At 46.9% G+C, this 46041-nt stretch carries 42 protein-coding genes; 26 read left to right on the forward strand and 16 right to left on the reverse strand.

What is annotated here, in order from left to right:
* Together M0R47_RS14380 and M0R47_RS14385 are read left to right on the forward strand one after the other, a co-directional pair.
* A partial coding sequence (locus M0R47_RS14380) for a BON domain-containing protein (RefSeq protein ID WP_366513226.1) occupies positions 1-468 on the forward strand: 468 nt, incomplete at its 5' end.
* A gap of 837 nt (positions 469-1305) precedes the next feature.
* A complete protein-coding gene (locus M0R47_RS14385) occupies positions 1306-1650 on the forward strand; it encodes a hypothetical protein (RefSeq protein ID WP_292556032.1) in 345 nt (114 codons plus the stop codon).
* A gap of 69 nt (positions 1651-1719) precedes the next feature.
* Here the strand turns inward: M0R47_RS14385 and M0R47_RS14390 are convergent, their stop codons facing one another.
* Positions 1720-2031 carry a hypothetical protein gene (locus tag M0R47_RS14390; RefSeq protein ID WP_292556034.1) on the reverse strand — a complete coding sequence of 104 codons (312 nt, stop codon included), beginning with the start codon at positions 2029-2031 and terminating at the stop codon, positions 1720-1722.
* Between the two features lie 353 nt (positions 2032-2384).
* Here M0R47_RS14390 and M0R47_RS14395 point away from each other — a divergent pair, with 353 nt between their 5' ends.
* Both M0R47_RS14395 and fucP read left to right on the forward strand, forming a co-directional pair.
* Positions 2385-4571 carry a glycoside hydrolase family 3 N-terminal domain-containing protein gene (locus tag M0R47_RS14395; protein WP_292556035.1) on the forward strand — a complete coding sequence of 729 codons (2187 nt, stop codon included), beginning with the start codon at positions 2385-2387 and terminating at the stop codon, positions 4569-4571.
* 58 nt (positions 4572-4629) lie between these two features.
* Complete coding sequence (gene fucP, locus M0R47_RS14400) at positions 4630-5901, forward strand: L-fucose:H+ symporter permease (protein ID WP_292556037.1); 1272 nt, start codon at positions 4630-4632, stop codon at positions 5899-5901.
* Positions 5902-5924: 23 nt separating this feature from the next.
* On the opposite strand, the gene pyk is transcribed toward fucP, so the two are convergent.
* The 4 genes from pyk to queG form a co-directional block, all read right to left on the reverse strand.
* Complete coding sequence (pyk, locus tag M0R47_RS14405) at positions 5925-7379, reverse strand: pyruvate kinase (protein WP_292556039.1); 1455 nt, start codon at positions 7377-7379, stop codon at positions 5925-5927.
* Between the two features lie 80 nt (positions 7380-7459).
* Positions 7460-8119, reverse strand: coding sequence for a TlpA family protein disulfide reductase (locus tag M0R47_RS14410; RefSeq protein ID WP_292556041.1), 660 nt, complete (start codon positions 8117-8119; stop codon positions 7460-7462).
* Positions 8120-8183: 64 nt separating this feature from the next.
* Entirely contained in the window at positions 8184-8783 is a 600-nt protein-coding gene (locus M0R47_RS14415; protein WP_292556043.1) for a DUF4124 domain-containing protein, read from the reverse strand.
* 113 nt (positions 8784-8896) lie between these two features.
* Complete coding sequence (queG, locus tag M0R47_RS14420; RefSeq protein WP_292556045.1) at positions 8897-9973, reverse strand: tRNA epoxyqueuosine(34) reductase QueG; 1077 nt, start codon at positions 9971-9973, stop codon at positions 8897-8899.
* A 202-nt stretch (positions 9974-10175) separates the two neighbouring features.
* Between queG and M0R47_RS14425 the strand changes: the two genes are divergently transcribed.
* From M0R47_RS14425 to miaA, 5 genes are all read left to right on the forward strand, one after another.
* Positions 10176-11642 carry an NAD(P)H-hydrate dehydratase gene (locus M0R47_RS14425; protein ID WP_292556047.1) on the forward strand — a complete coding sequence of 489 codons (1467 nt, stop codon included), beginning with the start codon at positions 10176-10178 and terminating at the stop codon, positions 11640-11642.
* Positions 11642-12049, forward strand: coding sequence for a tRNA (adenosine(37)-N6)-threonylcarbamoyltransferase complex ATPase subunit type 1 TsaE (tsaE, locus tag M0R47_RS14430; protein ID WP_292556049.1), 408 nt, complete (start codon positions 11642-11644; stop codon positions 12047-12049). Before M0R47_RS14425 ends, tsaE begins: the two co-directional genes overlap by 1 nt.
* A gap of 94 nt (positions 12050-12143) precedes the next feature.
* Positions 12144-13439, forward strand: a complete 1296-nt coding sequence (locus M0R47_RS14435; RefSeq protein WP_292556051.1) for an N-acetylmuramoyl-L-alanine amidase — start codon at positions 12144-12146, stop codon at positions 13437-13439.
* Between the two features lie 101 nt (positions 13440-13540).
* Entirely contained in the window at positions 13541-15388 is a 1848-nt protein-coding gene (gene mutL / locus M0R47_RS14440; RefSeq protein WP_292556053.1) for a DNA mismatch repair endonuclease MutL, read from the forward strand.
* A 60-nt stretch (positions 15389-15448) separates the two neighbouring features.
* Complete coding sequence (gene miaA / locus M0R47_RS14445) at positions 15449-16402, forward strand: tRNA (adenosine(37)-N6)-dimethylallyltransferase MiaA (RefSeq protein WP_292556055.1); 954 nt, start codon at positions 15449-15451, stop codon at positions 16400-16402.
* Between the two features lie 469 nt (positions 16403-16871).
* Here the strand turns inward: miaA and M0R47_RS14450 are convergent, their stop codons facing one another.
* The 4 genes from M0R47_RS14450 to M0R47_RS14465 form a co-directional block, all read right to left on the reverse strand.
* Positions 16872-17081 carry a cold-shock protein gene (locus M0R47_RS14450; protein WP_104424840.1) on the reverse strand — a complete coding sequence of 70 codons (210 nt, stop codon included), beginning with the start codon at positions 17079-17081 and terminating at the stop codon, positions 16872-16874.
* A gap of 272 nt (positions 17082-17353) precedes the next feature.
* Entirely contained in the window at positions 17354-17842 is a 489-nt protein-coding gene (locus M0R47_RS14455; protein WP_292556058.1) for a flavin reductase family protein, read from the reverse strand.
* Between the two features lie 148 nt (positions 17843-17990).
* Positions 17991-18926, reverse strand: coding sequence for an OmpA family protein (locus tag M0R47_RS14460; RefSeq protein ID WP_292556060.1), 936 nt, complete (start codon positions 18924-18926; stop codon positions 17991-17993).
* A gap of 61 nt (positions 18927-18987) precedes the next feature.
* Positions 18988-19800: a MotA/TolQ/ExbB proton channel family protein gene (locus M0R47_RS14465; RefSeq protein ID WP_292556062.1), complete on the reverse strand. Its 813-nt coding sequence runs from the start codon at positions 19798-19800 to the stop codon at positions 18988-18990.
* A 198-nt stretch (positions 19801-19998) separates the two neighbouring features.
* Here M0R47_RS14465 and M0R47_RS14470 point away from each other — a divergent pair, with 198 nt between their 5' ends.
* The gene (locus M0R47_RS14470; RefSeq protein ID WP_292556064.1) at positions 19999-20643 is read left to right on the forward strand and encodes a response regulator; all 645 of its coding nucleotides are present in this window, start codon (positions 19999-20001) and stop codon (positions 20641-20643) included.
* An 87-nt stretch (positions 20644-20730) separates the two neighbouring features.
* On the opposite strand, the gene M0R47_RS14475 is transcribed toward M0R47_RS14470, so the two are convergent.
* Both M0R47_RS14475 and M0R47_RS14480 read right to left on the reverse strand, forming a co-directional pair.
* Positions 20731-21648, reverse strand: a complete 918-nt coding sequence (locus tag M0R47_RS14475; RefSeq protein WP_292556066.1) for an NAD(P)-dependent methylenetetrahydromethanopterin dehydrogenase — start codon at positions 21646-21648, stop codon at positions 20731-20733.
* 43 nt (positions 21649-21691) lie between these two features.
* Positions 21692-22600, reverse strand: a complete 909-nt coding sequence (locus M0R47_RS14480; RefSeq protein WP_292556068.1) for an NADP-dependent methylenetetrahydromethanopterin/methylenetetrahydrofolate dehydrogenase — start codon at positions 22598-22600, stop codon at positions 21692-21694.
* A gap of 167 nt (positions 22601-22767) precedes the next feature.
* Here M0R47_RS14480 and M0R47_RS14485 point away from each other — a divergent pair, with 167 nt between their 5' ends.
* The 6 genes from M0R47_RS14485 (at position 22768) to M0R47_RS14510 (ending at position 30051) form a co-directional block, all read left to right on the forward strand.
* Positions 22768-23376: a 5-formyltetrahydrofolate cyclo-ligase gene (locus M0R47_RS14485; RefSeq protein ID WP_292556070.1), complete on the forward strand. Its 609-nt coding sequence runs from the start codon at positions 22768-22770 to the stop codon at positions 23374-23376.
* Positions 23376-24518 (forward strand): carboxynorspermidine decarboxylase, encoded by a 1143-nt coding sequence (locus M0R47_RS14490; RefSeq protein WP_292556072.1) that lies wholly within the window; start codon positions 23376-23378, stop codon positions 24516-24518. Before M0R47_RS14485 ends, M0R47_RS14490 begins: the two co-directional genes overlap by 1 nt.
* 88 nt (positions 24519-24606) lie before the next feature.
* Positions 24607-25599, forward strand: a complete 993-nt coding sequence (locus tag M0R47_RS14495) for a zinc-dependent alcohol dehydrogenase family protein (protein ID WP_292556074.1) — start codon at positions 24607-24609, stop codon at positions 25597-25599.
* 98 nt (positions 25600-25697) lie between these two features.
* Positions 25698-28040 (forward strand): penicillin-binding protein 1B, encoded by a 2343-nt coding sequence (gene mrcB / locus M0R47_RS14500; RefSeq protein WP_292556076.1) that lies wholly within the window; start codon positions 25698-25700, stop codon positions 28038-28040.
* 10 nt (positions 28041-28050) lie between these two features.
* On the forward strand, positions 28051-28677 hold the full coding sequence (gene lolA, locus M0R47_RS14505) for an outer membrane lipoprotein chaperone LolA (protein WP_292556078.1): 627 nt from the start codon (positions 28051-28053) through the stop codon (positions 28675-28677).
* A gap of 66 nt (positions 28678-28743) precedes the next feature.
* Positions 28744-30051 carry a replication-associated recombination protein A gene (locus M0R47_RS14510; protein WP_292556079.1) on the forward strand — a complete coding sequence of 436 codons (1308 nt, stop codon included), beginning with the start codon at positions 28744-28746 and terminating at the stop codon, positions 30049-30051.
* 490 nt (positions 30052-30541) lie between these two features.
* Here M0R47_RS14510 and M0R47_RS14515 read toward each other — a convergent pair whose 3' ends face one another.
* On the reverse strand, positions 30542-30862 hold the full coding sequence (locus M0R47_RS14515; RefSeq protein WP_292556081.1) for a hypothetical protein: 321 nt from the start codon (positions 30860-30862) through the stop codon (positions 30542-30544).
* 280 nt (positions 30863-31142) lie between these two features.
* On the opposite strand from M0R47_RS14515, the gene accA reads away from it, so the two are divergent.
* The 9 genes from accA (at position 31143) to truD (ending at position 40264) form a co-directional block, all read left to right on the forward strand.
* Complete coding sequence (accA, locus tag M0R47_RS14520; RefSeq protein WP_292556082.1) at positions 31143-32108, forward strand: acetyl-CoA carboxylase carboxyl transferase subunit alpha; 966 nt, start codon at positions 31143-31145, stop codon at positions 32106-32108.
* A gap of 58 nt (positions 32109-32166) precedes the next feature.
* Positions 32167-33615: a tRNA lysidine(34) synthetase TilS gene (tilS, locus tag M0R47_RS14525; RefSeq protein WP_292556108.1), complete on the forward strand. Its 1449-nt coding sequence runs from the start codon at positions 32167-32169 to the stop codon at positions 33613-33615.
* A 100-nt stretch (positions 33616-33715) separates the two neighbouring features.
* Entirely contained in the window at positions 33716-35350 is a 1635-nt protein-coding gene (locus tag M0R47_RS14530; protein ID WP_292556084.1) for a CTP synthase, read from the forward strand.
* Entirely contained in the window at positions 35347-36180 is an 834-nt protein-coding gene (gene kdsA / locus M0R47_RS14535; RefSeq protein ID WP_292556086.1) for a 3-deoxy-8-phosphooctulonate synthase, read from the forward strand. The genes M0R47_RS14530 and kdsA overlap by 4 nt, the downstream gene beginning before the upstream one ends.
* Before the next feature lie 13 nt (positions 36181-36193).
* Complete coding sequence (gene eno, locus M0R47_RS14540; RefSeq protein ID WP_292556088.1) at positions 36194-37474, forward strand: phosphopyruvate hydratase; 1281 nt, start codon at positions 36194-36196, stop codon at positions 37472-37474.
* Positions 37475-37560: 86 nt separating this feature from the next.
* Positions 37561-37830: a septum formation initiator family protein gene (locus tag M0R47_RS14545; RefSeq protein WP_292556090.1), complete on the forward strand. Its 270-nt coding sequence runs from the start codon at positions 37561-37563 to the stop codon at positions 37828-37830.
* A gap of 78 nt (positions 37831-37908) precedes the next feature.
* Positions 37909-38601: a 2-C-methyl-D-erythritol 4-phosphate cytidylyltransferase gene (gene ispD, locus M0R47_RS14550; protein WP_292556092.1), complete on the forward strand. Its 693-nt coding sequence runs from the start codon at positions 37909-37911 to the stop codon at positions 38599-38601.
* Positions 38598-39071, forward strand: coding sequence for a 2-C-methyl-D-erythritol 2,4-cyclodiphosphate synthase (ispF, locus tag M0R47_RS14555; protein ID WP_292556094.1), 474 nt, complete (start codon positions 38598-38600; stop codon positions 39069-39071). The genes ispD and ispF overlap by 4 nt, the downstream gene beginning before the upstream one ends.
* Positions 39072-39244: 173 nt before the next feature.
* Complete coding sequence (truD, locus tag M0R47_RS14560; protein WP_292556109.1) at positions 39245-40264, forward strand: tRNA pseudouridine(13) synthase TruD; 1020 nt, start codon at positions 39245-39247, stop codon at positions 40262-40264.
* A gap of 1155 nt (positions 40265-41419) precedes the next feature.
* Here truD and M0R47_RS14565 read toward each other — a convergent pair.
* The 3 genes from M0R47_RS14565 to M0R47_RS14575 all read right to left on the reverse strand — a co-directional run bounded on the left by M0R47_RS14565 (position 41420) and on the right by M0R47_RS14575 (position 42626).
* On the reverse strand, positions 41420-41962 hold the full coding sequence (locus M0R47_RS14565) for an HPF/RaiA family ribosome-associated protein (protein WP_292556096.1): 543 nt from the start codon (positions 41960-41962) through the stop codon (positions 41420-41422).
* A gap of 52 nt (positions 41963-42014) precedes the next feature.
* Entirely contained in the window at positions 42015-42227 is a 213-nt protein-coding gene (locus M0R47_RS14570) for a cold shock domain-containing protein (protein WP_292556098.1), read from the reverse strand.
* Positions 42228-42407: 180 nt separating this feature from the next.
* Positions 42408-42626, reverse strand: coding sequence for a DUF2934 domain-containing protein (locus tag M0R47_RS14575; protein WP_292556099.1), 219 nt, complete (start codon positions 42624-42626; stop codon positions 42408-42410).
* Positions 42627-43055: 429 nt separating this feature from the next.
* On the opposite strand from M0R47_RS14575, the gene M0R47_RS14580 reads away from it, so the two are divergent.
* Positions 43056-45446, forward strand: a complete 2391-nt coding sequence (locus M0R47_RS14580) for an ATP-binding protein (RefSeq protein ID WP_292556101.1) — start codon at positions 43056-43058, stop codon at positions 45444-45446.
* Between the two features lie 26 nt (positions 45447-45472).
* Here M0R47_RS14580 and M0R47_RS14585 read toward each other — a convergent pair.
* Positions 45473-46041: zinc metalloprotease HtpX (locus tag M0R47_RS14585; protein ID WP_292556103.1), on the reverse strand; the 569-nt coding region annotated here is incomplete at its 5' end.

A 46041-nucleotide genomic window follows, 5' to 3' on the forward strand; every position in this document is an offset into this window, starting at 1 on the left:
TCACCGATGAAACTACCCCATGAAGCCCCGTCAACCGGATTAGCCCGTCACGTGCTTGGCATCGCCTGTTTATCCGCTGCTGTCGGGCTGGCCGGCTGCGACCAGCAAAAAGACACGGCCGAACGGGCCGAAGAGAAAGTCGAGCGCGCGGCGGAGACGGCCGAGCAAAAGATCGACCAGGCGAAAGACCAGGCCCAGCAGGAGATTGGCGCCGCCCAGGAATCGGCGACCGGAGAGGCGGTCGACGATGCGGCGATTACCGCCAGGATAAAGGCGGCGATGCTGACAGACCCCCTGCTTAAGGGCTCGAATATTGAGGTGACCACGGTCAACGGCGTCGTGACGCTGCGCGGCACCGTCAATGAAGAGCCGGACATTGCCCGGGCCATAGAAGTGGCCAAGACCCAGTTGGATGTTAAATCGGTTCAAAACAGTCTGGTTGTCAAAGTTATGCCGGATAAAATGTAACTCTATGAATGGATGGCCCAGCCTTCACAGCTTCGTGGAGGCTGGGTTGTTTTGATTCAAGAAATCACGGTAGTCTTTTCTATGCAGTGCGAAAAGTACGAAAATACCTGTCACCCTATGGATGAATAGCTGTGTAATATGTCGTGGTCAAGTTTTTTCGGACAGCAAAATGGGTTGTTCATCTGCCATTTTCCGTTCATAGCCATATCGCAAGCTGCTCTTCTTGGGGATTGTATAGTCTCGCCGCCAAACGAGCCCCATTTTCAGATTCAGGAAGGTGCCTTTACGGCTCATGCTGCTTTGCAACGCATAGCGATTCAGTTAATCCCGATAGTCCTGGTTGGCATATTGGCTGCCACTGAGTACATTTCAGTTCTCGCGCAAAGAAGGCGGAAGCCTTTTTAAACTATTGTTATCCCGCCGTAATTGACGAACTTCAGCTTCCAGTTGGTGAATTCGCCGCTGGTCGGCAGTAAGCGCCTTACCAACGGCAGGCTGTCCTGTTTGTTCGACCCTGACCTGTTTTTAACCAACGACGCACAGCGGTTTCATCCAGACTCATGTCCAGGCAAAACTGGCTAATACTCAGGTCTTGGTTTTTAATCATGTGTACCACTTGCAACTTGAAGTTGCCATCAAACGTTCGACGATTTTGATTTATTGCTGGATTCCCCTTGCTTTGGTTGAGTTATTTTATCAACCTACCAGCTGTCCGTTTTTATTAGACCACTACATGCTGGTTCCCAATCTGGAGATTGGGAACCAGCACAAATCAGTGTAAGATCGTTCCCACTCCAAAGAACGAACAATAAAAATAATACCAAAAGAGAAAAATTGATGAATAACATAACAACCACAGCAAGCGAAGAATCAGCAAAAACGCTTACCACAGTCATTTATGCCTTGTATGCTGCGTCTTATTTTGTAGGCGTCACAGCTATCGTGGCAATCGTGATGAATTATGTCAAAAGGGATGACGTGGTCGGAACATTTTTGGAGAGCCATTTTCGGTGGCAAATCAGGACTTTCTGGTTTGGGATGCTTTGGGGTGTGCTGGGAGCAATCACGATGATGTTCATTATCGGGTGGTTTGTGCTTATTGCTAACGGCATCTGGATCATTTACCGCATAGTCAAGGGCTGGCTGCGCCTTAATGACTGCAAGCCAATGTATACGGCCTGAAAACACCGGCCGCGTACGGCTGGTGTTTCAAGGATTTAAGATGCAACGGTCACAAACGGAATACGGGCGCTATTGCTTTTTCTTGCTTTTAACGCTTTTTTGCACTTTTTTATCGGGGCATGGTTGTTTTGCTTCCGTTTCTGGAACAGCAAATTTTTGTTTAAAGTCCTCTTCACAGATTTTTAACGCAGCATGATCTTGAGCTTCTTGCACACAGCTTAAATTTCTTTGGGCGGTTTGCACCTTTTCCAGAACAATTGCTATTTGGCGCTCTTTATCGGCATTAAACGTTGCCGGATCGGTATCTGCAACGGCCACCGCGGGAACCAGTAAAAAAACGCTATAAGCTACGGTTAATAAGATAGAATTCTTGGGTTTCACGGCTCCTCCTCAAGGGGCTGGTTAATGAGTGAAATGTTCAGTGCCACTTTCTAATCAAAAAACTACGCTGCAACAGAATACATGTCAAATGATTAATTCTTTCAGAGTAAAGTCTACCTTGCCTCTCCTGTATTTCTAATCTGGAGAGCGTTAAACAGCGCATCCTCGCAATCAGATCAACAATGTTTTTGTAGAAAAATTACGGTGCAGCTTAAAATACGGGCGGGGTCTGACTTGATGCGTAAACATATGCCGTAAGCTGAATCGTAAACAACCAACACATGAAGAGTATTAATTTGCAAACCTTACCTGTTATTTTAATTATCATGCTATCTGTGATGGCAGGGCGCTCTGTGAGTGCACAAGAAACCAACAAGACAATAGAAAATAAAGTTAAGCATCTGCTGTCCCAAATGACGCTTGAGGAAAAAGTAGGGCAGATGACTCAGGTTGACTTCACGGTGATCGGCGTTCCAAAGGAGCAAAACGCAGAGGATCAGATCGATCCGGCCAAGTTGGAAGATGCGGTAATAAACCATCATGTCGGCTCCATTCTTAATACGCCTTTTACGCCCGATAATAAGTCGCAGTCGATTGAGATATGGCGGAAAATGATGCGCACCGTGCAAGATGCGGCGGCAAGGACGCGCCTGAAAATTCCGGTGATTTACGGGATTGACGCCATTCACGGCGCAACTTACACGCAAAACTCAGTGTTGTTTCCGCAGGCCATTAGCATGGCGGCGACATTCAATCCGGAATTGGCTTTCAAGGAAGGCGAAATCACCGCAAGGGAAGTCCGGGCTTCCGGCCAGCAATGGAACTTTTCAACGGTCATGGATATCGGCAGACAACCGCTCTGGCCGCGCTTGTGGGAAACTTTCGGCGAAGATGTGCATTTGGCGACGGTAATGGGCACGTCCTATATCAAAGGTCATCAGGGCGATGATTTCTCAGCTGCCGATAAAGCGCCCACCTGCCTGAAACACTATGTCGGTTACAGCTACCCGCTTAACGGCAAAGACCGGACACCGGCCTGGCTTGGCGAAAGAACACTCCGCGAATATTTCCTGCCGACGTTTGAAGCGGGCATAAAAGCCGGATCGCCGACGGTGATGGTTAATTCGTCCGAAGTTGACGGTATTCCGGGTCATGCCAATCATCACTATCTGACCACGATTTTACGCAAAGAACTGGGCTTTAAGGGCATTGCCGTGTCCGACTGGGCGGACATCGAGCGTCTTTATACTCGTGACAAGATGGCCTCTAGCCCAAAAGAAGCGGTAAAAATTGCGGTGATGGCCGGCATCGATATGAGCATGGTGCCGTTCGATTTTTCTTTTTATGATTTGCTGATCGAGTTGGTCAAATCCCGCGAAGTGCCGATGTCCCGAATCGATGAAGCGGTGTCCCGGATACTGAAAGTCAAGTATCAGGCCGGGTTATTCGATCCCAAACCGCTGTTGGAGGTTGAAGGCAATTTTGCTACGGCGGACGCGATAGAAACCAATCGGCAAGCTGCACGGGAATCGATTGTTCTTGCCAAAAACGACCATAACACATTGCCGTTAAAAAAGGACGCCAATATCCTGGTAACCGGGCCTACCGCCAACTTGTTGAGCGTGATGAACGGCGGCTGGACTATTACATGGCAAGGTTTTGCTGAGGAACTATATCCTCAGCAAAAATTGACCGTCCTGGAAGCCATACAGGAGAAGTCGACCGGCCAAGTGACTTATGTGGGTGGCGGTTCTTTTGATGCACCTATCGATATTCAAAAGGTTGTCGATGAAGCCAAAAATCACGACGTTATCCTGCTCAGTCTGGGCGAGCATACCTATACCGAAACCCCGGGTAATATTGAGACGCTGAATCTTGATCAAGCTCAGGTCGATCTTGCCAATGCCGCGCTTGCGACTGGGAAGCCGGTGGTCTTGCTGACCTTGGGAGGCCGTCCGCGCATTATCACGTCAATTGCAGAACGGGCTTCGGGCGTTATTTTGGGTTTCTTGCCGGGCATGGAGGGCGGCGAGGCCATCGCCGACATTTTGTACGGCGACTACAACCCCAACGGCAAACTGCCGATTACCTATCCGAGAAATACCAACGGGATTACCCCGTACGATTACAAACCGATCGAATCGTTTGAACAGAACAGTTATAACCCGCTGTATCCGTTTGGGCATGGCTTGAGCTATACCACTTTCGAAACCAACGGCTTGAAAATCGAAAAAGACAAAATCAGCATGGGTAAAAATATCAAGGTCACCGTTAATGTCAAAAACACCGGTACGTTAAAAGGCAAGGAAGCTGTACTGCTTTATATCAATGACGTGGCGGCGTCGGTGACTCGGCCCAACAAGCAACTCAAAGCCTTTAAGAAAGTCGAGCTGAATCCGGGGCAAGCCGAGAGTTTAAGTTTTACCTTAACGCCGCATGATCTGTCGTTTATTGGCGTTGATCTGAAGCGCATTGTGGAACCAGGGGATTTTAAGGTGATGGTGGGCAATGAAACAGTTAGCTTTACGTTGAGGAAATGACGTTTAAGCCAGGAGATTGAAAGTTCTTTTATGTTTTTAATCTGACATCGATAAATTTATGATCAATACAGCCGATTCGACAAGCGGTTCTAAATCCTATTTAGGTTCGTTAACAATATTAACCTCGCTGTTTTTTATCTGGGGTTTCATAACTTGTTTGAATGATATTTTGATCCCGCATTTGAAATCGGTGTTTACGCTGAATTACACCGAGGCCATGTTTATTCAGTTTTGCTTTTTTGCCGCCTATTTTGTCGTTTCCATTCCCAGCGGCTATTGGGTCGAAAAAATCGGTTACAAGAGCGGTATCATCGCCGGGTTAAGCATCGCGGGTTTTGGCTGTCTGCTGTTTTATCCGGCCGCAAGCGCGCATTCTTATCCGTTATTTCTGGCGGCTTTTTTTGTGCTGGCCTCAGGAATCACCGTGTTGCAGGTCGCTGCAAATCCGTATGTCACCATCCTAGGTAATCCGGAAACCGCTTCCAGCCGGTTAACCATGACCCAGGCGTTTAACTCGCTGGGTACGACTATCGCCCCTTATTTCGGTGCGCTATTTATCCTTGGCACTGCCGTTAAAGCGGCTGATGAAGTCAAGCTGCTGAATGCCGACGAATTATCGGCTTACCAAGCGGCTCAAGCGGCTGCCGTGCAGACGCCTTATTTGCTGCTTGCCGCGATTTTGTTTTTTATTGCGGTCGTTTTTGCGTTGATCAAATTGCCAAAAGTTGAAGCTTCCAAAGCCCGGGATTTGGGTGGTGAAGATGATGATGCTCATGATAGCGCCTGGGATTACAAGCATCTGGTACTCGGCGCAATCGGCATTTTTGTTTATGTTGGCGGCGAAGTGTCCATCGGCAGTTTTTTGATCAATTTTCTGGGTGAGCCTGCCATTGCCGGATTGGCGAAACAAGAGGCTGGAAAATATGTGTCGCTTTATTGGGGCGGGGCTATGGTCGGACGGTTTATCGGTTCGGCAGTCATGCAGAAAATCCAGCCCGGAAAGATGCTAGCCTTTAACGCGGTAATGGCGGCGGCGTTGGTTTTAATGGCCATGCTCGGCAGCGGTCATATTGCGACGTGGGCGATTCTTGCGGTCGGCTTGTTTAACTCGATCATGTTTCCAACCATTTTTTCGCTCGCGGTTAGCGGCCTGGGCAAGCATACCGGTCAGGGATCGGGGATTTTATGCTCCGCCATTGTCGGCGGCGCTATTCTTCCCGTTGTCCAAGGAGCCTTTGCTGACTGGGCCGGCATTCAACAAGCCTTTTTTATCCCGGTTCTTTGCTATGCCTACATTGCTTATTATGGATGGCAAGGGCACAGGCTATAGGCGAACCGGCGAAGCGTAGACCATTAAAGCGTCATCATGGTGATTGTCGGCGAGCTCAGCTGGTCGTCTTGATGAAAGCCCCGAACAACAATGACATTATCGCCCTCGTTTGCAAGTCCGGCTTCAATTGCATGATGACGAGCCAGTTTGTTGGGATGGGCATGGCCTGTATCCTCGGCATAGACCGGTATAACCCCCCAATATAGATTCATTCGTTGGCAAACCCATTTGTTGGCACTGATGGCTATCAGCGGTGCAGCAGGCCGTGCGGAACTCAATGTAACCACGGACATGCCGCCGCTGGTAATGCTGACGATGGCTTTTGCATTCAGGTCAAAGCAGAGCTGCGCAGTTGCGTCGGCTACCGCAACGCCAAACGGCAGGGGGTTTTGGTCGTTGTACCGGCGCACCATTTTACCGAAAACATCCTGTTCCCTCATGAACGCCTCGGTTTGATTGATGACCCGGGACATCATATCAACCGCTTCAACCGGAAAATTTCCGGACGCGGTTTCGCCCGACAACATCACTGCATCGGTAGAAGAATAAACTGCGTTGGAAACATCGGTCACTTCGGCGCGCGTGGGCCTGGAGTTTTCTATCATGGATTCGAGCATTTGGGTAGCGACGATAACCGGCTTATTCAGTGCTCTTGCGCTTTTGATAAGCTGGTGTTGGGCAATCGGTACATCTTCGGGGTTCAGCTCTACGCCCAGATCGCCTCTGGCAACCATGATCGCATCGGAGGCGCTAATAATTTCCTGGCTGTTGAGCAAGGCTTCCGGTTTTTCAATTTTGGCAATGATATGGGTATCGTAACCGCTTGAGTTAATCAGCTGGCGCAGATCGGTAATGTCTTCGGCCTTTCTTACGAAGGACAGTGCCAGATAATCAACGCCCAAATCCAATGCAAATAAGGCATCCGCCCGGTCTTTATCGGTTAATGAGGGGCAGGATACATTAACGCCGGGCAGGTTGATGCCTTTGTTATTTTTTAGCTCGCCGCCGTGAATGACCTCGCAAGTAATGTCGTGAGCCTCTTTTTTAAGCACTTTGATTTCGAGTTTGCCATCGTCGAACAGAATCCGATCCCCCGCGGTGACGTCGTCAACCAGGGCTTGATACTGGCACGGAATAAGGTTGTCATCGCCAAGAATATCGCGGGTTGTTACCACAACCTGGTCGCCCTTGTTGATGATAATGCTGCCGTTTACAAATTTCCCGGCTCTGATTTTTGGGCCGCAAAGATCGGCAAAAATGGTGATGTGCTGACTCGATGCTTCAGCCGACTGCCTGATTATCCGGTACAGCTTTTGATGGCTCTCGTGTTCGCCATGAGACATGTTCAGCCTGAAAACATCCACCCCGGCTTTAATAAGATCAGAGATAACCTCATGGCTATTCGAAGCAGGGCCCAGCGTGGCAATGATCTTTGTTTTGCGGCTGGAGAGATGGGGTATGTTGACATGGATAGGCATTTTATAAATCCTTTATGGCTGTCTATTAATTAATTCCAGCGTAGGTTAGTTTGCCTCGCCGAACCTGTTTAAACCGTTTTTTATTCCTGTAATAAACTCTGTATCTGTGCTTCTAATTTGGGATAAGGGCCAATTGCACAATCCCTGAGCACGCCTTGTTTATCGACCAGAATATGCGAAGGAGTGCCTTTTAAGTCGAAAAGCTCAAAAGTTTCTGCGTGATAATCCAGAGACTGAAGATAATTCAGTACTTGCTGCCTGATCTGTTGTTGATGCGCTTTGGGCTGCCGATCAAAATCGGGAATACGGTTTTGTATGAAGTCTGCAATCTCGTTATCGGTCACCTCGCCGCGATGCCTGACCAGACGGTCCATCGCTAGCGGGAAAGGAATTTGATAGGGCAGGCGGCCTGCGTTTAACTTGCCTTGCTGGCTGAGTACCCGTAATGTTTCGCCGACGACCTCGCCATGCGCAGCCAGTCGGGTTAGGTTTTCAAGATTGTTTTTATCAAAATCCTCAAACGCGGTAGCGACACCCAATATCGTTAAACCGTGCTCCGAGTATTTTCGGTGCAAGTCTACCGCCTGAGGCAATGCATATAAAAAACAGCCCGGGCAATTTACCTGGAATACTTCGACCAGTACAACTCGGCCTAATAATTGATCAAAATTTACCTCCGTTCCCTGAACCCAATCGGAAATGGATAATAGTGGGGCTTTTTGGCCGGGTTGCGCTTTCATATATTCGATATTGATAAAGGGTTATTGAAGTGACGATCTAAGGCTTTTGGCAGCAAGTGATGTTTTACGGCGCTTCTTTTAATGGATGGATAAATTTTTTAGGGGGAGGATTGGCATATCTGGCTTCTCCCGGCTTTATTTCGGTTTGCGGGGGAGCTTTAATGGTTCTTTCTTTAATAATAGTATGGTGCCGTTGAGGCGCTATGGGCGGATAAGCAGGGTATGATTGAGGAACAGGGGGCAATGGATAAGCCGGATAGTAAGGCGGAAATTGATATTGCAGGTATGGCGGCATGTTTTGACGCTCCAGTGCATCGGCCTGCCGCTTTGCTTCAATGGCTTGCTGTTGCTGATATTCAGCGCTTTTTTTCAAGGCCTCGACAGACGCTTTTCTGTCCAGTTCGGCTTGATGCTCCTTTTCGGCCTTGAGTCTTTCCGCTTCGCGCTGGGTAAAATCCTCTTTCCAGGCTTTTAGCTTGGCTTCTTCTTCGGCCACTTTACGCGGATCAATCTTTTGAATCTCAATGGTTTTTTGTTTTACGGAAGATTTGCATGGCGTGGATTGATAAACCGTTTTGCCCGATTTCAAATGGCATTTAAAAACCTCAGCAGCTTGGGCAGATGCAGTGAATAGGGTCAATAGAATAAAAAATATTTTTTTCATGATTGAATACCTAATCAGTGTACGTTAAAAGAATGATACAAATAATCCCGATTATTTAGCAAGATTGGGGAACTTACTTACCTTATGTGTACTGTGTGCGCTTTTCGGTTATTTCAAACAGCACTACTGTGTTGAGCCAAGGCCCAACGCACATGCTCCCTGACCATGTCGGAGTCATGATCAAGCATCGGCTTTAGGGCTTCGATAATAATCGCTGATGGAGGTGCATTACCCAAAGCCACGGCAATATTCCTCAGCCAGCGCTGATGTCCGATTCTGCGTATCGCCGAGCCTTCGGTTTTTGCCAGAAATTCCGTTTCAGTCCAGGCAAATACTTCAAGCAATTGTCGGGTGTTAAGCCGATGTCTGGGATGGAAATCCTGCTCGCCGCTTGGCTTGGAAAAACGGTTCCACGGGCAGATGATCTGGCAGTCGTCGCAGCCATAAATGCGGTTGCCGATCAGCGGCCGTAAATCTTCAGGTATTGAGCCGTGCAGTTCGATGGTCAGGTAAGATACGCAGCGCCTGGCATCAACCTGATAAGGCGCAACAATTGCCTGGGTTGGGCAAATATCCAGGCAGGCGCGGCACTGGCCGCAATGCGCTGTGGCTGGACTATCGACCGGTAGCGGCAGGTTGGTGAATAGTTCGCCCAAAAAGAACCATGATCCGGCTTTACGGTTAATGACATTCGAATGCTTGCCTATCCAGCCCAACCCGGCTTTTTCGGCCAGGGCTTTTTCCAGAACCGGAGCGCTATCGACAAAAGCCCGCATGGACTCGGGATGGTGAAAGCCGATTTCCGCTTGAATTTTATCGGCCAGTTTTTGCAGGCGGTTGCGCATCAGTTTGTGATAATCGCGGCCCAGCGCATAGCGGGAAATATAGGCGGAAGCCGGATCATCCAGTTGTTGCTGCATCGTAGCAGTGGCTTCCGTCTGGTAATCCATGCGCACGGAAATAATGCGTACGGTGCCCGGGTGCAATAGCTCGGGTCTACTGCGTTTTAGGCCGTGGCGCTGCATGTAGTCCATTTCACCGTGGAAGTTATTGTTCAGCCAGCGGTGCAGATGCGCTTCCGCTTCCGGCAAATCGGCATCGGTGATGCCGATCTGTTGAAAGCCCAGCTCTTGCCCCCATTGTTTAATTTGCGAGGCGAGGGCGGCCATTGTTTGACTGTTTATGTCCATAACTGATGACAAGGATATAATGCGCTTATAAAAGATGGCTCTGCACGAAGGATAAAAAAGACGAAGGACGAAAGGCAAAGGGCAACAAACACCTTTTACCCTTTCCTTTCGTCTATTTTATCAGTGTTGATCCGTTAAATCCGTATCATCTGTGTTCTATTTTTACTGCTGAGTGCTTAGAAAATAACATCGTCACAATACCATGCAAAATTTACCAATAAAACTCTATCGTGCGGCACAGGTCAGGGAATTGGATCGAATCGCCATACAAGAACGCGGCATCCCGGGATTTGAATTAATGAGCCGGGCCGGGCATGAAGTTTTCCAGCGCCTTAAAAAACAATGGCCGCATGCCCGCTCTGTAGCTGTTTTTTGCGGCTCAGGCAATAACGCGGGCGATGGCTATATTATTGCCAGGTTGGCATTGGATACGGGGCTGAAAGTTTGCGTTTATGCGGTTTCAGAACCCGAAAAACTCAACGGCGACGCCGCGTTGCTCGCTTATCGTAAATACAGTGAAGCTCATGGAACGGTTGTACCGTTTCAGAATGAGCAGACGATTAATGCCGACGTGCTGGTTGACGCATTGCTGGGTACCGGTTTGGATAGGCCGGTAACCGGGCTTTACGCCGAAGCAATACAAGTCATCAATGCTCATCCAGCCCCTGTCGTTGCAGTGGATATTCCATCCGGTTTAAACGCCGATACCGGCAATGCGATGGGCTGCGCGGTAAACGCCATTTGCACGGTTACGTTTATCGGGTTAAAACAAGGCCTGTTCACCGGGCAGGCGGCTGAGTATTGCGGAGAGATATATTATGCGCAATTGGGCGTGCCTGATGATGTGTTTGCCGGCCTTGAAGCCACGGCGACACGGGTTGTCAAAGTGCCGTTGCCGCGTCGACACCGCTATGCCCATAAAGGCAACTGCGGACATGTGCTGATCGTAGGCGGTGAGCTTGGCTACTCGGGTGCTGCCATAATGGCGGGAGAGGCGGCTTTACGCGTGGGTTCAGGCTTGGTCAGCATTGCAACGCGGGCTGAGCATGCGGGGCTTTTGAACCTGAATAGACCTGAATTGATGTGCCATGGCGTAGAAACTCCAGAGCAGTTATCAGCGTTGTTGGACAAGGTCGATGCTGTTGTTGTCGGGCCGGGGTTAAGGCAGACCGACTGGGCGAAAGCGTTATTTCATGCCGCGATAAGCGCTGGAAAACCGACGGTGGTCGATGCAGACGGTTTGAATCTTTTAGCCGCTGCACCGACAGCAAAGCCGTACTGGATTGTAACGCCGCACCCAGGCGAAGCGGCCCGGCTATTGAACTGTGCCACAGCCGCCATACAACACGACCGATTTGCAGCGGCTTTGTCTCTTCAGGCGAATTACGGCGGTGTTGCCGTTCTTAAAGGAGCCGGAACGTTAATTGCCTCCGAACGTCAGCTCGCTGTTTCCAATACCGGTAATCCCGGCATGGCATCCGGCGGCATGGGGGATGTCTTGTCCGGCGTGATTGCCGGTTTGTTGGCCCAAGGTTTATCTTTGCGGGTTGCGGCGCAACAAGGGGTTTACCTTCACGGACTGGCGGCCGACTTGGCCGCAGAAAAAGACGGAGAAAGAGGTTTACTGGCCAGCGATTTAATGCCTTATCTCAGACAATTGGTAAATTAATGAAGACATATCTACAAGACACAAAAGCAACAGAGCAATTCGGTGCAAAACTCTGGGCGGAATTGCCATCAAAATGCCTGATATTCTTGCATGGCGACTTAGGCGCAGGAAAAACAACGCTGGTCAGAGGTTTACTCAGGGCGGCAGGTTACACAGGCTCGGTTAAAAGCCCGACCTATACGCTGGTGGAAGAATATACGGTAGGCGATCGCAAGATCTTCCATTTTGACTTGTACCGGGTCGCAGATCCAGAAGAGCTTGAATGGATAGGAATAAGAGATTATTTCGACCAGGATTGCATCTGTTTTATCGAGTGGCCGGATATGGGCAAGGGCTTTTTGCCTGAGCCGGATAAGGTTATCTCTTTGGTTGTGGATGGATCTGGCAGGTCAATAGAGTACGTATGATTACCTATAGTTAAAAAATAGTTCTAACTGCCGTAGAAAAACAAATACATACTGCTATAATCTCATCTAGATTGTCACTTTGTGAGTTAGGTCGATGGGAAGATACTGGAAGGTCTTGTTTGTTATTGGGTTGCAGTTATTGGCTGTGCCCGTTTATGCGGAGCAGATCAATATCAGTGCATTGCGTTATTGGAATACGCCTGATCAAACTCAAATGCTGTTTGATGTAACATCCGCGCCTGAACACCGGGTTTTCTTGATGAAGAACCCGTCGCGGTTAGTGATTGATATGCGCAATACCAATATAAAGCAGGCATTAAGCCAGCCGGCACCCTCTCACCCGCTGTTCTCCCAAGTACGCGTTGCGCCAAAAAATAAAAACGAGATAAGGATTGTCGTTGACTTAAAAAAGGATATTAATCCCAGAAACACGTCTTTAAGAACCAATAGCATGAATGGCCATCGCTTGGTTATCGAATTGTTAGACAAAGCGCCGGGCACATCTGTGAAAGTTGCAAAAAAGCCGGAAATTAAAACCACTGAAGATAAAACGACTCTTGTCAAAACGGCTAGCAAAGCTATTGCGGAAAAAACGGTTAAAGGATTCCAAAAGACAGTAACAAAAAACAGCGTAACCAATCCGGTTGAACCGACCAAAGTTGCCAAACGAAGTAAAGACATCGTTGTTGCGGTTGATGCGGGGCACGGTGGCGATGATCCTGGTGCGCATGGGCAAAATGGTACCGAGGAAAAAAAGGTTACGCTTGCGATTGCCAAAAAACTTGCAGATTTAATCAATAAACAACCCGGCATGAAGGCTGTATTGGTCCGCAAAGGCGACTATTTCGTGGATCTTAGAAAAAGAATGCAAATCGCCAGGGCGGCCAAGGCCGATTTGTTTATCTCAATTCATGCTGATGCCTTTCAGAATTCAACAGTCAAAGGCGCTTCGGTGTTTACCTTGTCCAACAAAGGTGCAACCAGTGAGGCCGCGCGATGGCTGGCGAACAGTGAGAACGCATCAGACCTGGTTGGCGGCGTCAGTCTTAATGACAAAGAAGATGTGCTAGCTTCAGTATTGCTGGATTTGTCACAGACCGCTACACAAGATGCCAGTGTGAAAGTTGCCAGGAAGGTATTGAAAAATTTCGAAGATATCGGTGAGTTGCACTATGCCTCAGTGCAGAAAGCCGGGTTTCTGGTATTGAAGTCGCCGGATGTGCCGTCTATTTTGGTGGAAACGGCATTTATCTCTAATCCATCGGAAGAGCTTAAGTTAGTCAATACCGCACACCAATTGAAAATAGCCGACGCTATCTTTAATGGCGTGCGCAGTTATTTCAGTAAAGACATTGTTGCAGAAAGCAATGTCGCGGCTTTAGAAATGTAAGGGCTGGAGTTAAAGTTAAGGTGCTATTGTCGCAAGCTATAAGTAAAGTGTGAATAATTAGCCCAGTCATATAAAATACGTTCTTTGCTTTAGGCATGCTGATGCGTATTCATTCACTCCCCATTCAACTTGTTAACCAGATCGCCGCGGGCGAAGTGGTCGAAAGACCCTCGTCCGTGGTTAAAGAGCTGGTTGAAAACTGCTTTGATGCGGGAGCCAGTCAAGTCAATATCGAGATAGAGCAAGGCGGCGCAAGGATGATTAAAATCCGGGATAACGGCTGCGGTATCGTCAAAGAAGATTTGCCTCTGGCCTTGTCCCGGCATGCGACCAGTAAGATTGCCAGCTTGAAAGATCTTGAGCAGGTGGTCAGCATGGGTTTTCGAGGTGAAGCCTTGCCCAGTATCAGTTCCGTTTCAAGGCTTACGCTGATTTCACGGATTAGCAACGCCGATTGCGCTTGGCGCGTTAACGCTGACGGTTCAGAGCAGGATTTTGATCCGCAGCCTGACCCGCATCCTCAAGGTACCACGGTTGATGTGCGCGACCTGTTTTACAACACCCCCGCCAGACGCAAGTTTTTAAAAACTGAAAAAACCGAATTTGCCCATATAGAAACCTTGATTCAGCGTATGGCGCTGAGCCGTTTTGATATCGGTTTTACTCTTTCGCACAACCAAAAGGAAATGCTCAATCTGAAGCCTGCTGCAACGGATAGCGAGCAAGAGCGAAGAATTGCCGGTATTTGCGGCTCTTCTTTTATCGAAAATTCAGTAAAAATCGATTTTGCAGCGTCGGACCTGCATTTAAGTGGTTGGGTTGGGTTGCCGACCTTTTCCCGCAGCCAGCAGGATATGCAGTTCTTCTATGTCAATGGCAGGTTGGTCAAGGATAAGCTGGTTTCTCATGCCGTTAAACAGGCTTATCAGGATGTGTTGTTTCATGGGCGGCATCCGGTTTTTGTTTTATACCTGACGCTCGATCCCACACTGGTTGATGTCAATGCACATCCGGCAAAGCTTGAAGTCAGGTTCAGGGAAGGCCGTCTGGTGCATGATTTCCTGTTTTCTGCCTTGCACCGGTCGCTTGCTGATTTAAGGCCGGGACGCAACGCAATCCAGCAAGCGGTGTCTGAACCATCGCTGCAAACACAATCTGATTTGGATGCCAAGCCAAACAATGCAGGCTGGCTAATCGATAGTGTAAGCCAACAATCATTAATGCCCGGCTTTGGTGAAAAGATAGTCTACAGTCCAAGGCCGCCGCAGCAAGCCTCATTGCCTATGCAGGTAGAAGAATCCATGCAAGCTTATGCTTCGCTGTATCCAAAGCCTGAGCCTGTAGTGCAACCGATGCAATCGGAAGCAAAGCCCTTGGGTCACGCCATTGCGCATCTGCACAATATCTACATCCTGTCCGAAACGCCTACCGGGATCATTCTGGTCGATGCTCATGCGGCGCACGAACGGATTACCTATGAGCGATTAAAACAGCAATATCAAAACGGCGCAGTGCCCAGTCAGCCCTTATTGCTGCCGATTAAAATAAAAGTCAGTGCGGCGGAAGCGGATTTAGCCGAACAGGAGCATGAATTTTTCAATACTTTGGGTTTTGAAATCAACCGTTCCGGCCCGGAAACTATTGTCCTCCGCTCTATACCCATCTTATTGAATAATATCGATATGGAAACCCTGATTCGCGATGTGCTGGCCGACATTACCGAGCACGGCATGAGTCAGCGGATACAGGAAAAATCCAATGAAATATTAGCCACGGTAGCCTGTCATAGTGCCGTCCGTGCGCATCGCCGTTTGACTATTGACGAAATGAACGCGTTGTTGCGGGATATGGAACAGACCGAAAGAATAGGGCAGTGCAATCATGGCAGACCCACTTGGGTAGAATTGTCGACTAATGATCTCGATAAATTCTTTTTGCGCGGTCAATAAATTTACATTCTTAGATGCGATCTTCTGGATATTCGCCTTTACATTAAGACATTCAAAACTATGCAAGATAAGCCCAAGCCTCACGCCATTTTTCTGATGGGGCCTACCGCCTCAGGAAAAACCGCTCTTTCCGTGCAGCTCGCCCAAGCGCTCAACGGCGAAATCATCAGCGTTGATTCAGCGCTTGTGTTTAAAGGCATGGACATAGGCACTGCCAAACCCACGCAGGAAGAAAGAGGCGGTATTCCGCATCATTTAATAGATATACTCGATCCTGCCGAATCATTTTCTACCGGAAAGTTCAGGAGGCAGGCACTAAATATAATGGGCGACATAACCAGTCGGGGGAAAATTCCGATACTAGTCGGCGGTACCATGCTGTATTTTAATGCCTTGAATAGTGGTCTTGCTAAATTGCCGGAAGCCGACGCCGACATCAGAGCCAAACTCGATCAAGACTTGGAGAAGTTGGGCAAAGAAGCTTTGCACCAAAGGCTTGCTAAGGTAGATCCCGAATCGGCGGCGAGAATTCACTCCAATGATCCGCAACGTATACAGCGCGCCCTGGAAGTCTACGAAATCAGCGGTAAGCCGTTAACTTCTTTTTTCATCGAAGCTCAGGCGCAAGATATTCCTTACCAACGAATAAAGCTGATTATCGCTCCGCAAGATCGCGCCATTTTGCATGACATCATCGCTCGGCGCTTCAAGCAAATGCTGGAACAGGGCTTTATTGACGAAGTGGTGGCGCTGTATCAGCGTGGTGATCTGACTGAAAAAATGCCCTCGGTCAGAGCTGTAGGTTACCGACAAGCTTGGTCTTATCTGCAAGGTGAATATGATCTTGAAACAATGATCGAAAAAGCCATTGTTGCCACCCGGCAACTGGCCAAACGCCAGTTTACCTGGTTGCGCAGGGAAGTTGATGCAGCAAGCTTTCAAACTGGACAAAAGGATTTGTTAGCAAAAGTACTAGAGACAGTTAATGATGAGTTGTCGAACGTAAGTATATAGAGCGGCCTTGTGATGGTTACTAAGTTCTATTGTTTATAAATCTAAGGAGACATCTTAGCGATAATGAAGCGCTGGATATTTGAAAAGAATTTAATCTGATTAGTCGAATTCATAAAATCCATGTACAAGACCGAATATAAATTACTTTCATGGTGTATTTATTGATAGCTCTGAGAAATGGAAATAGAGATATCTAAAAAACAAGGAGAGAGGCGTTTTATCAAAACGTTAGTGTACTTAACGGCTTCAGATAAAGAAATACAGAAAGTATGCGGCAGATATACAGCAGAGGTATTATGCTTGGAGATGAGGCTAGCGGCTCAAATGCAATAAATTTTCCATTTGAAAAGGCTTCTTATAAGGTAGTCGCGTATTTCATGGGATTACTATTTTAATCCATGACCTCGAGACTAAATACGAACTTGACCCAAAAGCCAATCAACTTCCGGGTCAAGTTTTTATGAGTTTGTTACGCTGGGGTTACATTCTCGGCTTGTGGACCTTTTTGGCCTTGTGTTACTTCCATGGTAACTTTTTGGCCTTCCCTTAAGGTCTTGCGACCGGTGCCGTTAATTGCACTATGGTGAACAAAAACATCTTTGCCACCTTCTTGTTCAATAAATCCAAAACCTTTTTCATCATTGAACCATTTAACGGTACCTACAACTTGCTCTGACATATCACACTCTTACTTAAAAAATTCGCCAATTTTTGTTGGCGTTACAAATCCCAGCTTCAAAATAAAGCCGGCTCAAACTTTAATTACGTCAGATAATAGCATTAAGATGTGAGCAGAGCAAAATATTTTAACTAGGTTCAAAGATAATTCTGTAGTGGTTAAGATGCTAATATCAAAAAAGCCTTAACCGAGGGAGAACTATTTCAAAACTTATGCCGATTTATTGATTCAGTATGCAATGTGAAAGGCGTCAAGTTAACTTTAGTCAGGAATTATGGCTGAATCAGAAGTTGCTGGTAAGCGCCTTGAAAATATAAAAGAGGAACACCTGCTCGACAGACGCTCTCTTGTACTTCACCTATTATAATCCAATGGGTACCGGCAAAAACTTTATCTATGACTTTACATTCCAGGGACATGATGCTGTTGTCTAGTATAGGGATATCTGTAATGCCCATTGTCCATGGTGTATTTTCAAACCGTTGTTGTTGACTGCTGCCGCCGGCAAATTGGTTAGAAACATCTTGTTGAGTTGCACTTAAAACATTAACAGCGAAGCGCTGGCTCTCTTGAATTCCCATGCCGGTGTCAGCAGACTCATTAATACAAACCAATACTTGTGGTGGATTAATCGAAACGCTTGAGAATGCGGTCACTGTCATCCCCTGAAGACCGAATTTCTCAGAATGAGTCGTAACAACGGTGACACCGCTGGCCCATAGTTGCATAGCTTTTTTAAATTCATCAACAGCAACAGTCATTAATTTCCCCGATCATTTATTATTCAAAGATGTCGCCTCTTTTGACTATAAAGGCAAAAGTAAACGGTTGTTAAGGCTTTATAATACAGCACCGGCACATGCTTGTTAAATAATCGGAGAGATGGCTTCAAGATAATAATTAAAATTATTATTCTGAGAATTTTATTAAAATATTAACGCGCCGATTTTTTTCTCTTCCTTCCGGCGTTGAGTTGTCGGCAATGGGCATGGTGTCGGCGTAAGTGATGGCACGCAAGCGGTTACTGTCCAGTTGTTGCAGGACCAGGAAATGTAGAACGCTGGTGGCTCTTAAAGCGCCCAGCTCCCAGTTAGAAGGGAACTGGGCTGTCTTGATGGGGATGTTGTCTGTATGCCCTTCAATCAGAATTAAGCCTACCGATTGTTTTAATAAAGGTATAAGGCGCTTTATCAAGGCTCCGCCGGAAGCAGTCAGGTCTGCTTCTGAGGATTTAAACAATACGTTATCCTGAATTTCAAGCTGCGCGTAGCCTTGGGCAACTTTTATATTGACGGTTTTATCAAGACCAAATTCAGCAACTGTTTTCGTTAGTTGTTGTTGCAGTTCGTTTTCTTCTATTGAATTGACGGCAGTTTGTTTGCTGTCAATTGATTTGGCGATGGAGTCTGTTGTGGTTTCAGGCGTAACTTTATTTTCCGGCGCCGTGGCAAGTGCAGGAAGAATGCTATTGTTTTCAATAGAACCGGTTTTGGCGTTAGATATGTCGGGGTTGATCTTAGCTTTATTTTCAGTAGGTACAATTTCTTGTACATGTTCATCTTTAACAACCGGAGAAGGGGCAGTTGCAACGGCAGATGTGGCTACAGGCAAGCATGTTGCGGCAGGATTTTTCTTTGCTTTAACTGCTTGTGGTTTATCAGCGTCTGCTTGATGCTCCGTATTTATATTGCTTATTGTAATCAATGTGATCACCAGCATGACGATAAGCACAAATACATCCAGATAAGTTAGTAGCCAGTTTTGTGAGTTGCGAGTGCTTGGTTGGGCCAGTAAATCCTCTAAAGACTGAGACGACTGTAACTTTAAAAATGGATGTTTATTCATTTGCAATATGTAATCAGATTATTGAAGACGCATCAGGCGGATTGATAAGTGCGTGAGTTCTTTAGTCTTTTAATTCATTGTCATAGTGCATAATGAATGATTTGAGTGTTTCTCTTACAAATGACGGACTACGGCGATCTGCTATTAGCGTAATGCCCTCCATGACCATGCTCATTATCATAATGCGTTGTTCGGTGCGTCTCTCTAATTTTATAGCAATAGGATTAAAGATAAGGTTGGCCATGATGAGGCCGTAAAATGTTGTGATCAAGGCGGTTCCCATGCTGTAACTAATGCCTGCAATATCTTTAAGCTCAATGATTTGTAACATGTTCATCATGGCAATCAGGGTGCCAAGCATGCCGAATGCAGGGGAGTAAGCGGCTAGGCTATAAAAAATATTGGCTTCGGCTTTTTCTTTGGCTCTCAAGCGGGCAATGCGCCATTTAAGTAGCGATAAAATATCTTCAATCGGCGTATGGTCTACGACAAGCTGAAAGCCGGTTTTTAAATACGGGTTGTTGATGGTCTCGATAATATTTTCAATGGCGTGCTTGTCCTTGTTAAACCACATCCTGGAAACTGCAATAATTTCGTCGGCTTCCTTTTGAGGATTTAAGCTTTCATAAAAGAAAATGAGCTTAAGCGATTTCAGGCTATGTTTAATGTCTCTTAAGGGATAGCTCAAAAAAATAGCGGCCGCCGTGCCGCCAATAACAATCACAAGTCCTGTCAAATTGATAAAAGACGATGGATCATTTGCAGCAAATATAATAATGAAAATGAATAGTATGATGCTTAGCAAAATACCTAAGGCTGTTGAATAATTAATTTTTCTAGGGAATTTTCTTATTAATGATTTGCTGAATTTCATTTTGTAATAATATTGAATATGTTGATTATGCTGGCTGTAACGGCTTATTGTGCAACAAAATCATATTACATCAATAAAGGTAAATCTACTTATGTATAAACACGGATATAATGTATATTAGTAGTCTATTGAAAATAGAAATGTGAAAGTTTTTTGCAGTTGACGTTTTATAATTAACTGATAAAGGGATAAAAAGTTATGATTAGTGTTCTGCTTGTTGATGATCATGAGCTTGTTCGAACCGGGATTGAATCATTATTGAATGATGCTGATGATATTAAGGTTGTCGGTGTCGCTAAGTCGGGTGAAGAGGCTGTTGATGTGGTTGTCTCGCTGTCGCCGGATGTTGTGTTGATGGACATTAACATGCCTGGGATTGGTGGTGTAGAAGCCTGTCGCAGGATTCTGCAACAGGATGCTGAAGTAAAGATTATTGCTGTATCTGTTCACAATGACGGCCCTATCCCCCATCAATTGCTCAAGCTGGGCGTGTTGGGCTTTATTTCCAAGGGGTCGCCGGTGGATGAGATGGTTCATGCCATTCGGAAGGTCATGGAGGGTAAGCGTTATTTGTGTTCCGAAGTTGCTAATAATCTGGCTTTCCAAGGCTTGCCAGGAAGCAATGAGTCGCCGTTTGCATTGCTTTCTCAAAGAGAAGCGGAGGTTGTTACTTTAATTCTTCAGGGAAAAACCATCAAGGAAATGTCAGATATGTTGGTCTTGAGCGATAAGACAGTAAATACTTATCGCTACCGTCTTTACAACAAACTGCATATTAAAAATGACGTTGAATTAATCCGCCTGGCAATAAAATTCGGTTATATCGATAATGCCTTGATTTAGCCAGAAACGAGCTGTTCAGGTTTCCACAATCAATTGTGGAAACCTGAGGCGTGAACAGGATTTGAGTTCTCTGTTTGTTATTTTGATTTATACGGGATCGAACTGCATTTCTCTTGCTTTGTTAAATGCATATCTAAAGTCAATGAACAGCGGCTGCTCAGAGCCTAACATTGATTCCAGTAGTTCATGTTGCAGCTGAAACTTAACATTTCCAATAGCTAAAGCTCCAATACCTACTGCGCCTTGAGCATTGACTGCGTGGACGAGCGGGGTGCCGCAATCGTCGTTTTTGATGCCCTCTATACCGACAGGTGGCACGGCATTAACATCAGCAGCCACTTTAAGTTGAGTTGCCTCTTTTAGTACCCCGGCACTTAAAACTTGAATGCCCGCTTTTGCGGTGCAAAAAATAATGTCGGTATTGGCGACCAGTCGGCTCTTATCTGCTTCAGAATTAGCTAAAGCTCCTTTGAGGATGCAATTAAAGCGACGGTTATAAGCTTTAGCAACATCCAAAGCTGTATCAATTGACAAGTGATCGGTCAATGTCACGTCAGCGCCGGCTAATGAGGCAATAATGCCCGTGGCTATACCAACAGGGCCAGTGCCGCCAAAAATCATAACTGAACAATCTTTCAGTTCTTTGTTGTGCTTTGCTTTTAGCTCTTTCTCCGCGCAAGTCACTAGTGCCGCAGCCGTGGTAAAAGCTCCGCTGGGGTCGGCAAAAACCGAGACTTCAAAAGGCGAAACCATGGCTTGCTTGCTGGTGTTCAGCATATCCATGGCTAAGCCTAAGTCGCGGCCGCCAATAAAAATTCCGGTGCGCTTGACGCCCGACGGACTGCGGGAGAAAGTAGCATCCTGAGTCAGTCCATAAACGCTATCCAGCTTGACGTTGTTATACGGAATAAGCACGTCAAACCCCGCATCCAATGCCATGTTAATATCGAATGGACTATTGTTCGGCATGGGGTCAAGCATATGAAGAATGCTACGTTTCGCCATTAGAGCTCCTTGTTGTTGTGCAGGTTAATCCAAAAATTTAGACTCAAGAGTTTGACTTAATATATTCTCTTGCGGTTTCAAAGGCATGCTCAAAATGCAGATAAACAGGTTTTTCGGAACTGAGCATCTTTTTTAATAACATGATTTGAGTCTGGTATTTAATGTTGCCAATTGCCATGGCGCCCAAACCGACTGCGCCGCTGTTTGAGCCTGCAATGGGCGTTCCGTTATGGAATGCATCAACACCCGCGATACCTGATGGCGGTACGGCATTTACATCGGCAGCCACTTTAAGTTGAGGAGCCGATGCGACAAGTTCTGCGCTTAATAGTTCAATGCCTGCGGCGCCGGTTGCAAAGACAACATCAGCTGTTTTGATATATTCTGCTTTATCTGCATCCGCGCCGGCTAGAATATTAATCTTGCCGTCGCCGAATTCATTGTTGCACATGTCGGCAATGGCTTGAGCTTTGTCCAATTGACGACCGATAAGCTTCACGTTTGCACCGCCTTGAGCGGCAATCACAGCGGCCACTTGGCCCACGGGGCCGGTTCCTCCCAGTACCAGAATATTTTTTCCTTCCAGCGTAGTATCAAACTTGGTTATTAATTCACGCTCAGCGGCAGCTACCATACCCGCCGCAGTGGTGAATGCACCGCTTGGGTCAGCGAAAACGGAAACTTGAAAAGGAGAAAACATTGAGCGTTTAGCGGTATTCAACATGTCCATTGCCTGTTTCGTATCGCGTCCGCCGATGAATATCCCGGTCCTTTTCAGGTTCTTAGAGCTACGAGAAAAAATGGCATCCTGCACCAAGCCTTGAACTTCGCTGGGTTCAACATTGATATAAGGCACTGCAGAAACCCAGCCCGCATCCAATGCCATATTGACATCAAACGGGCTAAGGTTTTTAGCAGTGGTTAGCATGTGTAAAATAAATGGCTTTTCCATGGTATCTCCTTTATGTATTTATCCAGCAAGTATAAAAGAAAATACCGCAGAATAAAAATGTCCTTGCCTATTTGCTTTTAAAGCAAAGACCAATCTGTGTATTATCAAGGCAATTTTATATTTCGGCATTGAGCAATGCATATTAATAATTTTATTGAGAGTTAAGCGTGAATGATCTGAAAAACCTGCAACGGCGCAAAGCCCTCGATGCACGTAATCGGCAAGCCGATAAGGATGTATTGAGTCGGATCATTTGCGATCAATTTATAGCTCAGTTGATTTACCGGCAAGCCCAAACCGTAATGTGGTATATCCACTGCCGCTCGGAAGTAAGAACTCAAACGGCCCTGTTAAACGAGTTGGCAACCGGCAAACATGTCGTCATCCCTTACTGCACGCAGGATGAGCGGGGGCATAATAAACTGGGGTTATGGCGGTTGGAAGATTTTTCCGAGCTGGTGCCGGGAATGTGGGGGATTTTAGAGCCGCCCCAACAGCGCTGGGGCAAGCCCGGAAAAGAAATCGCTCCTGAGCAACTCGATTGCATTATGGTGCCAGGCGTGGCTTTTGATCGAAACGGCGGACGCTTGGGGAATGGTGCGGGTTATTATGACCGCTTGTTTAAAAATGTCCGGGCCGACGCCACATTAATAGGTGTTTGTTTTGAGTCCCAGTTGGTTGAGCAAGTTGTTATGGATGCTCATGATGTAGCCATGGATTACGTTATAACAGAAAAAAATATTTACGCCGGTAAAGGACGGAGGTTTTCTAGCTGATGGATTTTCTGGTATTAAAAGACAGTGTTTATTCGTCGCCTGCTTTTGTTTTGGATGAGACGGAAATCACCAGGCAGCTGGAAATTCTTGCCGAGCTGAGATCTCAATGCGGCTGCAAGGTTCTGTATTCGATTAAGTCATTACCTTTTTCCGCAGTCATGCAGATGGCGAATCCTTTTGTTGATGGATTTTCGGTTAGCTCCTTGTTTGAAGCGCGGCTGGCCGATGAAATTCTGGCAGGACAGGGCAGCATTCATTTGACCACGCCCGGCATAAGGCCCGATGAACTGAATGAACTAAGCTCGCTGTGTTCGCATATCAGTTTCAATTCCTTAACGCAGTATAACCAGCATTCCGAAGCGGCCCAAGCACAGGCCTCAATCGGTTTAAGAGTTAACCCCAAGCTATCCTTTCTGCCAGACGATCGATTTAACCCCTGTCGGCAGCATTCAAAGTTGGGTATCGATATTGAGGAATTAAGCAAGTCTATTTGTCTTGATCAAATCGAAGGGTTGCATGTCCATAATGTTTTCTCGGCAACCGACTTTACCCCGCTAATTAAAACCGTCGATAAATTCCAACAGTTGTTGGGAGTGGGGTTGGCTGAGCTTGAATGGTTGAATCTGGGTGGTGGCTATTTGTTTGGTCAAATTGAAGATCATCGCCCGTTTGTAGACCTGGTCAAGAAGCTGAAACATGATTATGGTCTTGAGGTTTATATTGAACCGGGCAAGGCAGTCGTAGGCCGAGCCGGGTATTTAGTGGCGACGGTGCTTGATATTTTTGTCAGTGACGGTGAAACCGTTGCCATACTGGACACCTCGGTTAACCATAATCCCGAAGTGTTTGAATATCAGCGCCAGCCTGAATTGCACGAGCATGATCCTGAGGGGCAATGCACTGCTATTTTGGCAGGCTGTACCTGTTTGGCCGGCGATGTATTCGGTAAATATCGTTTTACGGAACCTTTGCAAGTAGGGGATAAAGTGGTTTTTAAGCATGTTGGCGCTTACACATTGATCAAGGCGAACCGGTTTAATGGTTACAATCTGCCGGATATATACCTGAGCAATCCGCTACGAGTGAAAAAAATGAAGCATTACGATTATCAAAGTTTCCGCTTGCAATGGCTGGCTGATTAAGGTTCAGGGTAGGCGAGTGACTTGAGTGGTTCATCACTCATTAAGGCATCAACCTGTACATTTTTATTTTCAAAAGGGCTAAAAGAATATGAAAGCAATAATGATGACAGCCATCGGCAACCCTGATGTCCTGGAGTTGCACGATATTGACGAGCCGGAAATTTCCACGGCAACGCAGATCAAAGTCAGGCTTAAAGCCGCAGGCGTCAATCCTGTTGATACCAAAATCAGGCGTAACGGTCTGCTTTTCGGTAACCCTTTGCCTGCGGTATTGGGGTGCGACGGGGCCGGGGAGGTTGTTGCAACCGGCAGTGCGGTCAGCCAATTCAAGCCGGGCGATAAAGTCTGGTTTTGTCATGGCGGATTGGGCCGCGAGCAGGGCAATTACGCCGAATATACAGTGATAGATCAGCGCTGGGTCAGTTTGATGCCGCAAACCAGCTCATTTATCGAGGCCGCCGCAATGCCGCTGGTGCTGATTACCGCGTGGGGCGCTCTGTTCGATCGCGGCGGATTGCAATCAGGGCAAACCGTGTTGATTCATGCCGGAGCGGGAGGCGTAGGCCATGTCGCGATACAGTTGGCGAAATTAAAAGGCGCCCGAGTGATTACCACCGTGAGTTCCGAGCAAAAAGCCGAATTTGCCAAGGCAATGGGCGCTGATGAAGCAATCCTTTATACGCAAGGCAGTTTTGTCGATGCGGTTAATACACTAACCGACGGCAAAGGAGCTAACCTGGTTTTCGATACCGTGGGCGCCGAGGTGTTTAAAGAAAGTATTTCAGCAACAGCACACTTCGGTCGACTGGTAACCTTGCTCGATCCGGGCGAATTGAATCTGGCTGAGGCTCGAATGCGTAATTTATTGATAGGTTTTGAACTGATGTTAACGCCGATGCTTAGGGATTTACATGAAGAAAGGGACAAGCACGTTGAAATTTTAAAGCAGTGTGCGCAATGGCTTGAACAAGGGCTATTGAAAACCCATATCAGTAAACAGTTGCCGCTGGCAGAAGCCGCGAAGGCTCATGAGCTGATAGAAACAGGGCATAGCACTGGAAAAATTGTGCTGGCCGCATAGCGCTTATTTGCGTTGATAACAGATGGTTGCTAATTCAGACAGCCCTGTATTTATGTATAATGGCAAAAGTTAATTTTAAGATAATGTTGTAAGAGGTTATGGCAGAAAAAACAAAAAAACGCGGATCGGGTAGATACGGCAATAAAAAAAAGGCAACTAAATCAAGCTCTCATTGGTTTAGAAATTTACTACTGATTTCTATGTTCGGGTTTGCGTTTGCGTTAGTGAGTTATCTCGGCTACCTGGATTACAACGTACGCACTCAATTCGAGGGTAAACGCTGGGCCATTCCGGCGCGGGTATATGCCAGTCCGGTTGAGCTTTATGCGGGTTACAACCTGACTGCCCCGAAGTTTGAAGAGTTGTTGCAGGCGCTTCATTATAGATTGGATACCCATCTGTCTTCGGAAGGTACCTATTTTAAAACCGGCTCACAAGTCAGCGTAAAAACCCGGGAATTTACTTTCTGGGATCAGGCGCAACCCAGCAGCGTTATCCGGGTGAATTTTAATCAGTCCGGCATTGCCAACATCGTCGATGCGTCGCAAAACAAAGACCTTGCCATTGTGCGCCTGGACCCGGTGCAAATCGGCAGTTTATATCCCACCATAAAAGAAGACCGGATTTTAATTAAACTGGAAGAAGCGCCGGATGCGCTGATTAAAGGGCTGCTGGCTTCGGAAGACCGTGATTTTTATCAGCATATCGGCGTTTCATTTAAAGGCATCGCCAGAGCGGTATGGATGAATGTGCTTGCAGGCCATATGGTGCAAGGCGGTAGTACGATTACCCAGCAGTTGGTTAAAAACTTTTATTTGACGTCAGAACGCAGCTTGAGACGTAAGGTAAAAGAGGCTTTGATGGCGCTGATTCTGGAATATCGCTACAGCAAAGACGAGATTCTGGAAGCCTATTTAAATGAAATCTATCTGGGACAGGACGGCGCCAGCGCTGTGCATGGCTTTGGCTTGGCCAGTGAGTTTTATTTCGGTAGTTCTTTAAAGGATCTGCCATTGGAGCATCTAGCATCCTTAATTGCGCTGGTTCGCGGGCCATCCGAATATGATCCAAGACGTAATGCTGACCGTTCACTGCAACGTCGCAATCTGGTATTGGAACAAATGGAGGCGGAAGGCTATATCACAAAACAACAGGCAGCTTTGGCGGCAGCCAAGCCTATCAATGTGGTCGCCAACGCTCATCGTTCGACTAATCGTTATCCCGGTTTTCTCGATCTGGTCAAGCGGCAATTAAGACAGGAATATAAAGAAGAAGATTTAACGTCCGAAGGCTTGAAGATTTTCACCACGCTGGATACGCGGGTTCAGAATGCGTTGGAAGACTCGATGTCCAAGAAGCTGGGACAGCTGGAAAAACTGCCTAAGGCTAATGATCTTGAAGCCGCCGCTGTAGTAACGCGCAGGGATAGCGGTGAAATAGCCGCATTGATGAGTGGCCGTGATCAAGCCGATGCGGGATTTAACCGTGCCCTGGACGCAGTTCGGCCGATCGGCTCATTAATAAAGCCGGTCGTGTATTTGACAGCGCTGGAATACCCGGACAAGTACACTATTGCCACGCCGGTTGACGATACGGCCATTTTGGTTAAAGGCGCGGGCGGTAACGACTGGAGTCCTAAAAACTATGATCACCAGGAGCATGGCACGGTGGGTTTTCATACCGCGCTAGCGCATTCTTACAATTTGGCTACCGTTCGGATAGGGATGGATGTCGGGGTGGCCCGGGTCGCCAAAACATTAAGAAGCATGGGTATCAACCGGCCGGTTGACCTGTTCCCGTCGTTTCTTCTTGGCGCTGCGCAATTAACGCCGATGGAAGTAACCCAGATATACCAAACGCTGGCCGGCGACGGTTTTTCAACACCGTTAAAGGGCATCAGGGCAGTGGTTGCCGCCGACGGCACGCGCCTGCAAAGCTATCCGTTTACGGTCAGGCAGGTGCTTGATCCGTCAGTTACCTATATCGTCAATACCATTTTGCAGGAAGTGATGCATGAGGGTACCGGACGTTCGGCCTATTCGGCTTTCCCTGCAGATTATGGATTAGTCGGCAAAACCGGCACCACCAATGACTCAAAAGACAGCTGGTTTGCCGGATACACAGGAGACTATTTATCCGTGGTCTGGATTGGCCGGGACGATAACAAACCGGCCGGATTGACCGGTGCTAGCGGCGCCTTGCAGGTCTGGACCTCGTTAATGAGACAGATTTCAACCCAGCCAGTAACATTGATTCCGCCCGACAATATCAAAATGGCCTGGGTTGACCCGGTCAACGGCCTGTTGGCGAACGAATACTGCGTGGGAGCGAGGCGATACCCCTTTATTGCCGGTTCTGCGCCCGAAGAATTTTCACCCTGTGTCGATTCACCCGTCAATCAGCTAGAAACGCTGGTTAAAGAATTGTTACCGAATAATTAAAAGGCTATTTATGAAAAAAATTACAATTTTCGCAGGATTAATCGCAATGCTGCTTTTTAATGCTTCGGGCTATGCGGAAGATAAGCCTGTCAAGCAGTTAAAAGCGTTTTTAAAGAATACAGCATCGCTGACCGCTGACTTTAAACAGGTCTTGATTAATGAGGCGGGCAATCCCACCCAAACCAGTTATGGCGTTTTTTATCTGCAACGTCCGGGAAAATTTCGTTGGGATTATTTAAAGCCCTTCCAACAGCAGATTATCTCTACGTCAGGAAAAGTCTGGTTTTACGATACCGATCTGGAACAGGTTACCGTCAAAAAGCTTGATGAGTCCGTGGGTTCAACACCGGCATTGCTGTTAAGCGGAGAGATATCGCTGGATGATAATTTTACGATGGAGCAGCAGGGCGTGGATGGTGATTTGGTATGGATAAAATTGCTGCCCAAGAACCAGGAAAGCAGTTTTAAATATGTGCTGATCGGCTTGAATAACGGCTCTTTGGGTGGCATGGAGTTGAGCGATAATTTCGGCCAGCTTACACGTATTTACTTTTCCAATGTTATCTTGAATCCGCCGTTAAAACAGACTTTGTTTGAATTTAAAGCGCCAAAAGGTGTTGATGTTTTTTCTGATTGAATTTAGGCAAAAGGCGCAAGCTGTATGTACCGTTAGCCTTTCGTCTTTTGCCTTTAGCCCGCTCTTATGCTTTTCGATGATTTAACCAAGCCCTTGGCCGACCGGATGCGGCCGACAGAATTAGCCGACTATGTCGGTCAACAACATATCCTGAAACCCGGCAAGCCGCTATATGAAGCCATTAATTCAGGGCGCTTGCATTCGATGATTTTCTGGGGGCCTCCGGGCACCGGAAAAACCACGCTGGCACGACTCATTGCCCAACATTCCGATGCCGAATTTATGCCGATTTCAGCAGTGTTATCCGGTGTTAAGGAAATCAGAGCGGCAGTCGCCGAAGCCAAAAAAATCCAGCTGGAAAAACACCGGCGCACGATTTTATTCGTCGATGAGGTACATCGTTTCAATAAATCTCAACAAGATGCTTTCCTGCCGCATGTCGAAGACGGTACCGTTTATTTTGTTGGGGCGACGACTGAAAATCCGTCTTTTGCGCTGAACAATGCGTTATTGTCCAGGGCACGAGTCTATGTGCTTAACGCCTTAACGGCTGATGATTTATTGGCGGTGATCGATAAGGCTTTGACCGATAAGGTGCGCGGTTTAGGCGAACAAACTATCGAAATGGCCGACGACATCAGACTGCTGTTCGCCCAAGCGGCTGACGGCGATGCCCGAAGATTGCTGAACTTGCTGGAAATTGCCGTAGAACTAGCTGCCGCAAAAGGCGGGAAGGTAATTAATGAAGCCATTGCTAAAGAAGTTCTGTCAGGTGGCGTGCGGCGCTTTGATAACCAAGGCGAAGAGTTTTATAACCAGATTTCCGCTTTGCATAAATCCGTGCGCGGCAGCTCCCCCGACGCCTCGCTGTATTGGTTATGCCGGATGATGGACGGCGGCTGTGATCTATCCTATTTGGCCCGGCGCATTGTCAGAATAGCCTCCGAAGATATAGGCAATGCCGATCCAAGAGCCTTGCAGATTTGCATCAACGCCTGGGAAGCCCAAGAGCGCTTAGGCAGCCCGGAAGGCGAGCTGGCATTGGCGCAAGCCGTTGTTTACCTGGCCTGTGCGCCGAAAAGCAACGCCGTTTATATGGCCTACAACGCGGCAATGGCCGATGCCAGACAAAGCGGCAGCTTGGGTGTGCCGGTGCATTTAAGGAATGCGCCGACCAAGTTAATGAAATCGCTGGATTACGGTAAAGAATACCGCTATGCCCATAACGAACCGGAAGCTTATGCCGCTGGGGAGAATTATTTTCCCGATGAGTTGGCGGGCAGGCAATATTACCAGCCGGTGGACAGGGGGCTGGAAATCAAGATCAAGGAAAAATTAAAGCATTTGAAAGCTATGGACAAAAATGCGCTTTAAGACAAAGTGGTTAGAGGCTTTAATTTGTCATAGATATGGATTGGCGAGTTGTACGGGTTGAGAAGTTCAGGGCGTTGCCGAGGAAGGAGGCGCACAGTTCGCGTAAGATGCGCCTCTTTCCTCGCCAGCATCCTATACACGCTCACCTTATTGCAGTTGACATAATGGATCAGGCACTTGTGAAAAAAACTCGATGGCTTGCTTGCCGGAGTTGCCGTATACACTCTTAAAATTCTGCGCTTTGTACGCTCTAACAATATAAAAATTAAACATGGCCGACAACTACAGCGACTACAGTCCGGTAGGCTGGAATAAGCCGGTTTGAGTGACAGCGAGAACTGGTGTTGCCTACATGGATGTAGGTAAGGGGCGTGAGCAGGAGCGGAAGCTTTTCCGGTAAACACCAGATGTTGACTTTCGGCGACGATTGCCGCTTGCTTCTTGATCCGTTTGAGCGCGAAGTGAAACCGCTCTTGTCCCCTTTGTGCTTTTATACTGAGCCAGTAATCTTATTAACTAGCAGAGTGTAGCGATTGAAAAAACGCCCGTTGTTTTTCTGCTCTTTGCCGTGAAAGGTCACTGTCACTAAATCCCCCAGTGCTGCGTTATTTTGTTTCAAGCTGTGTATCAAATAACGGTTTAGGGCAATACTCACAACCGAGCCGTCATCATTTTGTAAAAACATGATTTTCTGTTCGTCATAGAGTGAATCTTTAAAAGTGCCGCTGCCTTGAATTACGCCTGTAATTGTTTCGCCTGCCGACGGTTGCCAGTAGGTAGCTTTGTTTGTAGGTGGTAGGTTTTCGGTCATTTTTTATCCTGTTTTGTTAGTGGGGCAACAGGATACAATTGTACTCAGTTCATCTTAATCGTGCTTAATAGCAGTGAACGCAACAGGCATGAAAACGGAGCTGGATAAACAGTCGGTTCATGCAACATGCTGATTCATTTAGTGTCTTTCATGTCTTTCGTGTTTTTTTCGGGTAAGCTGCGGTTTTTAGGTCAATTGGAACCGGTAATTTATTTAGAATAAATTTCTGAATTTCGATAAAATCCCCCGTTACTGTAACAACCCTTCAGATCAAGTCTACATGGACCTAAAATTTCTCGATTTCGAACAACCCATCGCTGAATTAGAAGCGAAAATTGAAGAACTCCGCAATGTGCAGTTCGACAACGACATTAATATCTCCGATGCGCTTAAGCAATTGGAAGATCGAAGCCAGGCGCTGACCGAATCGATTTTTACCAATCTTTCCGATTGGCAGATTTCCCAGTTATCCCGTCATCCGGGACGACCTTATACGCTGGATTATGTCGAGCATATTTTTACCGATTTCCATGAACTGCACGGCGACCGGGCTTATGCGGATGATCCTGCGGTTATTTGCGGCTTGGCTCGCCTTGATGGTCAGCCGGTTATGGTGATTGGCCATCAAAAAGGACGCGATACCAAAGAAAAAATTTATCGCAACTTCGGCATGCCGCGTCCGGAAGGTTACCGCAAGGCATTGCGGATGATGAAAATGGCGGAGCGCTTCAAAATGCCGATTATCTGCCTGATTGACACACCGGGAGCTTATCCGGGGATCGGCGCGGAGGAACGCGGTCAGAGTGAAGCCATCGCCAGAAACCTGTTTGAAATGGCCAGACTGAAAACGCCGATCATCTGCACCATCATCGGTGAAGGCGGTTCCGGCGGCGCGTTGGCTATCGGTGTCGGCGATCGCTTAATCATGCTGGAATACAGCACTTATTCCGTTATTTCTCCGGAAGGTTGTGCATCTATTCTATGGAAAAGCCAGGATAAATCGCAATTGGCTGCCGAGGCGATGGGTATTACTTCGGATCGTATCCGTGAGCAGGGTTTTCTGGATGAAGTTGTCAGGGAACCTTTAGGTGGCGGTCATAGAAATTTTAAAGTCATTGCCTCGAATTTAAAGGAAACACTGCTTAGGCATATGAACGAATTGATGCAGCAACCTATGGAAACTACGCTGGAAAGACGCTATCAGCGGATTATGGATTTTGGCGTTTTTGAGGAAAGCGGGAAGTAGGGCATAGGTGCAAGGCGAAAGGCGAAAGGCGAAAGGTTCGTCTCTCTGTGGGGACTGCATTCTAAAATTCGATCTTGGAGAGGCGCAACGAAGATTTTATATCGGTTACAGCGGTGGTGTGGATTCCCATGTTCTGCTGCATTGTTGCGCATCAATAACTCAACTCCAAGGTAAAATTATCGCAGTTTACGTGCATCACGGCTTGCAGGCAGAGGCTGAGTCTTGGGCCGGACATTGCGAAAAGACCGCTAAAGACCTGGGTGTTGAGTTTTTAACGCTACGGGTTAATGCCAGGGCGGCGCCCGGTGAAAGTCCTGAAGAAGCCGCCAGAAACGCCCGGTATGCGGCTCTAAAATCGTTACTTAATGTTGATGATGTGTTGCTGCTAGCGCAGCATAGAGAAGATCAACTGGAAACGGTGCTGCTGCAATTATTTCGCGGCAGCGGCTTACGCGGTCTTTCCGGAATGCCGGAGCGTCAGGCTTTTGGGGCTGGGGTTATGCTCAGGCCTTTGTTGAACACATCCAAACAGGCGATTAGCGATTATGCCCGGGCGCATCGATTAAGCTGGGTTGAAGATCCCAGTAACGAAAGCAATGATTATGACCGTAATTTTTTGCGCAATGCGGTTGTGCCGTTGCTAAAACAGCGTTGGCCGTCACTCGATAAGACTTTATCGCGCTCTGCAAAACATTGTGCGGATGCCCAGGTGTTGGTTGACGAGGTCGCCGATGAGTTATTCGACGCGGTTTTTAATCCGGCAGATAGGACATTGTGTATTAGCCGGTTATTGGAACATCACCGTCATCAGCAACAACTTATCATCAGGCATTGGTTCCGGCATAGAGGGCTAAAAATGCCCAGTCAGAGTTTTGTCAGGCGGATACTGAGCGAGGTGGTTGCGGCAGCCGGGCATCGTGATCCGGTATTGTCAGGCCAGGGATACAGCATTCGCCGTTATCGAAATAAGCTGTACTGCCTGATCAACCTGTTTGGAACCGACTTGTATTTACCCGAAGGGCATCAGGCAGGGAAGCCTGATGTGGCAAATCTGCCTGGAGCAGATTTGCATTCACCCGAAGGGCATCAGGCAGGGAAGCCTGATGTGATAAGTCCGCCTGGAACAAAAAAGCCTGGAATAAACCAAGCCTTGCAAGTACCCCAAAATCGAGTTTGGCCGGTTGGGCAAGCGTCGATAAATATCATCAACAAGCAGACATTGGCTTATAAATTGTCTTCAAAGGGAATACCTTATGAGCAGTGGCAGACTGCCAATGTTGAGGTGAGGTTTCGCCAGGGCGGTGAAAAGATCTGCCTGCCGGGGCGTGAAGGTCATCATTCACTAAAAAACTTGTTTCAGGAAGCCGGTATTCCTCCTTGGGAAAGGGATGTTATGCCGTTGATTTACCTGAATGGTCAGCTCGCCGCCGTAGGCGATCTTTGGATCAGTACGGCGTTTTATAGCGAAAAAGCACAGGGCTGCATCAGTTTTTGTCTGCAAAGTTAAGAATTAAACCCAAAAGACAATGACGAAAAGCGCATTGTCGATTAAAATGCACCAGTTTTACCTAACTTCATCAGTTTTCACTGAAGTCTAAAAATCCTACATGACAAAATACATTTTCATTACCGGTGGCGTTGTTTCGTCTCTTGGCAAAGGCATTGCTGCATCTTCACTTGCCGCTATTCTTGAATCTCGCGGTCTTAAGGTCACCATGACCAAGCTTGATCCCTATATCAATGTCGATCCGGGCACCATGAGTCCTTTTCAGCATGGTGAGGTATTTGTTACTGAAGACGGCACCGAAACCGATCTCGACTTAGGTCATTACGAGCGGTTTATTAAAACCACGATGACTAAACGCAACAGTTTCTCAACAGGACAGGTCTACGAAAGCGTTCTGCGCAAGGAGCGTAGAGGCGAATATCTGGGAGCGACGGTGCAGGTCATTCCGCATATTACCGATGAAATTAAACGTCGCGTTTATGAGAGCGCCGAAGATGTGGATGTCGCCTTGATTGAAGTCGGCGGCACAGTGGGCGATATTGAATCCTTGCCATTTCTGGAAGCTATCCGGCAGATGCGTTTTGAATTGGGCTCAGACCGGTCGTTGTTTATTCATTTGACGCTGGTGCCTTATATCCGTTCAGCCGGTGAAATAAAAACCAAACCGACCCAACATTCAGTCAAAGAATTGCGCAGTATCGGCATACAGCCGGATATTTTGATTTGCCGCTCCGAACAAGCAATACCTGTCAGTGAGCGTCGCAAAATTGCCTTGTTTACCAACGTAGAAGAAAAAGCGGTTATTTCTGCGGTCGATGCCGCTTCGATTTACCAAATTCCGTTGTTGCTGCGCGATCAAGGTCTGGACGATATTGTCGTTAATAAATTACGGCTGGATGTGCCCCCGGCTGATTTGTCCGAATGGAAAGCCGTTGTTGAAGCGCTGAAGCATCCTGTCAATGAAACGACTATCGCTATCGTTGGCAAGTACGTCGATCATTCCGATGCTTATAAATCGCTGAACGAGGCTTTGATTCATGCCGGTATCCGTACTCGCACCAAGGTCAACATCATCTATATCGATTCTGAAACGATAGAGGATGAAGGTGTTGCTAAGCTGAAAGGCGTTGACGCCATTCTGGTGCCGGGCGGCTTCGGCGAGCGCGGTGTCGAAGGCAAAATCGCCACGGTTAAATATGCACGGGAAAATAAAATCCCTTATCTGGGCATTTGCCTAGGCATGCAGGTTGCCGTTATTGAATTTGCCCGTGATGTGGCTGGCCTGGAAGGCGCCCACAGCACCGAATTTTTACCAAAATCGCCGCATCCGGTGATCGGTTTGATTACCGAATGGATGGCGGAAAGCGGTCAATTGGAAGTGCGCGACGAAAATTCCGACTTAGGCGGTTCCATGCGCTTGGGCGGACAGCAATGCCGACTGCAATCCGATTCGCTGGCTTTCCAGCTTTATCAAAAAGATGTGATTACCGAAAGGCATCGTCATCGTTACGAATTTAACAACCAGTATCTGGAAAAGCTGGAACAGGGGGGTATGCGCTTTTCCGGCAAGTCTATTGACGGCCGTTTGGTTGAAGTGGTCGAAATCTCCGATCATCCGTGGTTCCTGGCTTGCCAGTTTCACCCGGAATTTACCTCAACACCCAGAAAAGGCCATCCGCTGTTTTCAGGGTTTGTAGTTGCAGCTGTTGAACATAAAAAAGGCGCAGTAAAATGAAGTTATGTGGATTTGAAGCAGGCCTGGATCAGCCGTTTTTTTTGATAGCCGGTCCTTGCGTTATTGAAAGTGAACAGTTAGCACTGGATACTGCGGGTGCGTTAAAAGAATTAACAGCAGCGTTAAACATTCCCTTTATCTACAAGTCATCGTTCGATAAAGCCAACCGCTCATCGCACGAAAGTTATCGTGGTCCCGGCGTGGAAGAGGGGCTGAAGATACTGGAAAAAGTCAAACAACAAATCGGCGTGCCGGTATTGACCGATGTGCATGAAGACACGCCTTTAGCCGAAGTCGCAGCCGTGGTTGATGTCATGCAAACGCCTGCGTTTTTGTGTCGGCAAACCAACTTTATTCAGCAGGTTGCCTCTCATGGCATTCCTGTGAATATCAAAAAAGGCCAGTTCCTGGCGCCTTGGGACATGGTGCATGTCGCCAACAAGGCTAAGGCCACCGGCAACCAACAGATTATGGTTTGCGAGCGCGGCGTATCGTTCGGTTACAACAATTTGGTTTCCGACATGCGCTCATTGGCGGCCATGCGCGATACCGGTTGTCCCGTTGTTTTTGACGCGACTCATTCGGTGCAACTGCCCGGCGGACAAGGCACGGTATCAGGCGGACAGCGCGAATTCGTGCCGGTATTAGCCAGAGCCGCCGTTGCAGTCGGCATTGCCGGACTGTTTATGGAAACCCACCCAAATCCAGCGGAAGCAAAAAGTGACGGCCCTAACTCCTGGCCTTTACACAGAATGAAAGAATTACTGGAAGTTTTATTAACTATCGACAAGGCTGTTAAATCTACCAGCCTAATCGAAACAACTCTCTAAATAAGGAAAAATAATGACTGCAATAGTAGATATTCGTGCAAGAGAAATTTTAGATTCACGCGGCAACCCGACTCTGGAAGCGGACGTAATTTTGGCGTCCGGCGTGATCGGCAGCGCCATGGTGCCATCCGGCGCATCGACTGGCGAGCGCGAAGCAATAGAATTGCGTGACAATGACAAAGGTCGTTATTTGGGTAAAGGCGTATTAACCGCAGTTAAGAATGTTAATACCGAAATTCGTGATGCCATTGTCGGTATGGAAGTAAGCGACCAAACCGGTATCGACAAAAAAATGATCGCACTGGACGGTACTGAAAACAAAGGCCGTTTAGGCGCTAACGCTATTTTAGCGGTATCTATGGCAGCGGCTCACGCGGCGGCTAAAGAAGCGGGCGTACCTTTATACCGTCACTTGAACACCAGCGGCAAATTCGTTATGCCGGTACCGATGATGAACATCATCAACGGCGGTTCACACGCTGATAACAGCGTTGACCTGCAAGAATTCATGATCCTGCCTGTTGGCGCACCGACTTTCCGTGAAGCGATTCGTTACGGCGCAGAAGTTTTCCACAACTTGGCGAAAGTTTTAAAAGGCAGAGGCTTGGCAACTACAGTCGGTGACGAAGGCGGTTTCGCACCTAACTTGTCTTCTAACGAAGAAGCGATTGAAGTTATTCTGGAAGCGATCGAAAAAGCCGGTTACAAAGCGGGCGTCGATATTTTCTTAGGTATGGATGCAGCCAGCTCCGAATACTACAAAGACGGCAGCTATGAGTTGTCAGCCGAAGGCAGAAGCTTTAACTCTACTGAAATGAACGATTTCTTCGTTGAATGGGTTAACAAATACCCGATCATTTCTATTGAAGACGGCTTGGATCAAAACGACTGGACTGGCTGGAAAGATCAAACCGAAAAATTGGGCAACAAAATCCAATTAGTTGGCGATGACTTGTTCGTGACTAACCCCGTTACTTTAAAAGAAGGCATTGAGAAAGGCATTGCTAACTCAATCCTGATCAAAGTAAACCAAATCGGTACTTTGACCGAAACTTTGGAAGCGATTAACACTGCTCACGCGGCAGGTTACACCGCTGTTGTATCGCATCGTTCAGGCGAAACCGAAGACACCACCATTGCTGATTTAGCCGTTGCGACTGGCACCGGACAAATCAAAACCGGTTCTTTGAGCCGTTCTGACCGTGTCGCTAAATATAACCGCCTGATGAAGATTGAAGAAGAATTAGGCGACTTAGCGGTTTACGCAGGCCGTAGCGCGTTTAAAATGCTGTAAAAAAGCAGACGAAGGGCGAAAGGCGAAAGACGAAGGGTGGAAATCATGAGTCTTGCGTCTTTTGCCCTTAGCCTTTTGTCTCATCTATGAAAGTCATCATTGCAATTATCATCCTGTTAATTATCCATTTCCAATATCGGATATGGGTTGGCGACGGCAGTTTTGCGCAGATTGATGCCTATCAACAGCGTCTTGACGATCTGAAAAAACAGGCAGAGGAAAAAAGACAGCGCAATGAAGCGCTGTATGCCGAAGTGCTGGATTTAAGGAAAGGGCAGGAAGCCATTGAAGAACGGGCTCGGGATGAATTAGGGATGATTAAGGAAGATGAGACGTTTTTTCATGTGCTTGAATAAGGCGAAAGACGAAAGGCTAAGGGCGAAAAAAGCACCGGCCTTTCGTCTTTCGCCTTTAGCCCTTCGCCTTTTTTATCCATGACCCACTCAATAAAATTCTGGGCTATCGTCCCAGCTGCCGGTGTCGGCAAACGCATGCAGGCCGATCGGCCTAAGCAATATCTGGAACTTGCCGGGAAAACGGTCATAGAACATACCCTGTCGCGCTTGTTGCAGGCTGATGTTTTTGCCGCCATCGCCGTTGCGGTTTCCGAAGAAGACCCTTACTGGCCCGATCTGGCCATATCACAGCATAAAAACATCATCACCGCTCCCGGCGGCAAAGAACGGGCCGATTCCGTGCTGTCCGGTTTAAAAACTATCAGGGAGCAAGCATCAGACGGTGATTGGGTGTTGGTGCACGACGCGGCAAGGCCCTGCATTACCGCGACCGATATTCACTATCTGATCAATTCACTGGTTAACGATGACGTGGGCGGGATTTTGGCCTTGGCCTCGCCGGATACGTTAAAACAGGTGCAAGGTAACGCCATTACCGGCACGTTGGATAGAAGCCATATATGGCGGGCGCTAACGCCGCAGATGTTCCGTTACAGCATGTTAAAAAACGCACTGGAACAGACGCAAGGCAATCCGGCCATCACTGACGATGCCAGCGCCTTGGAATTACAAGGGTTACAGCCGAAAATCGTCGAAGGCCGACCCGACAACATCAAAATCACCCGCCCGGAAGACCTGGCGCTGGCGCAATTTTATATGGAGCAACAATGATTAGAGTAGGTCAAGGTTACGATGTGCACCGCTTCAAAGACGGCGGCGAGGTCATTCTAGGCGGCGTAAAAATAGATTACGAACAAGGCCTGGAGGCGCATTCCGACGGCGATGTGGTGTTGCATGCCTTATGCGACGCCATCTTGGGCGCGGCGGCCTTGGGCGACATCGGCAAGCATTTTCCCGATACCGATCCTGAGTTTAAAGGCGCCGATAGTCGCGTGTTATTGCGTCATGTTTATAAGATTGTGCAGGAAAAAGGCTATCGACTGATTAACGCCGACATAACTATTATTGCTCAAGCCCCAAAAATGTCGCCGCATACTGCTGCCATGTGCCTCAATATCGCCGAGGATCTGCATGTGGACGTAGACTGCATTAACGTCAAAGCGACCACCACCGAAAAGCTCGGCTTTGAAGGACGCAAAGAAGGGATTGCGGTACAGGCGATCGTCCTGATCGAAAAATAGTCGTTACATTCTCTCTGTGAGATTTGTCGTTTTAAGTTTGCGGTAAAAACACAATCCGTAGGGCGCATTGCGTCGCATGATTTACTTCTACCCATCAGATTGGGTTTTAACAATGGTCGAGGCGGAATCCAGGATTCCATCGATTGAAAAAAAACAGCCGAGTCAGCCTTCTAATGCAAACTATTGAAATCCCCGTCTGGCCTTATGTTTACGGCCAACCTTCCGGCTCCGGCAAAATCCGCAGCTTGCCTGAAGATTTTATCGTTACGGAAAACCTGTCCTTTGAGCCGTCAGGCGCGGGCGAGCACGCTTTTTTGCAAATAGAAAAGAAAGGCGAAAATACCGAATATGTCGCCAGGCAACTGTCCAGGTTTGCCAATGTCCGGCAACGTGACGTCAGCTATGCAGGCTTAAAAGACCGCTACGCGGTCACGACGCAATGGTTCAGCGTCTGGTTGCCCGGTAAGGCCGATCCCGATTGGACTCAGTTCGAATCGGACAACGTGAAAGTGTTGCAAGCCGTTCGCCATGCCAGAAAGCTCAAGCGCGGCGTATTGTCAGGCAACAGCTTTAAGCTGGTTGTTCGCGATTGGCAGGGCGACCAGGAAAAAACCGTTCAGCAATTGGAACTGATTAAGGCCAATGGCATCGCCAATTATTTCGGCTCGCAACGCTTTGGCAACGAGGGACAAAATGTCAGCAAGGCTTTGGCAATGTTTCAGGGCGCAAAAGTGGGGCGTGAGCAGCGCAGTATCTATTTATCGGCAGCCAGGTCTTATTTGTTCAACCTGATTTTGGCTGAGCGGGTAACGCAACATAACTGGAACCAGCCGGTTGCAGGCGATACCTATCAATTCGACTTGTCGCACAGCTGTTTTCAATCGGAACAACCGGACGCGGAGATCACCCGGCGGCTGGCGGCAAAAGAAATTCATCCTACCGGCGCATTATGGGGCAAGGGAAATGCCGATGTGTCAGCCGAGGCGCTAGTTATCGAGCAAACGGTTATCGAGCGGCATCAGCTTCTGGCCGAAGGTTTGATAGCGAATGCCGTTGATCGGGACAGACGCGCATTAAGGATTAACGTGCAGGATTTGCACTGGCAGTTTATTGATGATGCGACGCTGGAGCTTTGTTTTACCTTGCCGGCGGGGAGCTATGCCACGGCGGTGCTGCGGGAAATTATCGTATAAGTGGCTGTTTTTAATAACTGATATATCGAGGTTATCGCACCCGAGGGCGAGTTACTTTCTTTTGCGTTGCCTATACATGGACGTGGTAAGGAGCGTGTGCACGACTGCATCCGTGCAACGCCCCTAACGGCCTGTTCCCGCCGAAAGCTGCGGTGCTCAGCGATGAGGCAAACGAGGACAAAGACATCCCTGCATAACATTAGTTAATAAATTGACACTAAAACTTAACGCCACACAGAACGCGTAATTTACAGTTTCTTGGTATCCCGGTCATTGCGCCTGAATTGTCTGTAGGATACGCGCAAAGGGTAGGGCGGAAGCTCAGCCATTGATATTCCGATCACTATTCCAGACGAGTTATTCCTTTTCCTATTCTTAGGGCTATATTTTTTTGCTGGGATCTAAACCGGTTTTCCAGAATCCAGTAAGTGCAGTTGTAAATTTATGGGTAGTTATTCGTATTTACTTTCCTGAAATTATGTTGCACAAATTTTTTATCTATTAACAATTTATTAAGTGGTTTTTAAATACTATACTTTAATATATTTTATTATCAGCGGTAAATACTGATTTTTATTTTAATGTCATCTGCTTCTATTGTGTGGAAATTGGCCGGATTCTATACTTAATAAAATGAGTTATTTTTAAGCCGCTCAAAGAATGGCGAAATAAAAAATAAATAAATATTCTGGGTGAGTGTCAGTCGGCGTTGTTATTCTTTATAAATAATAACAAAGATTCGGTTGAGTATATGGTTGAGCAAAAACTAAAACATATGTTGAATATTTTTTTATATAGATGTGTGTTAATGTGCCTTGTTATTAACTCATAGTGACTAAAACATTCGCAGTATCGATAGGATAAAAAAGCGGGCTATATTTTCTTGGTAGATATAGATTATTTGGATAGTGATTATGTTTGTTAAGGCATTATTTTATTATATGATAAACATTCAGGTATATGCGCTAAATCAGTCGAAGCAAACATAGCATTATCATAACTTCGGAGATTATGGCTATACCAAGACATATTGATTTACAGTTGGAACAGTCCGGCATGATTCCAGAAAATCAGGGTAAAACCAAGCCATGCCGGAGCTGTCACTCAGCATTAAAATAAATTAGAGCAGCATATAGTCAATTTAAACCACTGTATTTAAGGATAAACAATACTGGCTTGAGGGCCAAGATCGTCGTTTTCTTCAATATAGCGGACTTCATCGCCAACCTGTAACGCATCAAACCCGCTTCCTGTCACACTGTTCCGGTGAAAATAGACTTCATGCCCATCTGTAGCTTCAATAAAACCGTGATTTTTTTCCGGCAGCAGACGGGTTACGGTTCCAGTGTTTTGCAAGTCATGAGTTTTAACCTTGCCCTGCTGAATTCGTGCATAGTCTTCAAGCTGTCGCGTCGCGGCATTGAAGGCATCACGTATGGCTACATAAATGTCTTCATAAGCTTTGTTGTCATGATGCTCTCGACTAATAACCAATTCTTTGCGAGGAGTAGTGATATCAATGCGTATATGATACGGATTACCTTGATGGTGGCGTTGGTGCTCGGCTTCCACCGCAACTCGGCAGCCTATGATATGTGTATGAAACCTATCCAGCTTGCTAGCTTTTTCACGGATTTTAGCCTCTACAGCATCTGAATGAGGTATCCCACGAAAAGTAATTTGTAATGGGATTTGCATATTAGTCACCTTTGTCGAGGCTAAATACGAGAAAAGCTCATCCGTTGTTGCATTAGAGAATGATTAAATCTTCAGCTTGCGGGCCTTTTTTTCCTTGGGTTACGTTAAATTTCACTCTTTGCCCATCAGATAATGATTTAAATCCTGTGGTACTGATATTACTGTAATGTACAAAAACATCAGGGCCTTTTTCTTGCTCAATAAAACCAAAGCCTTTGCTAGCATTAAACCATTTAACTGTACCAGTATTTGTTTGTGTTGACATAATTAACATCCTAGAGATTAGATTAATATAATTAAGTAATTGATATGTTACTCAATTCTGATTTTCGATAAATGCCAGCTATCAGTGTGATAGTTAACAAAATATATGTTTGTATTTTATTTAGTTAATTCGCCATAACATCTCCAGTAATATATAAATTTTGATATTAAAATAAATTATCTAGTGAGATTTGTTTTTAGTGACCATCTCTTGAAGTTCCTGCTCTGCCTCGATCCAGTCATCAATTTCGTGGCCTGGTTCAAACCCTCTTTTTTCTGCTTTATAGAAGGCAACCTCAGCAATTTTTGTATAACAGTCCGGGAGATTTATAGGCGTTGAAGGTGCTGTTGGGCTTAAAATAGTGTCCTGAGGAGGCGTATGCATTTCCACTCTATTCATATAAAACTTTGTAGTCGTAAAAAATTTAACTGGGGACATTGAAACAAAAAATTATCAACAAAAATATTAGTGCGAATACTTAGGACGTAGAGGCAATCTAAAGACATTGAAACAGAGGATTTTTTCCCTTTACATACGTTTTTAGTTGGTTATTTCGAATCAGGGAGAACGCTCTTGCCGATGTAAGAAGACAGGATGAGCAATAGTGCTAATACTTGATGTAACAATGTTCTGGAAATAGGATTGATTAGCGATTATTATTAAAATATAAGTTTTTCTGCATTGTTAATTATCAATATTTAAAAGAATTGTTAATTCAAGATGGATCATAATCCTTAATATAGGGTATGTTCTTGCATAAAGCGCAGGTAGCGTATATTTAGCGCCACCCAACTCATAAACTGAATTTTCCACGTAGAGTTATAGCCCATGAAAAATACGCCGTTGGATCCTTCACAACTCTATAAGCCATGCAATGTTGAACAGCTAAAGTTCAGCTCCACCGAGGAGCTTGAAGATATTGATATTGCCGTGGGGCAACAACGCGCTGTGGAAGCCGTCAAATTGGGCATCCACATGCATAAGGACGGTTATAACATTTTTGCAATGGCTCCTGCCGGTACCGGTAAATTGACTACCATACGTCAATTGGTCGAACATGAAGCCAGTCGGCAAGGTATCCCTTCGGATTGGTGCTATGTAAACAATTTCAGTCAGCCTTCCCAGCCTAAGGCCATTAGATTAATGCCGGGACAAGGCAAGTCGTTTAAGCATGATATGGCTCAGTTGATTGACGAGCTGAGTATCGCGATACCTGCGGCATTTGACGGTGACGAATACCGGTCCAGAGCTGGCGAGCTCGAAAGCGAATCGCGCCAACGGGAAATTAGCGAGCTCAGCCGAGTGCGCGAAGATGCGGCAAATGCCCATATTCTGCTCACCGAAACTGCGACCGGTTATGCCTTCTCCCCGGCAAATGAAAACAACGAAGTTATCAGTCCCGAGCAGTTTAACAAGCTTGATAAGGACAAACAGCATGAAATACAACACACCATTTTCGAGTTGCAGGAGCGCTTGACCAAGCTGCTGAAAAACTTCCCCATCTGGCGCAAGGAAACCAAACGTAAACTTCAAGCGCTTAACCGTGAAGTTGCGGAGCAGGCCGTCAATCATTCCATTGATGACCTGATCGAAAAATACGCCCACCAGGAGACTGTTCTTAGTTATCTGAATGATGTTCAAAAAGATATTATTGAGCATGTGTTGGATTTTCTTCCGCGTAGCGAAAAAATGCTTCCATTTATGGAGTTAACGCAGGAAGCTAATCCGCTTAAACGTTATAGCGTAAACCTGATGGTGGATTTTAGCGGCAAGAAATCGGCTCCTGTTATTTACGAAGACCATCCGATCTACAGTAACCTCATCGGCCGTATCGACCATCAAGCCTACATGGGATCGCTCGTTACCGATTTCACTATGATCAAGCCCGGCGCACTGCATAATGCCAATGGCGGTTACCTTCTTATCGATGCCCGAAAACTGCTGTTTCAACCTTATGCCTGGGATACGCTTAAAAGAACACTGAAATCCGGCGAAATCCGTATTGAGTCTCTGGAACGGACGCTCAGCCTGATCAGTGCTACATCGCTGGAGCCGGAACCCATACCGCTCAATTTGAAGCTGATCTTGTTGGGTGAAGCTCTGATTTATTATCTGCTCTGCGCCTATGACCCGGAATTTCATGACCTGTTTAAAATCGCAGCCGATTTTGACGAGTCGGTGTCCAGGGAAGGCAACGACCAGGAGTATGCCCGTTTACTGGCGACTATTGCCCGCCGCGAAAAGTTGCGCCCACTAAACCAGAACGCGGTTGCCCGAGTTATCGAGCACAGTTCCAGAATGGTCGGCGATACGGAAAAGTTGCTCACCCATCTGCGTAGTATCAAAGACTTGTTATCGGAATCGGATTATTGGGCGCAGAGTAATGGTCATGAACATATTGACAGCAGCGATGTGCAACAGGCCATTGATCATAAAACGCACCGGCTGGATAAACTCAGGGAAAAATTGTATGAAAATATCCATCGGGGCACCCTGTTAATTGACCTGGAAGGCAAGGTCATTGGTCAAGTCAATGGCCTTTCGGTATTGGCGTTGGGTGATTTTAGTTTCGGGCAGCCTTCCCGGATTACCGCAACCACTCGCCTGGGTAGCGGAAAAGTGGTTGATATTGAACGTGAAACCAAACTGGGCGGGGCCATTCATTCAAAAGGCGTATTAATATTGTCGAGTTTTATTGGCGCCCGATATTCCCGAAAAATAGAGTTTTCGATAGCTATCAGCCTGGTATTTGAACAGTCCTATGGCTACGTTGAAGGCGACAGCGCCTCTCTGGCTGAACTTTGCACTATTTTATCGTCGATTGCCCAGATTCCGTTACGGCAGGATTTGGCAATGACCGGTTCAGTCAATCAACTAGGCAGTGTTCAACCGATAGGCGGGGTTAATGAGAAAATTGAAGGCTTTTTTGATATTTGTGTCAAAAAAGGTTTAACCGGTACTCAAGGGGTGATCATTCCTTCCGCCAATATTAAACATTTGATGCTGCGCTGGGATGTGGTGCATGCCGCTCAAACCGGGCAATTCAATATTTACGCGGTAACAACCGTAGATGAAGCAATTGAGTTACTGACAGGAATGGAAGCAGGCATTGTGAATGAGCAAGGGACTTATCAGCCGGAATCGTTTAACGGCCAGGTTGAAACCCAACTGTTGCAATTTAGCAAAATTAAAAAACAAAATACTAAGCCCAAAAAGTAGAATATCCGGGCGATATTCTGAACGGTTTAATACCAGAATCCACCGATATGCCGACGAGGTTTCCTGATAGATTTCTGATAGTGGACGGGTACGGAAAATCTGTCATGGTTGGAATATTTCAAAGCCTGTTTTGAAGTGGCTTTCAAACTTAGCAACCGCTTTATTCTTTCCTCGGTGTCCGGGTGCGTTCGGAGCACGGATGGAATTGATCCTCTATGACCACGCCCAAACAGAATGTCGAGAAGCGACGACTCGTAGACTTCCAGCTTACTTAGAGCCATTGCCAAGCCTTCGGGGTCATTCGTTAGTAAAATGGCATGATGATCGGCATCAAATTCCTTCATCCTGGATAATGACAGTTGCAGGAAACTCATTATTGTCGGCGCCACAATCAGCACCCCTAACGCAAACCAGGAAATCGTAACCCAGCCCAGAAAATACAGCGGCAAGTTTAAAAAAACTAACAAGAAACCGGTTAAAGACAAGGTGTTGGTGATGCGGTTGAGAATATCGGCGTAAGTCATCACGCGCACGTCGTTATGCCGGATATGACTGATTTCATGCGCCAATACCGCGGTAATCTCCCGCATGGTCA

The organism is Methylobacter sp. (genome assembly GCF_023227905.1).
Lineage (GTDB): Bacteria > Pseudomonadota > Gammaproteobacteria > Methylococcales > Methylomonadaceae > Methylobacter_A.

Bases quoted from the DNA above. Each gene is read 5' to 3' on its own strand.
- M0R47_RS14385 (WP_292556032.1), top strand. From the start codon at position 1,306: ATGAATAACATAACAACCACAGCAAGCGAAGAATCAGCAAAAACGCTT.
- fucP (WP_292556037.1), top strand. From the start codon at position 4,630: ATGATCAATACAGCCGATTCGACAAGCGGTTCTAAATCCTATTTAGGT.
- pyk (WP_292556039.1), bottom strand. From the start codon at position 7,379: ATGCCTATCCATGTCAACATACCCCATCTCTCCAGCCGCAAAACAAAG.
- M0R47_RS14410 (WP_292556041.1), bottom strand. From the start codon at position 8,119: ATGAAAGCGCAACCCGGCCAAAAAGCCCCACTATTATCCATTTCCGAT.
- M0R47_RS14415 (WP_292556043.1), bottom strand. From the start codon at position 8,783: ATGAAAAAAATATTTTTTATTCTATTGACCCTATTCACTGCATCTGCC.
- queG (WP_292556045.1), bottom strand. From the start codon at position 9,973: ATGGACATAAACAGTCAAACAATGGCCGCCCTCGCCTCGCAAATTAAA.
- M0R47_RS14425 (WP_292556047.1), top strand. From the start codon at position 10,176: ATGCAAAATTTACCAATAAAACTCTATCGTGCGGCACAGGTCAGGGAA.
- tsaE (WP_292556049.1), top strand. From the start codon at position 11,642: ATGAAGACATATCTACAAGACACAAAAGCAACAGAGCAATTCGGTGCA.
- M0R47_RS14435 (WP_292556051.1), top strand. From the start codon at position 12,144: ATGGGAAGATACTGGAAGGTCTTGTTTGTTATTGGGTTGCAGTTATTG.
- mutL (WP_292556053.1), top strand. From the start codon at position 13,541: ATGCGTATTCATTCACTCCCCATTCAACTTGTTAACCAGATCGCCGCG.
- miaA (WP_292556055.1), top strand. From the start codon at position 15,449: ATGCAAGATAAGCCCAAGCCTCACGCCATTTTTCTGATGGGGCCTACC.
- M0R47_RS14450 (WP_104424840.1), bottom strand. From the start codon at position 17,081: ATGTCAGAGCAAGTTGTAGGTACCGTTAAATGGTTCAATGATGAAAAA.
- M0R47_RS14455 (WP_292556058.1), bottom strand. From the start codon at position 17,842: ATGACTGTTGCTGTTGATGAATTTAAAAAAGCTATGCAACTATGGGCC.
- M0R47_RS14460 (WP_292556060.1), bottom strand. From the start codon at position 18,926: ATGAATAAACATCCATTTTTAAAGTTACAGTCGTCTCAGTCTTTAGAG.
- M0R47_RS14465 (WP_292556062.1), bottom strand. From the start codon at position 19,800: ATGAAATTCAGCAAATCATTAATAAGAAAATTCCCTAGAAAAATTAAT.
- M0R47_RS14470 (WP_292556064.1), top strand. From the start codon at position 19,999: ATGATTAGTGTTCTGCTTGTTGATGATCATGAGCTTGTTCGAACCGGG.
- M0R47_RS14475 (WP_292556066.1), bottom strand. From the start codon at position 21,648: ATGGCGAAACGTAGCATTCTTCATATGCTTGACCCCATGCCGAACAAT.
- M0R47_RS14480 (WP_292556068.1), bottom strand. From the start codon at position 22,600: ATGGAAAAGCCATTTATTTTACACATGCTAACCACTGCTAAAAACCTT.
- M0R47_RS14490 (WP_292556072.1), top strand. From the start codon at position 23,376: ATGGATTTTCTGGTATTAAAAGACAGTGTTTATTCGTCGCCTGCTTTT.
- M0R47_RS14495 (WP_292556074.1), top strand. From the start codon at position 24,607: ATGAAAGCAATAATGATGACAGCCATCGGCAACCCTGATGTCCTGGAG.
- mrcB (WP_292556076.1), top strand. From the start codon at position 25,698: ATGGCAGAAAAAACAAAAAAACGCGGATCGGGTAGATACGGCAATAAA.
- lolA (WP_292556078.1), top strand. From the start codon at position 28,051: ATGAAAAAAATTACAATTTTCGCAGGATTAATCGCAATGCTGCTTTTT.
- M0R47_RS14510 (WP_292556079.1), top strand. From the start codon at position 28,744: ATGCTTTTCGATGATTTAACCAAGCCCTTGGCCGACCGGATGCGGCCG.
- M0R47_RS14515 (WP_292556081.1), bottom strand. From the start codon at position 30,862: ATGACCGAAAACCTACCACCTACAAACAAAGCTACCTACTGGCAACCG.
- accA (WP_292556082.1), top strand. From the start codon at position 31,143: ATGGACCTAAAATTTCTCGATTTCGAACAACCCATCGCTGAATTAGAA.
- M0R47_RS14530 (WP_292556084.1), top strand. From the start codon at position 33,716: ATGACAAAATACATTTTCATTACCGGTGGCGTTGTTTCGTCTCTTGGC.
- kdsA (WP_292556086.1), top strand. From the start codon at position 35,347: ATGAAGTTATGTGGATTTGAAGCAGGCCTGGATCAGCCGTTTTTTTTG.
- eno (WP_292556088.1), top strand. From the start codon at position 36,194: ATGACTGCAATAGTAGATATTCGTGCAAGAGAAATTTTAGATTCACGC.
- M0R47_RS14545 (WP_292556090.1), top strand. From the start codon at position 37,561: ATGAAAGTCATCATTGCAATTATCATCCTGTTAATTATCCATTTCCAA.
- ispD (WP_292556092.1), top strand. From the start codon at position 37,909: ATGACCCACTCAATAAAATTCTGGGCTATCGTCCCAGCTGCCGGTGTC.
- ispF (WP_292556094.1), top strand. From the start codon at position 38,598: ATGATTAGAGTAGGTCAAGGTTACGATGTGCACCGCTTCAAAGACGGC.
- truD (WP_292556109.1), top strand. From the start codon at position 39,245: ATGCAAACTATTGAAATCCCCGTCTGGCCTTATGTTTACGGCCAACCT.
- M0R47_RS14565 (WP_292556096.1), bottom strand. From the start codon at position 41,962: ATGCAAATCCCATTACAAATTACTTTTCGTGGGATACCTCATTCAGAT.
- M0R47_RS14570 (WP_292556098.1), bottom strand. From the start codon at position 42,227: ATGTCAACACAAACAAATACTGGTACAGTTAAATGGTTTAATGCTAGC.
- M0R47_RS14575 (WP_292556099.1), bottom strand. From the start codon at position 42,626: ATGAATAGAGTGGAAATGCATACGCCTCCTCAGGACACTATTTTAAGC.
- M0R47_RS14580 (WP_292556101.1), top strand. From the start codon at position 43,056: ATGAAAAATACGCCGTTGGATCCTTCACAACTCTATAAGCCATGCAAT.